Source organism: Streptomyces djakartensis (assembly GCF_014651075.1).
Classification (GTDB): Bacteria; Actinomycetota; Actinomycetes; order Streptomycetales; family Streptomycetaceae; genus Streptomyces; species Streptomyces djakartensis.
The window spans coordinates 168,934-225,715 of record NZ_BMWE01000008.1 but is presented as its reverse complement, the minus strand read 5'-3'; the positions used below and the strand labels follow the sequence as shown (position 1 = coordinate 225,715).

52 protein-coding genes and 1 tRNA gene (1 of these 53 cut by a window edge) are annotated in these 56,782 nt (G+C 70.8%); 19 read left to right on the top strand and 34 right to left on the bottom strand.

The genetic code is table 11. The annotated features are described in order from the left end of the window. A protein-coding gene (gene ppc / locus IE212_RS16160; protein ID WP_190198532.1) for a phosphoenolpyruvate carboxylase crosses the window boundary here: on the bottom strand, window positions 1-2,424 show its 5' portion. 309 nt of this gene lie to the left of the window's left edge; only the first 2,424 of its 2,733 coding nucleotides appear in the window; it begins with the start codon at window positions 2,422-2,424; the stop codon falls past the left edge of the window. 294 nt (window positions 2,425-2,718) lie between these two features. On the opposite strand from ppc, the gene IE212_RS16155 reads away from it, so the two are divergent. From IE212_RS16155 to IE212_RS16140, 4 genes are all read left to right on the top strand, one after another. Continuing rightward, a complete protein-coding gene (locus tag IE212_RS16155) occupies window positions 2,719-3,738 on the top strand; it encodes an acyl-CoA desaturase (RefSeq protein WP_190198531.1) in 1,020 nt (339 codons plus the stop codon). Further along, window positions 3,735-4,412, top strand: a complete 678-nt coding sequence (locus IE212_RS16150) for a TetR/AcrR family transcriptional regulator (protein WP_190198530.1) — start codon at window positions 3,735-3,737, stop codon at window positions 4,410-4,412. Before IE212_RS16155 ends, IE212_RS16150 begins: the two co-directional genes overlap by 4 nt. 65 nt (window positions 4,413-4,477) lie before the next feature. After that, entirely contained in the window at window positions 4,478-4,729 is a 252-nt protein-coding gene (locus tag IE212_RS16145) for a type II toxin-antitoxin system Phd/YefM family antitoxin (protein WP_190198529.1), read from the top strand. Next, on the top strand, window positions 4,726-4,974 hold the full coding sequence (locus tag IE212_RS16140; RefSeq protein WP_190198528.1) for a type II toxin-antitoxin system RelE family toxin: 249 nt from the start codon (window positions 4,726-4,728) through the stop codon (window positions 4,972-4,974). The genes IE212_RS16145 and IE212_RS16140 overlap by 4 nt, the downstream gene beginning before the upstream one ends. Window positions 4,975-4,981: 7 nt before the next feature. Here IE212_RS16140 and IE212_RS16135 read toward each other — a convergent pair whose 3' ends face one another. Further along, on the bottom strand, window positions 4,982-5,812 hold the full coding sequence (locus IE212_RS16135) for a trans-aconitate 2-methyltransferase (RefSeq protein ID WP_190198527.1): 831 nt from the start codon (window positions 5,810-5,812) through the stop codon (window positions 4,982-4,984). A gap of 124 nt (window positions 5,813-5,936) precedes the next feature. On the opposite strand from IE212_RS16135, the gene tamR reads away from it, so the two are divergent. Then, on the top strand, window positions 5,937-6,434 hold the full coding sequence (tamR, locus tag IE212_RS16130; RefSeq protein ID WP_190198526.1) for a MarR family transcriptional regulator TamR: 498 nt from the start codon (window positions 5,937-5,939) through the stop codon (window positions 6,432-6,434). Here tamR and IE212_RS16125 read toward each other — a convergent pair. After that, window positions 6,393-7,160, bottom strand: coding sequence for a LuxR C-terminal-related transcriptional regulator (locus tag IE212_RS16125; RefSeq protein WP_190198525.1), 768 nt, complete (start codon window positions 7,158-7,160; stop codon window positions 6,393-6,395). The two genes, tamR and IE212_RS16125, sit on opposite strands and share 42 nt — an antisense overlap. 305 nt (window positions 7,161-7,465) lie before the next feature. On the opposite strand from IE212_RS16125, the gene IE212_RS16120 reads away from it, so the two are divergent. After that, a complete protein-coding gene (locus IE212_RS16120; RefSeq protein ID WP_190198524.1) occupies window positions 7,466-7,921 on the top strand; it encodes a GNAT family N-acetyltransferase in 456 nt (151 codons plus the stop codon). Window positions 7,922-7,930: 9 nt separating this feature from the next. Here the strand turns inward: IE212_RS16120 and IE212_RS16115 are convergent, their stop codons facing one another. The 4 genes from IE212_RS16115 to galT all read right to left on the bottom strand — a co-directional run bounded on the left by IE212_RS16115 (window position 7,931) and on the right by galT (window position 11,839). After that, window positions 7,931-8,533, bottom strand: a complete 603-nt coding sequence (locus IE212_RS16115) for a Uma2 family endonuclease (RefSeq protein WP_190198654.1) — start codon at window positions 8,531-8,533, stop codon at window positions 7,931-7,933. A gap of 91 nt (window positions 8,534-8,624) precedes the next feature. Continuing rightward, window positions 8,625-9,791 (bottom strand): galactokinase, encoded by a 1,167-nt coding sequence (gene galK / locus IE212_RS16110; protein ID WP_190198523.1) that lies wholly within the window; start codon window positions 9,789-9,791, stop codon window positions 8,625-8,627. A gap of 27 nt (window positions 9,792-9,818) precedes the next feature. Further along, entirely contained in the window at window positions 9,819-10,781 is a 963-nt protein-coding gene (gene galE, locus IE212_RS16105) for a UDP-glucose 4-epimerase GalE (RefSeq protein WP_190198522.1), read from the bottom strand. Continuing rightward, window positions 10,778-11,839 (bottom strand): galactose-1-phosphate uridylyltransferase, encoded by a 1,062-nt coding sequence (gene galT / locus IE212_RS16100; RefSeq protein ID WP_190198521.1) that lies wholly within the window; start codon window positions 11,837-11,839, stop codon window positions 10,778-10,780. The genes galE and galT overlap by 4 nt, the downstream gene beginning before the upstream one ends. Before the next feature lie 165 nt (window positions 11,840-12,004). On the opposite strand from galT, the gene IE212_RS16095 reads away from it, so the two are divergent. Beyond that, window positions 12,005-13,702 carry a sodium:solute symporter family protein gene (locus tag IE212_RS16095; protein WP_190198520.1) on the top strand — a complete coding sequence of 566 codons (1,698 nt, stop codon included), beginning with the start codon at window positions 12,005-12,007 and terminating at the stop codon, window positions 13,700-13,702. Window positions 13,703-13,720: 18 nt separating this feature from the next. Then, complete coding sequence (locus IE212_RS16090) at window positions 13,721-14,035, top strand: hypothetical protein (RefSeq protein ID WP_190198519.1); 315 nt, start codon at window positions 13,721-13,723, stop codon at window positions 14,033-14,035. 9 nt (window positions 14,036-14,044) lie between these two features. Here the strand turns inward: IE212_RS16090 and IE212_RS16085 are convergent, their stop codons facing one another. The 12 genes from IE212_RS16085 to rsmI all read right to left on the bottom strand — a co-directional run bounded on the left by IE212_RS16085 (window position 14,045) and on the right by rsmI (window position 33,157). Then, a complete protein-coding gene (locus tag IE212_RS16085) occupies window positions 14,045-14,491 on the bottom strand; it encodes an ATP-binding protein (RefSeq protein ID WP_190198518.1) in 447 nt (148 codons plus the stop codon). A 609-nt stretch (window positions 14,492-15,100) separates the two neighbouring features. After that, on the bottom strand, window positions 15,101-20,038 hold the full coding sequence (locus tag IE212_RS16080) for an RICIN domain-containing protein (RefSeq protein WP_373301393.1): 4,938 nt from the start codon (window positions 20,036-20,038) through the stop codon (window positions 15,101-15,103). 408 nt (window positions 20,039-20,446) lie between these two features. After that, window positions 20,447-21,139 (bottom strand): helix-turn-helix transcriptional regulator, encoded by a 693-nt coding sequence (locus tag IE212_RS16075; protein ID WP_190198517.1) that lies wholly within the window; start codon window positions 21,137-21,139, stop codon window positions 20,447-20,449. 237 nt (window positions 21,140-21,376) lie between these two features. Further along, window positions 21,377-23,149: an outer membrane protein assembly factor BamB family protein gene (locus tag IE212_RS16070; RefSeq protein ID WP_190198516.1), complete on the bottom strand. Its 1,773-nt coding sequence runs from the start codon at window positions 23,147-23,149 to the stop codon at window positions 21,377-21,379. A 75-nt stretch (window positions 23,150-23,224) separates the two neighbouring features. Further along, window positions 23,225-25,066 (bottom strand): outer membrane protein assembly factor BamB family protein, encoded by a 1,842-nt coding sequence (locus tag IE212_RS16065; protein WP_190198515.1) that lies wholly within the window; start codon window positions 25,064-25,066, stop codon window positions 23,225-23,227. A 191-nt stretch (window positions 25,067-25,257) separates the two neighbouring features. Continuing rightward, window positions 25,258-27,072, bottom strand: coding sequence for an ABC-F family ATP-binding cassette domain-containing protein (locus tag IE212_RS16060; RefSeq protein WP_190198514.1), 1,815 nt, complete (start codon window positions 27,070-27,072; stop codon window positions 25,258-25,260). Window positions 27,073-27,142: 70 nt separating this feature from the next. Further along, window positions 27,143-28,051, bottom strand: a complete 909-nt coding sequence (locus tag IE212_RS16055; RefSeq protein WP_190198513.1) for a 4-(cytidine 5'-diphospho)-2-C-methyl-D-erythritol kinase — start codon at window positions 28,049-28,051, stop codon at window positions 27,143-27,145. Beyond that, on the bottom strand, window positions 28,048-28,935 hold the full coding sequence (rsmA, locus tag IE212_RS16050; RefSeq protein WP_190198512.1) for a 16S rRNA (adenine(1518)-N(6)/adenine(1519)-N(6))-dimethyltransferase RsmA: 888 nt from the start codon (window positions 28,933-28,935) through the stop codon (window positions 28,048-28,050). Before rsmA ends, IE212_RS16055 begins: the two co-directional genes overlap by 4 nt. Before the next feature lie 194 nt (window positions 28,936-29,129). Beyond that, a complete protein-coding gene (locus tag IE212_RS16045) occupies window positions 29,130-30,557 on the bottom strand; it encodes a resuscitation-promoting factor (protein WP_190198511.1) in 1,428 nt (475 codons plus the stop codon). Between the two features lie 151 nt (window positions 30,558-30,708). After that, entirely contained in the window at window positions 30,709-31,590 is an 882-nt protein-coding gene (locus tag IE212_RS16040; RefSeq protein ID WP_190198510.1) for a TatD family hydrolase, read from the bottom strand. 97 nt (window positions 31,591-31,687) lie between these two features. Next, window positions 31,688-32,104 (bottom strand): hypothetical protein, encoded by a 417-nt coding sequence (locus IE212_RS16035; RefSeq protein WP_190198509.1) that lies wholly within the window; start codon window positions 32,102-32,104, stop codon window positions 31,688-31,690. Window positions 32,105-32,311: 207 nt separating this feature from the next. Then, window positions 32,312-33,157: a 16S rRNA (cytidine(1402)-2'-O)-methyltransferase gene (gene rsmI, locus IE212_RS16030; protein WP_190198508.1), complete on the bottom strand. Its 846-nt coding sequence runs from the start codon at window positions 33,155-33,157 to the stop codon at window positions 32,312-32,314. A gap of 112 nt (window positions 33,158-33,269) precedes the next feature. Between rsmI and IE212_RS16025 the strand changes: the two genes are divergently transcribed. The 3 genes from IE212_RS16025 to IE212_RS16015 all read left to right on the top strand — a co-directional run bounded on the left by IE212_RS16025 (window position 33,270) and on the right by IE212_RS16015 (window position 38,549). Next, complete coding sequence (locus tag IE212_RS16025) at window positions 33,270-35,018, top strand: dolichyl-phosphate-mannose--protein mannosyltransferase (RefSeq protein ID WP_190198507.1); 1,749 nt, start codon at window positions 33,270-33,272, stop codon at window positions 35,016-35,018. A 127-nt stretch (window positions 35,019-35,145) separates the two neighbouring features. Then, entirely contained in the window at window positions 35,146-36,777 is a 1,632-nt protein-coding gene (locus IE212_RS16020; RefSeq protein ID WP_190198506.1) for a penicillin-binding transpeptidase domain-containing protein, read from the top strand. Between the two features lie 98 nt (window positions 36,778-36,875). Then, window positions 36,876-38,549: a penicillin-binding transpeptidase domain-containing protein gene (locus IE212_RS16015; protein ID WP_190198505.1), complete on the top strand. Its 1,674-nt coding sequence runs from the start codon at window positions 36,876-36,878 to the stop codon at window positions 38,547-38,549. A 20-nt stretch (window positions 38,550-38,569) separates the two neighbouring features. On the opposite strand, the gene IE212_RS16010 is transcribed toward IE212_RS16015, so the two are convergent. Further along, complete coding sequence (locus tag IE212_RS16010) at window positions 38,570-38,935, bottom strand: SsgA family sporulation/cell division regulator (RefSeq protein WP_190198504.1); 366 nt, start codon at window positions 38,933-38,935, stop codon at window positions 38,570-38,572. Window positions 38,936-39,103: 168 nt separating this feature from the next. On the opposite strand from IE212_RS16010, the gene IE212_RS16005 reads away from it, so the two are divergent. From IE212_RS16005 to IE212_RS15980, 6 genes are all read left to right on the top strand, one after another. Further along, entirely contained in the window at window positions 39,104-40,195 is a 1,092-nt protein-coding gene (locus tag IE212_RS16005; RefSeq protein ID WP_190198503.1) for an energy-coupling factor ABC transporter permease, read from the top strand. After that, window positions 40,196-40,957 carry a cobalt ECF transporter T component CbiQ gene (gene cbiQ / locus IE212_RS16000; RefSeq protein WP_190198502.1) on the top strand — a complete coding sequence of 254 codons (762 nt, stop codon included), beginning with the start codon at window positions 40,196-40,198 and terminating at the stop codon, window positions 40,955-40,957. Then, window positions 40,945-41,712 carry an energy-coupling factor ABC transporter ATP-binding protein gene (locus tag IE212_RS15995; RefSeq protein WP_229864358.1) on the top strand — a complete coding sequence of 256 codons (768 nt, stop codon included), beginning with the start codon at window positions 40,945-40,947 and terminating at the stop codon, window positions 41,710-41,712. Before cbiQ ends, IE212_RS15995 begins: the two co-directional genes overlap by 13 nt. An 11-nt stretch (window positions 41,713-41,723) precedes the next feature. Then, the gene (locus IE212_RS15990) at window positions 41,724-42,164 is read left to right on the top strand and encodes a MarR family winged helix-turn-helix transcriptional regulator (RefSeq protein WP_190198500.1); all 441 of its coding nucleotides are present in this window, start codon (window positions 41,724-41,726) and stop codon (window positions 42,162-42,164) included. Between the two features lie 105 nt (window positions 42,165-42,269). Next, entirely contained in the window at window positions 42,270-42,716 is a 447-nt protein-coding gene (locus IE212_RS15985) for an organic hydroperoxide resistance protein (protein ID WP_190198499.1), read from the top strand. 52 nt (window positions 42,717-42,768) lie between these two features. After that, entirely contained in the window at window positions 42,769-43,932 is a 1,164-nt protein-coding gene (locus tag IE212_RS15980) for a serine hydrolase domain-containing protein (protein WP_190198498.1), read from the top strand. Between the two features lie 22 nt (window positions 43,933-43,954). On the opposite strand, the gene IE212_RS15975 is transcribed toward IE212_RS15980, so the two are convergent. The 6 genes from IE212_RS15975 to IE212_RS15950 all read right to left on the bottom strand — a co-directional run bounded on the left by IE212_RS15975 (window position 43,955) and on the right by IE212_RS15950 (window position 48,691). After that, window positions 43,955-44,230 (bottom strand): DUF1876 domain-containing protein, encoded by a 276-nt coding sequence (locus IE212_RS15975; protein ID WP_190198497.1) that lies wholly within the window; start codon window positions 44,228-44,230, stop codon window positions 43,955-43,957. Window positions 44,231-44,301: 71 nt separating this feature from the next. After that, complete coding sequence (locus IE212_RS15970; RefSeq protein ID WP_190198664.1) at window positions 44,302-44,442, bottom strand: hypothetical protein; 141 nt, start codon at window positions 44,440-44,442, stop codon at window positions 44,302-44,304. 626 nt (window positions 44,443-45,068) lie between these two features. After that, complete coding sequence (locus IE212_RS15965) at window positions 45,069-45,272, bottom strand: hypothetical protein (protein ID WP_190198496.1); 204 nt, start codon at window positions 45,270-45,272, stop codon at window positions 45,069-45,071. A 76-nt stretch (window positions 45,273-45,348) separates the two neighbouring features. Continuing rightward, window positions 45,349-46,233 (bottom strand): SDR family oxidoreductase, encoded by an 885-nt coding sequence (locus IE212_RS15960; protein WP_190198495.1) that lies wholly within the window; start codon window positions 46,231-46,233, stop codon window positions 45,349-45,351. Beyond that, a complete protein-coding gene (locus tag IE212_RS15955) occupies window positions 46,230-47,153 on the bottom strand; it encodes an alpha/beta fold hydrolase (RefSeq protein ID WP_190198494.1) in 924 nt (307 codons plus the stop codon). The genes IE212_RS15960 and IE212_RS15955 overlap by 4 nt, the downstream gene beginning before the upstream one ends. Beyond that, complete coding sequence (locus tag IE212_RS15950; RefSeq protein ID WP_229864356.1) at window positions 47,150-48,691, bottom strand: flavin-containing monooxygenase; 1,542 nt, start codon at window positions 48,689-48,691, stop codon at window positions 47,150-47,152. The genes IE212_RS15955 and IE212_RS15950 overlap by 4 nt, the downstream gene beginning before the upstream one ends. A 130-nt stretch (window positions 48,692-48,821) precedes the next feature. Here IE212_RS15950 and IE212_RS15945 point away from each other — a divergent pair, with 130 nt between their 5' ends. After that, window positions 48,822-49,463, top strand: a complete 642-nt coding sequence (locus tag IE212_RS15945) for a MerR family transcriptional regulator (RefSeq protein ID WP_190198493.1) — start codon at window positions 48,822-48,824, stop codon at window positions 49,461-49,463. A gap of 4 nt (window positions 49,464-49,467) precedes the next feature. Here IE212_RS15945 and IE212_RS15940 read toward each other — a convergent pair whose 3' ends face one another. Further along, window positions 49,468-50,271 (bottom strand): exodeoxyribonuclease III, encoded by an 804-nt coding sequence (locus IE212_RS15940; protein ID WP_190198492.1) that lies wholly within the window; start codon window positions 50,269-50,271, stop codon window positions 49,468-49,470. 422 nt (window positions 50,272-50,693) lie between these two features. On the opposite strand from IE212_RS15940, the gene IE212_RS15935 reads away from it, so the two are divergent. After that, window positions 50,694-51,185, top strand: coding sequence for a GNAT family N-acetyltransferase (locus IE212_RS15935; RefSeq protein WP_190198491.1), 492 nt, complete (start codon window positions 50,694-50,696; stop codon window positions 51,183-51,185). 50 nt (window positions 51,186-51,235) lie between these two features. On the opposite strand, the gene IE212_RS15930 is transcribed toward IE212_RS15935, so the two are convergent. The 7 genes from IE212_RS15930 to galU form a co-directional block, all read right to left on the bottom strand. Further along, window positions 51,236-51,309: transfer RNA gene (locus IE212_RS15930), tRNA-Ala, on the bottom strand. An 83-nt stretch (window positions 51,310-51,392) separates the two neighbouring features. After that, the gene (gene sepX, locus IE212_RS15925; RefSeq protein WP_190198490.1) at window positions 51,393-52,574 is read right to left on the bottom strand and encodes a divisome protein SepX/GlpR; all 1,182 of its coding nucleotides are present in this window, start codon (window positions 52,572-52,574) and stop codon (window positions 51,393-51,395) included. 172 nt (window positions 52,575-52,746) lie between these two features. Further along, entirely contained in the window at window positions 52,747-53,367 is a 621-nt protein-coding gene (locus tag IE212_RS15920; RefSeq protein WP_229864373.1) for a GNAT family N-acetyltransferase, read from the bottom strand. A 23-nt stretch (window positions 53,368-53,390) separates the two neighbouring features. Then, complete coding sequence (locus IE212_RS15915) at window positions 53,391-53,891, bottom strand: MogA/MoaB family molybdenum cofactor biosynthesis protein (RefSeq protein ID WP_190198489.1); 501 nt, start codon at window positions 53,889-53,891, stop codon at window positions 53,391-53,393. Further along, entirely contained in the window at window positions 53,888-54,397 is a 510-nt protein-coding gene (moaC, locus tag IE212_RS15910) for a cyclic pyranopterin monophosphate synthase MoaC (RefSeq protein WP_190198488.1), read from the bottom strand. Before moaC ends, IE212_RS15915 begins: the two co-directional genes overlap by 4 nt. Before the next feature lie 82 nt (window positions 54,398-54,479). Continuing rightward, on the bottom strand, window positions 54,480-55,820 hold the full coding sequence (gene glp / locus IE212_RS15905) for a molybdotransferase-like divisome protein Glp (protein ID WP_190198487.1): 1,341 nt from the start codon (window positions 55,818-55,820) through the stop codon (window positions 54,480-54,482). Window positions 55,821-55,824: 4 nt separating this feature from the next. Then, window positions 55,825-56,751, bottom strand: a complete 927-nt coding sequence (galU, locus tag IE212_RS15900) for a UTP--glucose-1-phosphate uridylyltransferase GalU (RefSeq protein WP_190198486.1) — start codon at window positions 56,749-56,751, stop codon at window positions 55,825-55,827. Window positions 56,752-56,782 lie beyond the last annotated feature (31 nt).

Sequence of the window (56,782 nt, the reverse complement as noted above, 5' to 3'; positions counted from 1 at the left end):
GTGCTGGGCGATCCGCAGGTCGGTCTTGGCGAGGGTCATCTCGACGTTGGAGATGAAGTTGCGGAAGAAGTGCCACTGCTGGTGCATCTCGTCGAGGACGGTGTCGAGGCCGGCCTCGCGCAGGGCCTTGAGGCCGGAGCCGACGCCGAACCAGCCGGGGACGATCTGCCGGGACTGGGTCCAGCCGAACACCCAGGGGATGGCGCGCAGGCCGTCGAGCGAGACGCCGGAGCCGGGGCGGCGGGAGGGCCGGGAGCCCAGGTGCAGGTCGGCGAGCTGGTCCACTGGCGTCGACGCGAGGAAGTACGTCGGCAGGTCGGGGTCCTCGACGAGGCGCCGGTAGGCGGCGTGGGCGGCGTCGGAGACGACGTCCATGGCGGCGTCCCAGCGGGCGAGGGCCTCGGTGGACTGGCGGGGCGCGGTGTGCAGGGCGGAGGCCTGGAGGGTGGCCGCGACGGTCAGTTCGAGGTTCTCGCGGGCGAGGGACGGGATGAGGTACTTGTCGGAGATGACCTCGCCCTGTTCGGTGACCTTGATCTCGCCTTCGAGGGTGCCCCAGGGCTGGGCGAGGATGGCGTCGTGGGTGGGGCCGCCGCCGCGGCCGACGGTGCCGCCGCGGCCGTGGAAGAGGCGGAGGCGGACGCCGTAGCGGTGGGCGACGTCGCGCAGGCGGCGCTGGGCGCGGTGGATCTCCCACTGGCTGGTGGTGATGCCGCCGAACTTGGAGGAGTCGGAGTAGCCGAGCATGACCTCCTGGACGTCGCCCCGCAGCGCGACGAGGCGCCGGTAGGACGGGTCGGAGAGCATGTCCTCGAGGATGGTGTCGGCGGCCTTGAGTTCGTCGGTGGTCTCCAGCAGCGGCACGATGCCGATCTTGGCCCAGCCGGCGTGCAGGTCGATGAGTCCGGCCTCGCGGGCGAGGACGGCGGCGGCGAAGACGTCGTCGGCGCCCTGGCACATGGAGATGATGTAGGACTCGATGACCTCGGGTCCGAAGACGTCCAGGGCCTTCTTCACGGTCTGGAAGACGCCGAGGGTCTTCTCGCCGGGCGCGTCGACGGGCGCGGGGGTCGGGGCGAGGGGCCTGCGGGACCTGAGTTCCTTGGCGAGGAGCTTGGCGCGGTAGTCGCGGGGCATGTCGGCGTAGCGCCAGGATTCCTCGCCGAGCCGGTCGAAGAGCTGGCCGAGGGCGTGGTGGTGGGCGTCGGCGTGTTCGCGGACGTCCATGGTGGCGAGCTGGAGGCCGAAGGCGGCGAGGGTGCGGATGGTGCGGGCGAGGCGGCCGTCGGCGAAGAGGCCGCCGCGGTGCTCGCGCAGTGAGCTCTGGATGATCCGCAGGTCGTTGATGAGTTCGCTGGTGCCGAGGTAGTCGCGGCCCGGTACGTGCGCGGTGCCCTTGGCGAGGCGCTGCTTGGTGTTCTCCAGCTTCTGCCGGATGCAGGTGGCCTTGAGGCGGTAGGGCTCCTCTGCGTTGAGGCGCTTGTAGCGGGGGCTGATCTCGGGGAGGTTCTCCAGGTCGGCCTGGAGGGAGGTGAGCAGTTCCTCGGTGGCGCCGGCGTAGCGGATGGAGTTGGAGAGGAAGCCGCGGAGTTCGTCGATGGTCTCCAGGGCGTCGTTGATGCCGTGTTCGTGCTGGAGGATCAGGATGTCCCAGGTGACCTGGGGGGTGACGTTGGGGTTGCCGTCGCGGTCGCCGCCGATCCAGGTGCCGAAGGTGAGGGGGCGGGTGTCGTCGGGGAGCTTGACGCCGGCCCGCTCCAGTTCGGCGGTGAGGTCCTCGAGGACGTCGCCGACGGCTCCGGCGTGCAGTTCGTCGAGGTAGTAGATGGCGTTGCGGGCCTCGTCGGCGGGCTCGGGGCGCACGACGCGCAGTTCGTCGGTCTGCCAGACGAGGTCGATGTTCTCGGCGAGGCGGATGTCGAGGCGGCGGCGGTCGGACTCGATGACGGGGGTGTCGAGGAGCGCGGCGACGCGCCGGAGCTTGTTCAGGACGGACCGGCGTGCGGCCTCGGTGGGGTGGGCCGTGAACACGGGGCGGACGTTGAGGTTGCGGACCGTCTCGCGCAGGTGTGCGGGGTCGGCGTCCTTGAGCCGGTCGGCCGTGCGGGCGAGGAGTCCGCCCTCGGCGGCGCGGCGGGCGCGCAGCTCGCGGCCGCGGTGGACCTGCTCGGTGACGTTGGCGAGGTGGAAGTAGGTGGAGAAGGCGCGGACCAGCTTGGCCGCGGTCTCCAGTTCGGTGCCGCGCAGCAGCTCGGCGGCGGCCTCGCCGTCCTCTCGGGTGAGGCGGCGGACCTTCTCGACGAGGTCCAGGAGTTCGGGGCCCTCCTGCCGGACGAGGGTCTCTCCGAGGAGGTCACCCAGTCGGCGGATGTCGGCACGCAGCTCACTGCTCGTCGTCGTGGTCTGGTCGTCGGCACTGCTCACAGGTGCGGCTCCTTGCAGTGTTGAAGCTCGTCTGGGAGGGGAACCCGGACGGCGTCTCGCGCGGCGGGCGCCGCTTGCGGGCCGGACATCCGGGAAGAAATCAGAGCGGACCGCGCTGTCCGACCGACTACAGGATAGGTGTCGACCCGGACGCGCAGGCTCGTGGGCTCTTGTCGCCGGGCAACGCACTGCCATACTTACGATGCCGTAGGTTACGGAACCGTAGGGACGCTCTTGGCCGGGCCCGTGACCCGGCTACCCCTTCTCCATCCACATACCCCCCAGAGGACGCGTATGACCAGTAGCTCCGACGTGATCCAGGACGCCCCGAAGGCTCCAGGTCAGGCCACCGACGCCGCGGCGGATTCCGCCACGCTGGGCGGCGAGAAGAAGCGGTCCATCGAGCAGATCGCCCTCCTCCTCTTCATCATCGTCCCCTTCCTCGCGCTGCTGGCGGCGGTGCCGCTGGCGTGGGGCTGGGGCGTGAGCTGGCTGGACCTCGGTCTGCTGGTGTTCTTCTACTTCCTGGGGTGCCACGGCATCACGATCGGTTTCCACCGTCACTTCACGCATGGCTCCTTCAAGGCCAAGCGGCCTTTGAAGATCGCGCTGGCGATCGCGGGTTCCATGGCGGTCGAGGGCCCGCTGGTGCGCTGGGTGGCCGATCACCGCAAGCACCACAAGTTCTCCGACGCGGAGGGCGACCCGCACTCGCCGTGGCGGTTCGGCGAGACGCTCCCGGCCCTGGTGAAGGGCCTGTGGTGGGCCCACATCGGATGGATGTTCGATGAGGAGCAGACGCCGCAGGAGAAGTACGCCCCGGATCTGATCAAGGACAGGACGCTCCGCGCGATCTCCCGCCAGTTCGCTCTGTGGACGGTGGTGTCCCTGGTCCTGCCCGCGCTGATCGGCGGCCTGGTGACGATGTCCTGGTGGGGCGCGTTCACGGCGTTCTTCTGGGGTTCGCTCGTCCGGGTGGCCCTGCTGCACCACGTGACGTGGTCGATCAACTCGATCTGTCACGCGGTCGGCAAGCGCCCCTTCAAGTCGCGTGACCGTTCGGGCAACGTGTGGTGGCTGGCGGTGCTGTCCTGCGGCGAGTCCTGGCACAACCTGCACCACGCCGACCCGACCTCCGCGCGGCACGGTGTGATGCGCGGCCAGCTGGACTCCTCCGCCCGCCTGATCCGCTGGTTCGAGATGCTGGGCTGGGCCTACGACGTGCGCTGGCCGTCACGCTCGCGTATCGATTCGCGCCGTGACACCGGGGAAGGCGGCTCCCGGCGCCGGAAGGAACCCGCCGAGGCGGCATGATGGTCGCTGTGGCGACCGACTCGAGCAGCACCCCCAGCAATGACAAGCCGCGGCGAGTGCGTCGCACCCGGATGACCGGTGCCGAGCGCCGCCAGCAGTTGCTGGAGATCGGTCGCACGCTCTTCGCGGCGAAGGGCTTCGAGGCCACGTCGGTGGAGGAGATCGCGGCGAAGGCCGGGGTCTCCAAGCCGGTGGTCTACGAGCACTTCGGCGGCAAGGAGGGCCTGTACGCGGTGGTCGTGGACCGCGAGATGCGCCGCCTGCTGGACATGGTGACGAGTTCCCTCACGGCCGGCCACCCTCGCGAACTCTGCGAACAGGCGGCCTTCGCGCTCCTCGACTACATCGAGGAGTACACGGACGGTTTCCGCATCCTGGTCCGTGACTCCCCCATCCCCCAGTCGACCGGTTCGTTCGCCTCGTTGATCTCGGACATCGCCACGCAGGTGGAGGACATCCTGGGTCGCGAGTTCAAGAGCCGCGGCTTCGACCCCAAGCTGGCTCCGCTGTACGCGCAGGCCCTGGTCGGCATGGTCGCGCTGACCGGCCAGTGGTGGCTGGACGTCCGCAGGCCGAAGAAGGCCGAGGTGGCCGCGCACCTGGTGAACCTGGCGTGGCACGGCCTGGACGGGCTGGAGGCGAAGCCGCACCTGATAGGGCGTCGCAAGAGCTGAGCCGGTCGAGTCAGTTGAATCGGAAACTTTAAGTCACGAGGTTAACCTTGTGACATCATGTGTGCATGACTGAGATCACGATCAGCGCTGCCCGTTCCCAGCTCGGCGACCTGGTCCGGCGCGCGGCGCACAGCCGCGAGACCATCGCCATCACCGACCACGGCCATGTGGCCGCGCTGCTCGTGTCTCCGCAGGTGATAGAGGATCTCGAAGACGCGCTGGCCGTCGCGGACTATCAGCGGCGCAAGGCGGAAGGCACGCTCGGCGAGGGCATCCCGCACGAAGAGGTCGGACGCATGCTGGGGCTGCGTCCGTGACCTACCGCATCATCTGGGAGCCGAACGCCACGAGCGCGGCGGTGCGCTTCCTCAAGGACGATCCGACCGGCCTCGCCGCCGTGTACGAGGCCGTCGACGCACTCGCCGAAACTCCACGCCCTGCCGCCTCCACCCCTTACGGCTGGGACTTCCGCCGTCTCCGCGTCGGCGACTATCGCGTCCTGTACGCCATCGACGACGAGGTGATCCATATCCTCGTCACTCACCTCGGCCGCACCACCTGAACGCTGGTCACCCCCGTTTCCGGCCCACCGCGAACACCCGGCGGAACGGAAACGGGGTACCGTGCGGCCCCGCCGGATAGGCCTCACGCAGGGCGGCCCCGTACTCGGCGACGAAGCCGTCCCGCGCCTCGGGATCGTCGGCGAGGGCGGTCAGCACGGGTCGCAGCCCCGTCCCCTTCACCCAGTCGAGCACGGGGTCCTCGCCCTGGAGCAGATGGATGTACGTCGTCTCCCACACGTCGGCGGCGCAGCCCAGGGAGGTGAGCCGCTCGTGGTAGGCCTCGGGCGTGAGGACGGCGTCGGCATGGCGCAGGGTGCCGGCGAGCCGGTCGCGCCAGCGGGGTGAGCGGGCGAGTTCGCGCATGATCCGGTGGCTGGGGGCGTCGAAGTTCCCGGGTACCTGGAAGGCGAAGGCTCCCGACGGCTTCAGTGCGGCGATCCAGTCGGCGAACCGCTCGACGTGCCCGGGCACCCACTGGAGCGTGGCGTTGCTGACGATCAGGTCGTACGGCTCCTCAGGGGTCCACACCCGTACGTCGGCGTGGACGAAGTCGAGGTGCCCGCCACCGGCCGTCGGCCCCTCGTGCTCCACATGGGCCTTGTCGAGCATCTCGGTCGAGTTGTCGTAGCCGGTGATGCGGGCGGTGGGCCACCGGCGGGCCAGCAGTGTGGTGACGTTGCCGGGGCCGCACCCGAGGTCGGCGACACGGGGATGGCCCGCGGGCGGTCGCGTGGGCGGTTCGGGAACGCGGGCGAGGAGGTCGGCGAAGGGGCGGGCGCGGTCGCCCGCGTGGCGCAGGTACTGGGCGGGGTCCCAGCCGGGGGCGGCTGCGGGCATGGATCCTCCTGGTGTTCCGGCGGCGGCACGGGACGCACACCCAGCGTGATCCGACCGGTATCTCGATGTCAAGAAAGCCGATGTCAAGAGACTCTACGTCGACACAACCCTTACACTGATCGTCATGGAGGACGAGGTCGACCGGCTGGTCGCAGCATGGCGCCGGGAGCGCCCGGACCTCGACGTGGAACCGCTCGAGGTGCTCAGCCGGGTGAGCAGACTGGCCCGGCATCTGGACCGGGCACGTCGGCTGGCCTTCTCGGAGCACGGCCTGGAGCCGTGGGAGTTCGACGTCCTGACGGCCCTGCGCCGGGCGGGTACGCCGTACCAGCTCTCGCCGGGACAGCTCCTCACCCAGACCCTGGTCACGTCGGGCACGATGACGAACCGGATCGACCGCCTGGCGAAGAAGGGCCTGGTGGAGCGCCTCCCCGACCCCAGTGACCGCAGGGGCGTCCTGGTCCGGCTGACGGACGAGGGCAGGGACCGCGCGGACCAGGCCCTGGCGGGTCTGCTGGACCAGGAGCGGGCGATCCTCGCGGAGCTCTCCCGCACCCAGCGGGGCGAACTGGCCGGGCTGCTACGCCAGCTGACCGCCCCGTTCGACAACATCCCCGGCTAGGTCGACGGGCCCGACCCCGGCCCGCCGGGCGAGGGCGACGGCGGCGAGGGTCGAGTGCACACCCAGCTTGCCGAGGACGTTCTGCATGTGCGTCCGCACGGTGTGCGGCGACAGGTACAGCCGCTCGGCTACGGCCTTCCTCCCCAGCCCCGCGACCATGCACCGCAGCACTTCCCGCTCCCGCGGTGTCAGCGACTCCACGAGCCGCTCGCTCTCGGTGCGGTGCTTGCGGGCGGCGGTCAGCTCGCGCAGGACGCCGGTGAGCAGGGCGGGCGGCAGGTGGGTCTCGTCGCGCAGCACCCCGCGGATCACGGTGAGCAGCCGGGACAGCGAGCAGTCCTTGGCGACCCACCCGGATGCCCCCGCCTGCAGGGCGAGCGCCGCCCGCCGCGGATCGTCCTTCTCCGCCAGCACGACGATCCGTACGTTCGGCTGCGCGGACCGCACCCCGGTGACGAGGGATATGCCGTCGACGAGCCCGTCCTCGTTGCCCTCCTGCACGGGCACGGCAGGCCGGGCGCCCGGCACCTTGCCGCCCAGGTCGGCGTCGACGAGCAGCACGTCGTACCGCCGTCCCTCGGCGACCGCGCGCTCCAGGCTGCGCAGCGCGGCGGGGCCGCTGCCGGCCGCGGAGACGTCGACGTCCGGCTCTGCGGCCAGGGCTGCCGCGAGTGACTCGGCGAAGATGCGATGATCGTCGACGACCAGGACTCGGATGCGAACCACGAAACCCCCTTCCCCGCGCTCACATAGAGCAGGGGATACCCCATCGTCGGAAGTCGACACCGCGCGGGTACGACGCCGGAGTGCCCAGGCCCGTGGCGTGTGTCCGTCCGTCCTCGCCGCTGCCTGACCGGGTCGCCGGAACCGCACGGCCGCCGCCGTACAGAAACCGCTACCCCCACCCCGGGCGTCGTACCCGGCTGTCTCGCCCCCTGAACGGCACCGGCCCCCACCGGCGCTGTTCATCAGAGTACGGACGGGGGCCGGGAGCGGAAGGCGATTTGCAGAACTGACCGCCCTGCGCGTTTATGGTGTGCCGCATGTTCCGTCTTGAGACAGAAGTCGACAGGGCCCGACGTGATCTGCTCCGCACACGCTTGCGGGAAGCGAACACAGCCGCCTCCCCGGTCCTGCGCGCCCTGCGCGGAACACCCGGCGAGCGGGACGTCCCGTTGCACGTGTGGGCTGTGAACGACGCCGACGACCTCGCCGGAGGACTGGTCGGCTACACCTGGGCGACGTGGCTGCACGTGACGTACCTGTGGGTCGACGAACGCCACCGCGGCGCGGGCATCGGCACGCGCTTGCTCCAGGAGGCGGAGCGCGTCGCGTCCGAGGAACGGGCCTGTCGTTCGTCCCGCCTGGAGACGTGGGAATTCCAGGCGCCGCGCTTCTACGAGAAGCAGGGGTACGAGGTGGTGTGCGCGATCCCCGACTACCCGCCGGGGATCACGGAGTACACGCTGACGAAGCGGCTGGACTGACCTGACGGTTCAGAGCTCGTCGAGCGCGTCCGCGGTGATGTCGATGTCGATGTCGTAGGGCACGCCGAGCTTGAGCAGGTCGCGGTGAGTGCCGGTGGACGCGTACACCTTCGACACCGGGTCGAGCTCGTAACTCCGCACGAGCGGCTGCTGCTTCGCGCCACTCGTCTCGACGAGCCAGAAGTGGGGGATGCCGGCGGCGGCGTACTTGTGGGGCTTGGTGTCGCGGTCGCGGGCCTCGGAGTCCGGGGAGACGACCTCGACGGCGAGCAGGACGTCGGAGGCCTTGAAGCGGGTCTGTTCCCTGCCGGTGACGGCTTCGGCGCGGACGACGGAGATGTCGGGCTCGGGGCCGTTGCGCCGGTCCAGAACTACGGTCATCTCGCGGCGGACCTTCACGTGCCTGGGCGCGGTACGACGCAGGCCCATCACCAGTAGGTCGATCATGGTGCTGTGAAAATCCCGCTGCGGACTCACGAAAACCAGGCTCCCGTCGATCAGCTCGGTGTGCGGCGGGAGGTCGGGCAACGTGAACAGGTCGTCCACGGTGTATCCGTCCCGGGGCGGCACCGGCCAGCGGCAGCCGGGTTCGGCAGTCGGCTCGGCGGTCATGATTCCTCCCATGGGTGGGATTCTGGGCCTGCTCACCTCACCGTAGCTGCCGGATCCGACAGACGTCATCACAAAGAGTGACCATCGGGTGTCAGCGCACCCGGCGCGCCCCCGCCGAAGGCACCGCCTCGAAGACACGGGGCGTGGTGAAGCCCGCCGCCGCGAAGGCCTCCGTCACCGCCTTGGTGATCGCGTCCACGTCCGTCTCCTCCGCCAGGACGATCGCCGAGCCGCCGAAGCCGCCGCCGGTCATGCGGGCGCCCAGGGCGCCGGAGGCGAGGGCCGTGTCGACGACCAGGTCGAGCTCGGGGCAGGAGATGCGGAAGTCGTCGCGGAGCGAGGTGTGGCCCTCGACCAGGATCGGGCCGATGGCGCGGGTGTCGTCGCCCGACTCCAGCAGGGACACCACGCGTTCGACGCGCTCGTCCTCGGTGACCACGTGGCGGACCAGGCGGCGGACCTCCTCGTCGTCGCCGAGGCGGGCGAGGGCCGCGTCCAGGTCGTCGTAGGCGATGTCCCGGAGCGCGTTGACGCCCAGCAGGGCCGCGCCCTTCTCGCAGCCCGCGCGGCGCTTCCCGTACTCGCCCTCGCTGTGGGAGTGCTTGACCTGGGTGTCGACCACCAGCAGGCGCATGCCCTCGGCGGCCAGGTCGAAGGGGATCTGCTTCTGGGAGAGGTCACGGGTGTCGAGGAACAGGGCGTGGCCGGCCTCGCAGCACGCCGACGCCGTCTGGTCCATGATGCCGACCGGGGCGCCGACGTAGACGTTCTCCGCGCGCTGGCAGAGCCGGGCCAGCTGCCAGCCCCGCAGGCCGAGGGAGAAGAGGTCGTTCAGCGCGAGCGCGACCACGACCTCCAGGGCCGCCGACGACGACAGGCCGGCGCCCGAGGGGACCGTGGAGGCGAGGTGGATGTCCGCGCCCGTGACGGCGTGGCCGGCCTCGCGCAGGGCCCAGACCGCTCCGGCCGGGTACGCCGTCCAGTTCTTGTCCGACTCGGGGGTCAGGTCGTCGAGGCGGAGTTCGCTCACCCCGTCCCGGACGTCCGCCGAGTGCAGGCGCAGCACGCCGTCCTCGCGGCGCGACACCGCCGCCACCGCCGTGTGCGGGAGGGCGAACGGCATGACGAAGCCGTCGTTGTAGTCGGTGTGCTCGCCGATGAGGTTGACGCGGCCCGGTGCCGCCCACACCCCGTGCGGCTCGGCGCCGTACAGCTCGCTGAACCGTGCGGCGACCGTCTCCGCCACAGCCTCGCTCATGCCTGACCCCTGACCTTCCGTTACGTTCTAGTTGCCGCGCCGCTGCGCGAAGTCCCACGCGTCCGCGACGATTCCCGCGAGATCCGCGCGGGACGGGTTCCAGCCCAGTTTCTCGCGGGCCGTGCGGGCCGACGCCACCAGGACCGCCGGGTCGCCGCCCCGGCGTGGGGCCACGACCTCGGGGATCGGGTGGCCGGTGACCCGTCGGACCGTCTCGATGACCTCGCGGACCGAGAAGCCGTTGCCGTTGCCGAGGTTGCAGATGAGGTGCTCGCCGGGGGCGGCGGCCTTCAGGGCCAGCAGGTGGGCCTCGGCGAGGTCGGCGACGTGGATGTAGTCGCGCACGCAGGTGCCGTCCGGCGTCGGGTAGTCCTCGCCGAAGACCGAGATCGCCTCGCGCCTGCCCTGGGCGACCTGGAGGACGAGCGGGATCAGGTGGGACTCGGGGTCGTGGCGCTCGCCGTACTCGCCGTACGCGCCGGCCACGTTGAAGTAGCGGAGCGAGACCGCGCCGAGGCCGTGTGCGGCCGCCTCGCCACTGATCATGTGGTCGACCGCGAGCTTGGAGGCGCCGTAGGGGTTGGTCGGGGAGGTCGGCGCCGACTCGACGATCGGGACCTCCTCCGGCTCGCCGTACGTCGCCGCCGTGGAGGAGAACACGAGCGTGCGGACGTCCGCCTCGCGCATCGCCGCGAGCAGGGCCATGGTGCCGCCGACGTTGTTGTCCCAGTACTTCTCCGGCTTCACGACCGACTCGCCGACCTGCGAGAACGCGGCGAAGTGCAGAACGCCGTCGTACGAGGAGTCCAGCCATTTGGCGGCGTCGCGGATGTCGCCCTCGATGAAGCCGGCACCCGCCGGGACACCTTCGCGGAAACCCGTGGTGAGGTTGTCGAGGACGACGACCTCGTGGCCTGCCTCCAGCAGGTGCTGGGCGACGACGCTGCCGACGTAGCCCGCGCCGCCCGTCACCAGGTATTTCCCGCTCATGAACTCGCTACCTCTCGCAGTCGCTCGGCCGCGCGCTCCGGCGGCACGTCGTTGATGAACACGTTCATGCCGGACTCGGAACCCGCGAGGAACTTCAGCTTGCCGGAAGTGCGGCGGATGGTGAAAAGCTCGAGGTGGAGGGCGAAATCCTCCCGTACGACCCCGTCGAACTCCTCCAGGGCGCCGAACGGGGCCTGGTGCCAGGCCGCGATGTACGGCGTCGGGGGCTCACTCTCACCGAAGATCCGGTCGAAGCGCCTCAAGAGTTCCAGGTACACCTTGGGGAACTCTGTGCGCGCGGCCTCGTCCAGGCCGAGCAGGTCGGGCACCCGGCGCTTGGGGTACAGGTGCACCTCGTACGGCCAGTGCGCCGCATAGGGCACGAATGCCACCCAGTGTTCACCCTCCAGGATGATCCGCTCGTCGGCGAGTTCACGCTCCAGGACGGCGTCGAAGAGGTTCTCCCCGCCGGTCATCTCCTTGTGGTGCGCGACCGAACGGAGCATCAGCGCGGTGCGCGGGGTGGTGAAGGGGTAGGCGTAGATCTGCCCGTGCGGGTGCTGGAGTGTCACGCCGATCTCGGCGCCCCGGTTCTCGAAGCAGAACACCTGCTCGACGGAGGGGAGGTGGGACAGCTCCGACGTGCGGTCCGTCCAGGCCTCCAGTACCAGGCGCGCCTGCTCCTCGGAGAGACCGGCGAAGGACGCGTCGTGGTCGGACGTGAAGCAGACGACCTCGCAGCGGCCCGAGTCGCCGGCCAGTGAGGGGAAGCGGTTCTCGAAGACGACGACGTCGTACGACGAGTCCGGGATCTCGCTCAGCCGGTCGCCCTCGGAGGGACACAGCGGGCACTCGTCGGCCGGCGGGTGGTACGTACGGCCCTGACGGTGCGAGGCGATGGCGACGGAGTCGCCGAGCAGGGGGTCGCGGCGGATCTCGGACGTGGTGACGGTGCGGTCCAGCGGGCGGCGGTCGGCCGCGTCCCGCACGCTGTCGTCACGCAGGTCGTAGTAGATGAGCTCGCGACCGTCGGCCAGCCGGGTCGAGGTCTTCTTCACGCCGGACTCCTCATCCTTCAAACATAACTCAACATATCAAAACACCGTCCCCCTCAAGCGTCAACATCACAATCAAACAAAGAGCATCAGCGCAGGTGTTCAACCACCGAACGCGGAGGCGTAGATTCCGCGAGGTATCGGTTCGCGCGGACAAAGCGAGGGCTAATGCAAACCCCCACGACCCCCACAACCCCCACCTACCTGGCAGCCGAGCTGCGTCTCCCCACGAACTGGCTCGACTACACGATCCTCGGCATCTACTTCGTCGTCGTCCTCGGCATCGGCTTCGCCGCCCGGCGCTCGGTGAAGACCAGCCTCGACTTCTTCCTCTCCGGCCGCTCCCTGCCCGCCTGGGTGACCGGTCTCGCCTTCATCGCCGCCAACCTGGGCGCCACCGAGATCCTGGGCATGGCCGCCAACAGCGCCCAGTACGGCGTCTACACCACCCACTGGTACTGGATCGGCGCCATCCCGGCCATGGTCTTCCTCGGGCTGGTGATGATGCCCTTCTACTACGGCTCCAAGGTGCGCTCGGTCCCGGAGTTCCTGCTGCTGCGCTTCGACCGGGCGGCACACATGCTCAGCTCGGTCCTCTTCGCCTTCGCCGCCATCCTCATCGCCGGCGTCAACCTCTACGCCCTGGCCATCGTCGTCGAGGCGCTGCTGGGCTGGCCGGAGTGGGTGGCGATCGTGGTCGCCGGCTTCTTCGTGCTGGCCTACATCACCCTCGGCGGCCTGTCCTCGGCGATCTACAACGAGGTCCTGCAGTTCTTCGTCATCCTGGCGGCGCTCATCCCCATCTCGGTCCTCGGCCTGAAGAAGGTGGGCGGCTGGGACGGCCTGTCCGACTCCCTCACCGCCAGCCACGGCGCCGACTTCATGACGGCCTGGGGCGGCACGGGCATCGGCAGTGACAACCCGCTGGGCGCGAACTGGCTGACGATCGTCCTGGGCCTCGGCTTCGTCCTGTCCTTCGGCTACTGGACGACGAACTTCGCCGAGGTGCAGCGCGCCCTGTCCGCGAAGAACCTCTCGGCGGCGCAGCGGACCCCGCTCATCGCCGCGTTCCCGAAGATCTTCATCGTGTTCCTGGTGATGATCCCGGGCCTGGTCGCCGCGGTCCTGGTCCCGAAGATCGGCACCTCCGGCTCCGACCTGCAGTACAACGACGCCATCCCCTACCTGATGGAACAGCTCCTGCCCAACGGCGTGCTGGGCATCGCCGTGACCGGTCTCCTCGCGGCGTTCATGGCGGGCATGGCCGCCAACGTGTCGTCGTTCAACACCGTCTTCACGACGGACATCTGGGCGAAGTACGTCGTCAGGGGCCGGGAGGACGAGTACTACGTCCGCTTCGGCCGCCTCATCACCGCGATCGGCGTCCTGGCCTCCATCGGCACGGCGTTCCTGGCCCGGTCCTTCTCGAACATCATGGCCTACCTGCAGACCCTGTTCTCCTTCTTCAACGTGCCGATGTTCGTCGTCTTCATCATCGGCATGTTCTGGAAGCGGGCGTCGATGAAGTCGGGCTTCTGGGGGCTGCTCGTGGGCACCACCGCCGCGATGGTCAACTACTTCGTCCTCTACAAGCAGGACATCGTCGACATCCCCACCGACCAGGGCGCCAACTTCGTCTCGGCGATCGCCGGGTTCGTCGCGGGCGCGGTCGTCATGGTGGCGGTGTCGCTCTTCACCGCGCCCAAGCCGGCGGAGGAGTTGCAGGGCCTGGTCTACGGCACGACCTCGCCCGGCATGGCGGAGCCTCCGGCCCCCGGGGACGAGGCCTGGTACCGCAAGCCGGCGCTGCTGGGATGGAGCGCGATCGTACTGGCCGCGGCCTGCTACATCCCGTTCTCGTTCTGACCGAGGGAGGATAGACACATGTCCGAGCACTACTCCGACAGGGACGTACAACGGGAAGTCACCGACCTCGAGGGCAAGTCGGCGACGGCCGCGCGCCTGTTCGACATCCGGCGGATCATCGGCGGACTGTTCGTGATCTACGGCGTCATCGTCACGATCGCCGGCTTCACGGCGTCCGACGCCGACCTCGACAAGGCGGAGGGCGTCAACATCAACCTGTGGACCGGGTTGGGGATGCTGTTGCTGGGCTTGTTCTTCCTGGCATGGCTGAAGCTGCGGCCGGTGGCTCCGCCGCCGCCGGGTGTTGTGCCGGAGGACGAGCAGCAGAAGTGACGGCGTCGGTCAGCCGTTACTGCTGGACCGGCTGATGTGCACCTCGGCCCAGACGGTCGGGCCGCGACCGCTCTGCCGGGTGCCCCAGCGGGCGGCGAGGGCGTCGGTGATCAGCAAGCCGCGGCCGCGCTCCTCCTCCGGGCTCGGCGGGAGGGGCGGCGGCGCGGGAACGGGGACCGCCGCACTGCGGCCGCCCTCGTCGGTCACGCTGATCGTGACCCCGGCCGTGTCCCGCACGTGGCGCCGGGCCGCGGGCGCGGACGCGAGGTCGTGGCCGGGGAGGGTGAACAGGCCGTGGGCCCGTCGTCGGGGTGCCCGGTACGCCAGTACGTCGCGCGCCTCCCCCGAGGACGCCGGGATCGCCGGCGTTCCGTCGGCCAGGCCCAGCTCGTCCGCTCCGAGCCGAGCGCCTCGTGACCTGGCGATGAGCAGGGCGTCGGAGAGTGCGTCAGCCAACTGGGCAGCAAGTGCGCCGAGTTCGCCCGCCTGCGCCCCTCCCTGCGTCAACAGGTCCTACCCGGCTGGATCCAGGCCCGGAGCCCCGGCGGCTCGGTCACGCATCTGTCGGACGCGTTCTGCAAACTGCCGCCGGGAGGCTTTCATTCACGTTGTGAGCCTGTCCGGCGCGGGGCATGAGGGATCCGAGAAAGCGGAGAGGGCAGCAGCCTCTCCGCTGCCGGACTACTGTTTCGCTAGCCAAGGAGCTAGGAGTGCGGAGAATTCAGCGTCAGAGATTGACGCACCTCCCCACCCAAATCGCTGCCACGCTTGAGCGCGCTGCAGTATGGGCAATGGAATGCCAAAAGCAAGGCGAAAGGCAGAAATAAATGAGATGACGCCAAATTTTGCACCCAGCTTCTCACGGGTAAGCAAAGCAAGCTCTACCGCCTCTTTACCTTCGGCGTGGGCCGATCTCAGTTCCTCTGCGAGCTTGTCCCAATTTTCCATCGCGCACTCGGTCTTCCGTTGATGATTCTGAGTGGTCCCGTGGTCCAGGGTGGACCTCACTGCGCGTGAGGCCCACCCTAACTACGTTCCTGTCTTGTGTATCGTACGTCGCCTTCCCTACCGGAAGGTTGCGCCCACGTTCGTGTAATGCCCCGGCATACCTCTGAGTTCAGTTATTTCTACATTCGAAAAGCCTGCCCTCTTGGACATTTTCCCCGTGAACGTGGCAGCTGCCGCTTCTTCAAGCGACGCACCACCCCGCACGGCCGCATTGAAGGAGTCCAGGTTGTCGCTGAGTTCACCACCATTCTGCCAGTATGCTTTGACGCCCTTGACGTTGTCCCCGAAGTGAGCAAGAGCCGCGTTGAACATTTCGCTGCCTCGGGGTGTGTCCTTACCTGCCTTGATGACGAACGAGACGAGTCCGCCCTTGTCAATGTCAGCCACGATTCCAAGGCCGCTCGGATAGACGTCGATGTACGTGGGGCAATTGACGTTGTGAACGAGTACAGGAGTCTTGCCTGCGAGGACATAGAAGGTGCGGAGGTTGGCGACACTCAGGTCCCAGACCCTTTGCGAGGTAGTCACCGGACGGATGCCGATCACGTCCTCGACGGCACCGGTCGCAGTTCGCAGAGGGTCGTTCGTGAGCAGGTCTGAGGCCCTGATCCAGCCTCGCCCTGGTACGTATATCCGGTGTCCGGGAGTGGTCAGGATTCGTCCGCCGTCAGCAACGGTGACCTGGAGCAGTCGATCCACTGGGTGGGACCAGGTCGCCGTGACGGGTGCCGAGCGGGTGATGCCGGCGCTCGGGTCCGTGGCAATCACTTCATCACCGATGCTGATCTTCTCGATCGGCTTTGACTTGCCACCGGCCAACAACACGCGCGTTCCGGCGGGGAAACTGTCCTTCAGGCAGAGAGCCCCCAACTTCTGGAAGCCAGCCCTGGCAACGCCAGCGGCGACCTCATCGGACAGGCCGAGCGCTCGCAGACCCTTCCACGCCTCAGTGAAGCCGATGCCGGTCCGAGCAGCGGCGTCCACCGCCTTGACCGCGTCCGCGATGGGCCTGAGAACCTTGCCCGCGAACAGGGCCGCGACATCCACGGCCGCCCAGGCGCATCCGCCCCAACTGCCTCCCGCGCCGCCCGGGGTGATCTTCTGGGCGCACTTGATCCAGCTCCCGAAGAGAATGTCGATCGGGTCGACGTTCTTCTGGTACTCCGCGATCGTGATGTTGCGCGCTACCTCGGTGGACAGTTCCTTGGTCGTGTGCTGACCCAGGTAGACCGTGGCTCCGGCGGGGCAGGTGAACTGCTCCGGATCCAGGCCCTGCGCGGTGCACATGTACAGGTCGAGGACCGCTTTGAATCGAATCTTCGCGGTGATCGTGCAGTCGCCCTTGTAGAAGAGCTTGTCGATCCAGCCGTCGCAGCCGTCCGTCTTCTTGACGGTCTGCGGATCGCCGATCGTCTTGAGATGGTCGACGACGTAGAACATGCTTCCGATGGAGCCGCCGGTCTCGTCGACAACGGTTCCGGCCTCAATCTGTTGCGCGTTCCCCCGTCTCTCGGCCCGGTCGGCTGCTTCCTGGGCTTCCTTGGCGTACCTCTCCGCGTCCTTGGCCGCCTCCTCCGCCTCGGTCGCGGCGGCGTCCGCGCGGTTGGCCGCTGCGCGGGCTGCCTTCGCGGCCTCTTCGGCCGCAGCGGCGGCCGAGCGGGCGGCTTGGGCGTCGAGGGCTGCCTGGTCGGCCGAGTCGCGGGCGTTCTCGGCGTGGTTCTCGGCGCGGCCGGCTGCCTGGTCGGCGGCTTGGGCGTCCTTGGTGGCCTGGCGGTTGTAGTCGACGGTGCGGGCCAGGGAGGCGGCTGCCTTGGACGCGGCCTTGGCGGCGTCGGCGGCGTAGCCGAGGGCGTCCTTTGCGTAGGTGCGGGCGGTCGCGGCGTGCGCGGCGGCGTTGGCGGCGTGCTGGTAGGCGGCCTTGGTGTCGCCCTTCGCCTGGTCGGCGAGGTTCTTGGCGGCTGAGGCTTCGGCCGCCGCGTTCTTGGCGTGGGCGTCGGCGACGGCCTCCTGCTGTTCGGCGATCGTCTTGGACGCCTGGCCGGTGAGGACCACCAGGCCGGCGGCCGAGTCGGTGTCGATGTACCGGGAGCCGAGCTGGATGGCGTCGTTGGCGGGCTTGGCGACCTGGGCGGCGGCCTTGCCGGCGTCCACGGCGGCCTGGGCGGTGACGTGGGCGAAGCCGGCGGCCTTCGCCGAGGCGGCCAGGGCCTTGGCGGCCTCCTTGTTCGCCGCGTCCGCGTGGGACTTGGCGGTCTTGGCCTGCTTCTCCGCCTCGTCGGCCATCTCGACGGCCGTCTTGGCTTCGGAGGAGGCACGCTCGGAGGCGTCGATGGCGTCGGCCGCGGCACTCGTCGCGGTCTTCACCGCGGCGTCGGACTTCAGCTTCGCTGCCTGGGCGTCGTCCGCGTGGGCGCGGGAACGCTTGGCCGCCGCCTCGGCGCGTGTGGCTGCCGCGTCGGCGTCCGCTGCCGCCTTCGTCGCGGCGTCCGCTTCGGAACGAGCCCTACTGGCGGCTGCCTCGGCGTCGTCGGCGTGCTGGTCCGCCGCGTTGGCCGCGGAGCGGGCGTCCTCGGCTGCTTCGCCGGCTTCCAGGGAGTCGGCGTATGCGGCCTTGGCGTCGGCCTTGGCTCGGGCGGCGTCGGCCTTCTGCTCGGCTTCCCACGCGTCGTCCCGCATGGCCTTGGCCTGGTCGCGGGCCTTCACGGCGGCGTTCTTCTTCTCGACCGCCGTGCCTTCGGCCGCCTCTGCCTTGGACTTGGCGTCCTCGGCCTTCGTCGCCTCGGCTTCGGCGTTCTTCCTGTGGCGGGCGGCCTCGGCCTGCTTGGCAGCGGCCTTCCGCTTCTCCGCCTCGGCCGTCTTCTCCTCGGCCTCGGCGGCCAGACGCTTGGCGTGGGCCTTCGCGGCGGCCGCCTTGGCGTCGCCCTCGGCCTTCAGAGCCTCGGCGAGCTTGGCCTCCGCGGTCTCCTTGTCCTTCTTGGCGTTGTCGCGGTGCAGCTTCGCAGCGTCGGCCGCGGCCTTGGCCTGGGACTCGGCCATTGCTGCGGCGGCCTTGCGGAACTCGGCCTTCGACTGGGCCGCCTGCGCCAGGGCGCGCTGCGCGATGGTCGCGCTGTCTCCGGCGGAGGCTCGGGTTGCCGCCTCGGCGGTCGCGCCCGCCTTCACCAGCGCTTCCAGTGCGGCCGCGGCGCCCTTGGTGACTTGGGCCTTCTGCTGGCCGACCAGCAGGCCACGGCCGCGCGGGGCACCGGCCTTGTCCGCGATGGCGTATGCGGCCTTCTGCGCGGTGTCACTGACGGTGGCGTGCTCCTGTGCCGCGGCCAACTGATCCTTGAGGACGTCGAGCTGCTTCTTCGCCTGAGCCTGCGCCGCCGCGATGTTCTTCTTGGCCTGGTCGAACTGCGCCTTGTCCGGATAGAACTGGCTGTCCGTGCCACTGTGGCCCTTGGGGACGATCCGGAACTTCTGGGGGTTCGTGCCGTTGCACCCCCACAGCCAGGCGTCGTGGCTGTTGTCGAACTTGTTCAGGTCCAGGCACTTGTCGGTGGCGACGTTGCGCAACTCGCTGACGGCGCGGAGATCGAACTTCCACTGCTGCGCCTTGCTGTCGTTGCACGTCCAGATCTGGATCTTCGTGCCGTTGGCCGGGTTGCTGTTCTCGACGTCCAGGCACTTGTCGGACTTGTAGTTGACGAGGTTGTAGCTGTCACCGGAAGCTTCGCGGAGCTGCCACTGCTGCCCCGAGGCGTTGTTGCAGGTGTAGATCTGCACCGGTGTGCCGGAGGTCGTCCCGCCACCCTGAGCGTCCAGGCACTTGCCCCGGGCCGCCTCGACCTGAATGACAGCTGGGGAGTCGCCGATCCAGCCCGCACCGCCGGGAGCCCAGTAATCCTGCCAACGGACCAGACGGTCGGCGACCCACGAGTGCCCGAGCAGGTTCCCCAACGCCTTCGCACCGCTGGCAAGTGCGTTGGTGGCGCCCTTGCTGGACTTCAGGATCTGGTTGCGCTGGACCGCCTGCGAGCTGATTTCCCGCTGCCACTCCGAGGCGGCCGTGTCGGCCATGCCTCCCAGGACATTGCTCGGGTCGATCGGGTCCCGCCAGGCGCATGATGCATACCTGGTCTTCAGGTCCTCGACCGCGATCCGGTGTTCCGCTGTCCCTGGCTCGGGGGCAGTGCGGGGAAATCCGCCGGAGGCCAGGAACAGACGGGCGTCATCGGCACCCTTGCCGTCGAAGGTGTCGAACAGCCCTTCAAACGCCCTTTGTTCCTCATACTGCCGCTGCCACTCACCGGGAGGCAGATCGGGATCGTAGGGCTTCTCGCCGTAGAGCGGAGTACCCAGATCGGTGACGGCCTTCAGGGTCTTCTCGTCGGCCTGGGGGGTCGGATCCTCGTAGAAGTCGCCCTCGTGCTTCCAGAACCTGTCTGCGATCCACTGGGTCAGACCGGTTTGGCTGTGGAAATCCTCCTCCTCGTCACCTGGTCCTCCAGGAGGCCAGTGGAAACCGGCGACGGTGAACCCGCCCGGAGTCTCCAGACCGTCAAGGGGCTTGGACCACTCGTCCCGAAGGGCAAAGGCGGCATCGAGCTCCTTCTCGGCCGCGTCCCTGTCCCGCTGGTACGCGGTGGCCAGCGGGGTGTCCTCCCAGTAGTCCCGGTTGGCCAGGGCGTGCAGCTTGTCCGGCGGCTGGTTGAGTCCGTCCTGCGCGGTCGCGGCCATGGACGGCCCGCCCAGGCGCAGCACCTCCGCCATCAGGCACTGGTCCTGCCGCAGTTGCTCGGCAGCCGTGTCGTCGGACCAGTGGGACGAACCGTTCGCCAGCGGGGCCGCCTCACTGCCCGTGGATCGCCCCAGCCCGCCGGGCTGAACGGCCAGGCCGGCCAGTACGGCCACGGCCGCCGCGGACGTGACGGCAGAAGTCAGGAACCGGGGCCTGCCCGGTCTGGGCGTGAAACGGGTTCTGGGCAGGAAGGGCCCTGGTCTTGGGCGCAAGAAGACATCACCTCGTCGCGAAGGAACGCGCCCGGGGATGCCCGTCAGCAGAGGCGGAGGTGACGCGCGGCCGATAGGTCATGTCGCGGCACGTCAGTGCGTCCCTCCGGTGGCGACGATGTCCCCCCGGTCGCCGGATGAAGTGCGCTGTGGATGGAGTGGTCAGCTCCGCCGGGCGCGACGATCACTTTAGGTACAGGCGTTCGAGTCGACCAGGGCATTTCTTCGAAGCCAGAGCGGCATGGCGCGAAAGGAGCCATGGGACTTCGGTGATCAGACAGGCACCAGTTCCCGTGGCACCTGTGGGTTTGCTGTGTGCCTCTCGTGAATACTGGGTGGGCTCGGGTGTCGCACGGGGCTGAGATCGGCCAGAAGCCGCCTGTGCCATGCGGCTCGGCGTGCAGCCGGTCAGGCCTCCGGCTTCCGGTTCCGGGTCACCGGGCCCGCCCGGTCCAGCAAGCCCGTCCGGGCGGCGAGTGCCGCCGCCTCCAGGCGGGAGCCGACGCCGAGTTTCATCAGCACGCGCTGGACGTGCGTGCGGGCCGTGGACGGGGCGATGCCCATGCCCGCCGCGATCAGGCGGGTGTCCTCGCCGTCGGCCACGCGGACCAGGACCTCCACCTCCCTCGGCGTGAGCATCTGGAGCAAGCGCTGGCCCTCGTCGTCCGGTTGGGCCGCGGGGTTGAGCAGCTCGCTGAACGCTCCCTGGAGCAGTTGCGGCGCGACCGCCGCCTCCCCGGCACGGGCCTTCATGATCGCCCGCTCGACTCCCTCGATGCGCTCATCGTGCCGGACGTAACCCGACGCGCCCGCCGCGAACGCCGCCGCGATACCTCGCGGGCTGGGGACCGGTCCCAGGACCAGCACCGCGACCTGGGGACGTTCCTGCTTGATCCTCGCGACGGGGTCGAAGATCCCGGGCTCGGCCGGCGTGGCCGTCCCCAGCAGGCACACCTCCGGCGCGCGCGTGATCACCAGTTCCGCCGCCCCCGCGGCCGGTGCCGCCGCGGCCAGCACCCGGTGGCCTCGCAGCTTCAACGCCGAAGCCAGCGCCTCGGCCAGCAAACGGTGGTCGTCGACCACCATGAGCCGCACTCCCATCGAGCAACCCCCCAGTCACCCCGGCCCCCCAGATGGAAGCCCCCCGGCTCCCCGCCTTCATGCCCCCGGAAGCTACACGCTTGTTCGACGTTGCGCTCCCCCTACCGGCGAGAATCGCCCCGATCATCGGAATTCCTCTCTCGAGAGGTTGACCGGCGTGTACGCGAACGGCCCCGCCCCTGTTCAGGGACGGGGCCGTACCGGCACCCATTCGATCAGCGAGCGGCCATCGAGCGATCAGCTCGTGCCGAAGCCCACCGACAGATACTGCTTCTCGGTCACACCGCTGGAGCGCTTACTGGCGTACACCCTGGACATGAACAGATGCCCGTCGGCGAACAGGAGCTCGGAGTACTCCGGCGACATGCCGGTCTCCACCCTGCGCACCGCGGACGTCGACGGGTTCTCCAGCAGCTTCGTCTGCTCGAAGCTGCCCCCGTCGATGCTCACGATCTGTCCGCCCTTGTCGTACGGCGGCCGTTTGTACGCGATCAGGTTTCCGCCGTCCATGCGCAGCGGCGAGATCCGGTAGCCGTCACCCGCGTCCGCCCGCTGCCCGGTCTGCTTGCCCGTGGCGAGGTCGAAGGCGACGATCTCGTTGGTCCGGCTGTACTTGCCGTCGCCGTCGTGTTCCTCGGTCGGGATGTACAGCCGGTCGTTGCCGACGGCCAGCTGGTTGCAGTACTCGATGCGCGTGATGCCCTCGCAGCGGGCCGCGAACTGCTCGCCCGGTGCGGCGATCCGTGTCCGGAGCCTGCCGGTCTTGTTGTCGATGGAGAAGAAGTCGGAGATGCCGCTGCCGTCGCCCGCGGAGTCGCCGACGTCGGCCGCCACCACGAGCGGGTCGGTCGACACGATGCTCGCGTACTCGATGCCCTGCGTCATCTTGTACTCCGAGATCACCTTCCCGGACTTCGGGTCGATGGTCTGGATGTGCAGCTGCCGCTGCTCGTACGAACCGCACTTGCGCACCGCGACGAGCTTCTCGCCGCCGCCGTACCCGGCGTCGTAGCAGGAGTCCTTGGGCTTCGGGCTCCACAGGGGCTTGCCCGAGACGTCGAAGGCGGCGCCGCCGCTGGTGCTGCCGACGGCGACGGTGTCACCGCTGATCGTCACGTTGTCGAAACTGATCAGCCGGTCACCGGCCTTGACGGTCCTGGTCCAGAGCTTCTTGCCCTCGTCCAGGTCGAGCAGGGCGAGCTGACTGCACCCGTGCGAGGGGTCGGCCTTGGTCGGCATCGCGGGCTGGTAGAGGATCGCCGTCAGGTCGTCGTCGGTGACGTGCCGGCCGGCCTGGCAGACCGGGCCGGGCAGCGGGATCTTCCACAGCTTGGAGCCCTTGTCGCGGTCGTAGCCGTTGATCTCGGCGATGCCGCTCTTGACGTACGCCTTGTCGGTGAGCCACGAGCCGGCGACGACGACCGTGCCGCCGTTCTTCACCTCGGGGGCCGGGACCTGGAAGAGGACCTTGGAGGTGGGGTCGGCCGGTGCCTTCTCCTTGCCGGCGGTGATGCCGCCGTTGCCGTCGTCCGGGCCGCCGGTGCCGCCGCTGGAACCGGCGGTGTCGTCCTTCTTGCCGTCGCCGTTGGCGGAGGAGTACCAGACACCGCCGCCGATGATCAGGGCTATCGCCACGACCGCGGCGGCGACGATGACGGCCGGCTTCGCCTTGGGCTTCCCGCCGCCGGGCTGTCCGGGCGGTCCGGGCTGCGGCTGGAGCGGCATGGCCGGGTGCGGATAGCCGTAGCCGGGGGGCTGCCCGTACCCCGGCTGCCCATAGGGTCCCGGCTGCTGCGGATAAGGCCCCGGCTGCCCGTAAGGCCCCGGCGGCTGCCCGGGGTAACCGTAACCAGCCGGGGCCTGCGGCGGCTGCGGCGGCTGGGGAGTGGGCTGTGGAGCGGCGGGCGGATAGCCGTACCCAGGCTGCGGGGGCTGGTTCTGAGGCGGCGGCCCGAAGCCTCCCCCGGGCGGGGGCTGCTGAGGCGGCGGCGGAGGCGGCGGCTGGGTCATGGCGTGAGTACCTCGGGGAGGGGGACGGGCGGCGACGGCGGATCAGGAGGAGAGAGGGAGAAGGAGAAGGAAGAGTCACTTGCCGTAGGCGAGCATCAGCTTCTCCTTCGTGCTGTCGTTTCCGCTCAGCCGGGTCGTCGAGATGTAGAAGCGCCCGTCGACCCAGTCGACGTCCTTGGAGAAGAAGCCGTTCTCGATGTCCGCCGCGCCCTGCGGGTTCTGCAGCAACCTGACGGGCTTGTGGCTGCCGCCGCGGGTCGCAATGGAGACGACCTGGCCGCCCGCGTCGTACGACGGCTCCACATAGGCGATGAGCTTGTCGCCCTCGACCTTCATCGGCAGCATCGACTCGTCGGCCGGGGACTTCACGCGCCACTTCTCCTTGCCGTCGGCCAGGTTGACCGCGACGATCTCGTTGGCGCCGGTGGTCGCCTCGGTCGGCAGGTAGAGCGTGGTGCCGTCGGCGGCGACACCCTGGCAGCCCTGGAGGTCGCGTTCGAGGATGGCCCAGCCGCACTTCGGGGCGAAGTCCTCGTCGAAGCCGACCTGCGAGCGGAACTTGCCGCCCGAGGTGAAGGTGGAGATGTTCCAGGCCTTCTTGTCCTCGTTGGTGCTGTAGACGACCAGCGGGCTCACGGAGTAGGTGCGGGCGACCTTCCAGCCCTTGTCGAACTTCTGCGTCCACTCGACCTTGCCGGTACGCGGATCGAGCTGCTGCACCTCGTCGTGCGCGTCGTCGCTGCCGGCGCCGCAGGAGGAGACCGCGATCAGCTTCTCGCCCCCGGCGAACGCGGCGGGGAAGCAGGACTTTCCGTAGCGCTTCTTGTCGAAGAGCTTGTCGCCGCTCGTGACGTCGTACGCGGTGCCGGACTGGGAGCGGCCCACCATCAGCGTCTTGCCGGTGATGGACATCTCGACGGAGAGCGTGGAGTCGAACAGGGCGCCGTCGGCGACCTCCCGCTTCCAGCCCTTGTCGCCGGTGTCGAGGTCGATCTCCTGCAGCTGGCTGCACTTGGCGCGGCTGCTGCTGCCGCTCATGTACGCGACGACGATCTTGTCGTCGGAGGTCTGTTGCGGGGTCGTCGCGCAGATCTTCTGCGGGAAGGTGATCGGGTCCCAGGCCGGTTTGCCGTCACCGACGTCGTAGGCGACGAGCTGCTTGTACGCCGCCTTCACCGCGGTCTTGTCGGTGATCCACATGCCGGGGGCCTCGGCGCCGGAACCGGGCGCGTCGGGCGCCTCCTTGTACCAGAGGACCTTCGCCTCGCCGGCCTGTCGGCCCGCGTTGAGGTCCTCCGGATCCTCGCCGCCGTCGCCGCTGCCGTCACCGGGGGCGGCCGGGCCGGAAGTGCCCGGCTTTCCGTGGCCGCCCTGCTGGGCGACCGGCTTCTTCCTGCCCTTGCCGTCGTCGCCGGTGACCGCCCAGACGGTGCCGCCGACAACGAGCAGCGCTGCGACAGCCGCGCCGATGACCATGGCGGGCTTGCCCTTGAAGGGGTTGCCCGAGCCGCCCGCGGGTGGGGTGCCGGGCGCGCCGAGGTAGTGCGGCTGGGGCGGGTAGCCGTATCCGGGCGCCCCGTACGGGCCTGGCTGCTGTGGGTGGCCGTAGGGGCCGGGCTGCTGCGGCTGGGCGTACGGGCCGGAGTTGTACGGCCCCGGCTGTCCCGGCTGCCCCGGCTGCCCCGGCTGCCCCGGCGGTCCGTACGGCCCGGGCTGCTGCGGGGGTTGCTGGGGGTAGCCGTATCCGGGCTGCGGCGGTCCCTGCGGTGGCTGCGGAGCCTGGGGCGGGCCCTGCGGCGGTGGCGGGCCCTGCGGCGGTGGCGGGGTCTGCGGCGGTCCGAAACCACCGCCCTGCGGCGGCTGTTCCTGCGGTGCGCCGAAACCACCGTGCGGCGGCTGACCGGGCGGCTGAGTCATCAGCGGATTCCCCCGTTCGATCACTGATTTTTAGCCACGCCCTGAGATACGCGATGGGCTCAGAGTCGTTTCATAAAGTTCTAAGACGACTCTTTTTATCACCAGGTTCTGACAGCACAACGGGCCGATCACCCCTGTTCCCAAGGGAGGACCGGCCCGTGACGCCCTCGTTATGCGCCTTCACGCACCCTTCACGCGTCTTCGGCGAGTTCCAGCCACCGCATCTCCAGCTCCTCGCGCTGGCCGGCCAACTCGCGCAGCTCGGCGTCCAGTTCGGCGACCTTCGCGAAGTCCGTCGCGTTGTCGGCGATCTGGGTGTGCAGCTTGGCTTCCCTCTCGGAGACCTTGTCGAGCTGCCGCTCGATCTTCTGCAGCTCCTTCTTGGCGGCGCGCTGGTCGGCGGCGCTCTTCTCCGGGGCGGCGGACTGCGGCCCCGCGGCGGCGGGGGCCGGGGAGGCGGCCGCGGCCTCCTCCATGCGCTGCCGCCGCTCCAGGTACTCGTCGATGCCGCGCGGCAGCATCCGCAGGGTGCCGTCGCCGAGCAGGGCGAACACCCGGTCGGTGGTGCGCTCGACGAAGAACCGGTCGTGGGAGATGACGATCATCGAGCCGGGCCAGCCGTCGAGGACGTCCTCCAGCTGGGTCAGCGTCTCGATGTCGAGGTCGTTGGTGGGCTCGTCGAGGAAGAGGACGTTGGGCTCGTCCATGAGCAGCCGCAGCAGCTGCAGCCGCCGCCGCTCACCACCGGACAGGTCACCGACCGGCGTCCACTGCTTCTCCTTGCCGAAGCCGAACGTCTCGCACAGCTGACCGGCGGTCATCTCCCGCCCCTTGCCGAGGTCGACGCGCTCGCGCACCTGCTGCACGGCCTCCAGCACGCGCGTGCCCGGGTCGAGTTCGGCGACCTCCTGGGAGAGGTAGGCCAGCTTCACGGTCTTGCCGACCCGGACGCGCCCGCCCGCGGGCTGTGCCTCACCGTCGGTCCGGGCGGCTTCGGCCATGGCCCGCAGCAGGGACGTCTTCCCGGCCCCGTTGACGCCGACGAGACCGATCCGGTCGCCCGGCCCGAGCTGCCAGGTGACGTGCTTGAGGAGGACCTTGGGGCCCGCCTGGACGGTGATGTCCTCCAGGTCGAACACGGTCTTGCCGAGCCGTGAGGACGCGAACTTCATCAGCTCGCTGCTGTCCCGGGGCGGCGGTACGTCCTTGATGAGCTCGTTGGCCGCCTCGACGCGGAAGCGCGGCTTGGACGTACGGGCGGGCGCCCCGCGGCGCAGCCAGGCCAGCTCCTTGCGGACGAGGTCCTGCCGCTTGGCCTCCTCGGTGGCGGCGATGCGCTCACGCTCGGCCCGGGCGAAGACGTAGTCGGAGTAGCCGCCCTCGTACTCGTAGACCGCGCCGCGCTGGACGTCCCACATGCGGGTGCACACCTGGTCCAGGAACCAGCGGTCGTGGGTGACGCACACCAGCGCCGACCGGCGGTTGCGCAGGTGCCGGGCGAGCCAGGCGATGCCCTCGACGTCGAGGTGGTTGGTGGGCTCGTCGAGGACGAGCAGGTCCTGCTCCTCGATGAGCAGCTTGGCGAGCGCGATACGGCGCCGCTCACCACCGGACAGCGGGCCGATGACGGTGTCGAGCCCCTTGGGGAATCCCGGCAGGTCGAGCCCGCCGAACAGGCCGGTCAGCACGTCCCTGACCTTGGCGTCGCCCGCCCACTCGTGGTCGGCCATGTCGCCGATGACCTCGTGGCGGACGGTGGCCTCCGGGTCGAGCGAGTCGTGCTGGGTGAGCACTCCGAGGCGCAGTCCGCCGGAGTGCGTGACGCGCCCGGTGTCGGCCTCCTCCTGCTTGGCGAGCATCCGGATCAGCGTGGTCTTGCCGTCTCCGTTGCGGCCGACGACACCGATGCGGTCCCCTTCGGAGACGCCGAGGGAGACACCGTCGAGCAGGGCACGGGTGCCGTACACCTTGCTGACGTTCTCGACATTGACCAGGTTGACGGCCATTTCTCTCCTGACAGGGGGGACGATCGACCCTCCAGGGTAGTCGGGCGGCGGGGTGCTCCGGCCGGGGTGTTCAGGAGGGCTCGGCGGCGGTCACCGTCGCCCCGGGTGCCGGACCCGACGCCGTGCGTACCGTCCGGCACGTGCCGGAGGTCAGTAGTGCCTGGGCCACCGCGGCAGCCGAGTCGGGGTCGCGGACGAGGAACGCCGTGGTCGGGCCGGAGCCGGAGACCAGGGCGGCGAGGGCGCCGGCGGCGCGGCCAGTGGCGAGGGTCCCGGCGAGTTCCGGGAAGAGGGAGAGGGCCGCGGGCTGGAGGTCGTTGGAGACGGCGGCGGCGAGCGCGTCCGGGTCGCCCTTGGCGAGGGCGGCGAGGAGTTCCTGGGAGGCGACGGGCTCGGGGATGTCCGTGCCCTCGCCGAGCCGGTCGAACTCGCGGAACACGGCCGGGGTGGACAGACCACGGCCGGCCATCGCGAACACCCAGTGGAAGGTGCCGCCGGTCTCCAGGGGCGTCAGCTGCTCACCCCGCCCGATGCCGAGGGCCGCCCCGCCGACCAGGCTGAACGGCACGTCGCTGCCCAGCTCCGCGCAGATCTCGAGGAGTTCCTCGCGGGAGGCGCCGGTCCCCCACAGCGCGTCACAGGCCACCAGGGCGCCGGCGCCGTCGGCGCTGCCGCCCGCCATGCCGCCGGCGACGGGGATGTCCTTGGCGATGTGGATGTGGACGCCGGGCGTACGGCCGTACCGCTCGGCGAGCGCCTCGGCCGCCCGTGCGGCCAGGTTCGTACGGTCCAGGGGGACCTGGTCGGCGTCCGGGCCCTCGCAGGTGACACGGAGTTCACGGGCCGGGGTGACGGTGACCTCGTCGTAGAGGCCGACGGCGAGGAAGACGTTGGCGAGGGGGTGGAAGCCGTCCGGGCGGGCGGCGCCGACCGCCAGCTGGACGTTGACCTTGGCGGGGACGCGGACCGTGACGCTCACGCGGGCTCCTTCTCCTCGTGCCGGCTCGCCTTGTGCTCGGCGATACGCGCGAACTCTTCCACGGTCAGCGACTCGCCCCGGGCCTGCGGGGAGACCCCGGCGGCGACGAGGGCCGCCTCGGCTGCGGCGGCGGACCCGGCCCAGCCGGCGAGCGCGGCCCGCAGCGTCTTGCGGCGCTGGGCGAACGCCGCGTCGACGACCGCGAACACCTCGGTCTTCGAGGCCGTCGTCCTCGGCGGTTCGGTCCGGCGGACCAGGGAGACCAGGCCGCTGTCGACGTTGGGCGCCGGCCAGAAGACGTTCCGGCCGATGGCGCCGGCCCGCTTGACCTCGGCGTACCAGTTGGCCTTCACGGAGGGGACGCCGTACACCTTCGAGCCGGGCGGGGCGGCGAGCCGGTCGGCGACCTCCGACTGGACCATGACGAGGGTGCGTTCGATGGTCGGGAAGGTGTCGAGCATGTGCAGCAGCACCGGGACGGCCACGTTGTAGGGCAGGTTGGCGACCAGCGCGGTCGGGGCGGGGCCCGGCAGGTCCGTGACGTGCATGGCGTCGGAGTAGACGAGGGCGAAGCGGTCGGCGCGCTCGGGCATGCGGGCCGTGACGGTCGCGGGCAGTGCCGCGGCGAGCACCTCGTCGATCTCGACGGCCGTGACGCGGTCGGCGACCTCCAGCAGCGCCAGGGTGAGCGACCCGAGCCCCGGGCCGACCTCGACGACGACGTCGTCGGGGCGGACCTGTGCGGTGCGGACGATGCGGCGGACGGTGTTCGCGTCGATCACGAAGTTCTGGCCGCGTTGCTTGGTGGGGCGTACGCCGAGGGCGGCGGCGAGTTCGCGGACATCGGCGGGGCCGAGGAGGGCGTCGGGGGTGGGGCTGGTCACGGGGACAAGGGTACGGGGGTTTGGTGGGGCGGGTTCGTGGTGGCTCGGCGTTGGTGCCGGGGGCGGGTTTCCTGGTGGCTCGGCGTTGGTGCCGGGGGCGGGGCGTTGCGCAGCCCGGCGGTGCGGGGTGCCGCTGCGCCCACCCGTGCCGCCCTTGGCGGCACGATTGCCCGCAGCGGCGGGGGGCTCGGTTGTCAGCTGTGCAGGCGGCTGCCGCAGTGCGGCCACGGGCTCGCGCCCCGGCGCACGTACAGCTTCTTCGCGCGGTACGTCTGTTCCGCCGCCGGGGCGTCCTGGGGGCGGCCCCGGCCGCCGAGGGCCTGCCAGGTCCGGGTGTCGAACTGGTACAGGCCGCCGTAGGTGCCCGAGGAGTCGACCGCGTCGGGGCGGCCTCCGGACTCGCAGGCGGCGAGGCCCTGCCAGTCGAGGTGGTCGGCGCCCTGCACGGAGGACGGTCGCGGCATGGTGCCGACCTTCACCAGCTGCGGGCGGGGCAGGCGCACCAGCTCGGACTTGATGCGGCGCGGCTTCTGCCTGACGCCGTTGACGGTGCGCACGGAGTAGGTGACGCGGCGCAGGCCGGGTTCCCCCGCCTGTTCGACGACCTCCGTGCCGCGGAACAGGGCCGGGTCCTCGGTCCGCCGCACCTGGAACGGGATCGGCTCGTCGTGGACCTCCTTGCCGCCGGTGATCCGCAGCACCGTGACGGTCTGCCCGTCGCGCGGGAAGCTCCCTGGCGGGACCGACGTGGTGTCCTGGCCGCGCAGGGTGATCCCGGCCTCCTCGACCGCGTCCCGCACGGTCGCCGCGTTGGTGCGGACGGTGCGGGCCCGGCCGTCGGCCATGACGGTGACCGTGCGCTCGGTCCGCACGTCCAGCGCGAGGCCCTCGCGGCCGATCCGCCGCGAGCGCGAGGTGGACACGTACGCGCCCTCCTGGCGCACCCCCAGTTGCCTGAGCGCCCCGGCCACCGTGTGGGCCGTCGTCCACACCTCACGCCGGTGGCCGTCGAGTGTCAGCCGTACGGGGCGGGCGTAGCGCACGGCGACCTCGTCGCCGCTGGTGATCCTCTCGTCCGGCCCGGGCGCGACGGCGTCGTGGTCGCCGATCTCGACGCCTTCCTCGGCCAGCAGCTCGGTGACGTCTTCGGCGAAGGTGTGCAGCGTGCGGGCCTTGCCGTCGACGCTCAGCTCGATCGCCTTGTCCTTGGCGACGAACGCCGTGGTGCCGCCCGCGAGGAAGGCGACGACCAGGGCCTGCGGAAGCAGCCGGCGAAGGGAACCCTCGCCCGGGCGCTCAACGTACTTGGTTCTGCGGCGGCGGGTGGACCTGCGGTGGGAACCGGTGCGTGCTCCCGTCCGCGATCCGGCGCGTGCTTCGGCGCGAGCTTCGACGCGTGCTTCGGCGCGAGCTTCGGCGCGTGATCCCGGACGCGTTTCCGGACCTGCTTCCGGACGGGGTTCCCTGCGCGGCTCCGGGGCGCCGGGCCGGTCAGGTCCGGGCAGGGGCGGCTCCTCGTAGGCGGGCCGGTAGGTGTCCTCATGGGCGCCGGGCCAGCCGTACACGGGGTCCGGGTAGGCCGAGCCGTACATCTCGTACGTCTCGTACTGCGAGTTGCTCACGCCGACGCGCTCCAGGGGACGGAGGGGGTCCAGAGGGGTCCGGATCGGGCCCCCAGAACCTAGCGGAGCGGCCGTCACTCTCCAAAGCGACGCGACTACGCACAGTAGTGCGGTGACGCGGGAGGTGTCCGCGGAAGGTGTCCGCAGGAGGTCAGTAGCCGAACGCGCGCGCCGTGTTCGCCGCGAGGGCGGCCGCCAGGGTGTCCTCGTCGGCACCGCGTACCTCGGCCATGGCCCGCACGGTGAGCGGCACCAGGTAGGGGGCGTTGGGGCGCCCGCGGTACGGCACCGGCGTGAGGAAGGGCGCGTCCGTCTCGACGAGGAGCAGCTCCAGCGGGGCCACCGCCACGGCGTCCCGCAGGTTCTGGGCGTTCTTGAAGGTGACGTTGCCGGCGAAGGACATGAAGTAGCCGGCGCTCGCGCAGATCTCCGCCATCTCGGCGTCACCGGAGTAGCAGTGGAAGACGGTCCGCTCGGGGGCGCCCTCCTCCTTCAGGACGCGCAGGACATCCGCGTGGGCCTCGCGGTCGTGGATGACCAGGGCCTTGCCGTGCCGCTTGGCGATCTCGATGTGCGCGCGGAAGGACCTCTCCTGTGCCTCCTTGCCCTCGGGCCCGGTGCGGAAGTAGTCCAGGCCCGTCTCTCCGACGCCCTTGACCTGTTCCAGCGCGGCAAGCCGGTCGATCTCGGCGAGCGCGTCGTCCAGTGCCGCCTGGCCGCCCGGTTGGCGCGCGCCCTGCCGCGACCAGCCGTCCGGGTCGCCGTGGACGATGCGCGGGGCCTCGTTCGGGTGCAGGGCGACCGTCGCGTGGACGGCCTCGTAGGCCGCCGCCGTCTCGGCCGCCCACCGGGAGCCCTTCAGGTCGCAGCCGACCTGCACGACCGTCGTCACACCGACCGACGCCGCCTTCGTAAGCGCCTCCTCGACCGTTCCGGACTGCATGTCCAGGTGGGTGTGGGAGTCGGCGACCGGCACCCGGAGGGGTTCCGGCAGCGGGGGCGCGGCGTGCTTGTCGGAGTCGTTGGAAGGCATGCCCCGATCCTACGGAAGCCCGATCCCCCGAAAGGGCGACGCCCTCCCCGATGGGGGGAGGGCCGGGGGAGGGCGTCGACAAGGGGAGCCGGACGGGTCAGCTCGCCTTGCGCTGGAAGGGGTGGAGCAGGTCGGACAGGTGCCAGTGGTGGTGCTCGCGCTGGTCCTGCCCGGCCTCCGCCTCCGCCGTCGGGGCCTCCACCGGCCCGGCGGGCGGCGGCACCCGCTGCGGCCGGTGCGCCGCGTCGCGTGCCGACGCCACCCGCCCGGGCTGCATGATCCGCACGAGGTGACCGTCGCAGTTGTGGCACGTGGGCTTGCTCAGTGGGGAGGGCACCACCCTGCCGTCCACGACGTAGAGGACGAACTCGTGCCCCGCGGCGTCTATGTGGTGCTCTATCTCGTACGACTGCTCCCAGCCGTGCCCGCAGCGCATGCAGGCGAAGGAGTACGACTCGTGAACGACGGCGTTCGCCCCGGCGCGGAGCCCGGTCCGCCCTGCGATCTCACTCATGCCAGCTCCTGTTCCGCTGTGGCGTGAGGACGATTGCGTCCCCGCGACCCAGTGGACTCCTCAGCCGGCCGGAAGGCAGCAGACCTGCTCGACTATTGGCGCCGATTTGAGCGTTCCTTGCCCCGGGCCCCCTTCTGCTTTGCCCACCCATGGGGCGCACGCTCATCCGACATGCGCCCTGCTCAGAGGGTGTGTGGGCCCCTCGTGTCAGCCGGCGTTCTTCGCGGCGACAACGGCGTCGAAAACCACCCGCTTCGGCACACCGGCCTCCTGCGCCACCGCGGCGATCGCCTCTTTGCGCCGCTCCCCCGCTTCCTCTCGCACCCGGACCCGCCGCACGAGTTCCTCGGGGCCGACGTCCTCGGCCCCCGACTCCGGCGCCCCCTCCACCACGACGGTGATCTCACCGCGCACACCGTCCGCGGCCCACGCGGCCAGCTCCGCCAGCCCGCCCCTGCGGACCTCCTCGTACGTCTTGGTCAGCTCCCGGCACACCGCGGCCCGCCGCTCGGCCCCGAACACCTCGGCCATGGCCGCGAGCGTGTCGTCGAGCCGGTGGGGAGCCTCGAAGTACACGAGTGTGCGCCGCTCCCCGGCCACCTCCCGCAGCCGCCCGAGCCGCTCCCCCGCCTTGCGCGGCAGGAACCCCTCGAAGCAGAACCGGTCCACGGGCAGCCCCGACAACGCGAGCGCGGTGAGCACGGCGGACGGCCCGGGCACGGCGGTCACCCGGACGTCCCTCTCCACCGCGGCCGCCACCAGCCGGTAGCCCGGGTCGGACACGGACGGCATCCCCGCGTCCGTGACGAGCAGCACACGCGCGCCGCCCACCAGCTCCTCGACGAGCTCCGGCGTACGCGCGGACTCGTTGCCCTCGAAGTAGGACACCACCCGCCCCTTGGGCGTGACGCCCAGCGCCTGGGTCAGCCGCCGCAGCCGACGCGTGTCCTCGGCGGCGACGACGTCTGCCCCGGCGAGTTCCTCGGCGAGCCGGGGCGGGGCGTCGGAGATGTCGCCGATAGGGGTGCCTGCGAGTACGAGGGTTCCGGTCACGCCCACCATCCTCCCAGGGGCACAGCGTCCGGAGTCCTCCCAGGGGCGGAGGATGCGGACGCATACCGGCCATGCACGGGACTCACACAGATCGGTTCCCTACGATGGCGCGGTGACCAGTACCGCGTCCTCGACGGACACCCGGCAGGGCCAGGCGGCGCACGAGCAGCGGCCGCCCTGGCAGCAGCGGCTGCGCCGCTTCGGCTACCAGGGGCAGCCCAGCGGCGACGCCCGTGACGTCCGCGCCCGCCTGGTGCCGCCGTACACCGAGCCCGGCCCGCGCCTGTGGGCGGCGCTCGGCATCCCGCACACGCTCGCGGGGCGGCTGGTGCGCTGGTCGGGCTGGACCGGCCCGCTGCTGGTGACGCTGGTGGCGGGGGTCCTGCGGTTCTGGAACCTCGGCAACCCGAAGGCGGTGATATTCGACGAGACGTACTACGCGAAGGACGCGTGGGCGCTCGTCCACCGCGGTTTCGAGGTCAACTGGGACAAGAACGCCAACGACCTGGTTCTCTCCTCAGGCGGAAACGTCTCCATCCCGACGGACGCGGCGTACGTCGTGCATCCGCCGGTCGGCAAGTACGTCATCGGGCTCGGCGAGCTGCTGTTCGGCTTCGATCCGTTCGGCTGGCGGTTCATGACGGCCCTGCTCGGCACGCTCTCCGTGCTGCTGCTGTGCCGGATCGGCCGGCGGCTGTTCCGCTCCACCTTCCTGGGCTGCCTGGCGGGCGCGCTGATGGCGGTGGACGGCCTGCACTTCGTGATGAGCCGCACGGCGCTGCTCGACGGCGTGCTGATGTTCTTCGTGCTGGCCGCGTTCGGCTGTCTGCTGATCGACCGGGACAAGACCCGCGCGAAACTCGCGGCGGCGCTCCCGGTGGACGCCGACGGCCGGGTCCGCCCCGACCGGCACGTCGCCGAGACGGCCCGCCTCGGCCGGCGCCCCTGGCGCTGGGCGGCGGGCCTGATGCTGGGTCTGGCCTTCGCCACGAAGTGGAACGGCCTCTACATCCTGGCCGCGTTCTGCCTGATGACGGTCCTGTGGGACGTCGGCTCGCGCCGGGTCGCCGGTGCCCGGCACCCGTACTCGGCGGTGCTCAGGCGGGACACGGGGCTGGCGTTCCTGGCCACGGTCCCGGTCGCGATCGTCACCTACCTCCTGTCCTGGACGGGCTGGATCCTCTCCCCGACCGACGGCTCCGGCGGCTACTTCCGCAACTGGGCGGCGACCGCCGGCAAGGGCGGCGACTGGACCTTCCTGCCCGACTGGCTGCGCAGCCTGTGGCACTACGAGCACCAGGTGTACGAGTTCCACGTCGGCCTGTCCTCGCCGCACACGTACCAGTCCAACCCGTGGAGCTGGCTGGTTCTCGGCCGCCCGGTGTCCTACTTCTACGAGTCCCCGGCGCCGGGCAAGGACGGCTGCCCGGCCGACGCCGGCGAGAAGTGCGCCAGCGAGGTCCTCGCCCTCGGCACGCCGCTGCTGTGGTGGGTCGCCTGCTTCGCGGTCCTCTACGTCCTGTGGCGCTGGCTGTTCCGGCGCGACTGGCGCGCCGGTGCCATCGCCTGTGGCATCGCGGCCGGCTATCTGCCCTGGTTCATGTACCAGGAGCGGACGATCTTCTTCTTCTACGCCATCGTCTTCCTGCCGTTCCTGTGCCTGGCGGTGGCGATGCTGCTCGGCGCGATCATCGGTCCGCCCCGCTCCTCCGACACCCGCCGCGTGGTGGGCGCCACGTCCGCGGGCGTCCTGGTCCTGCTGATCACCTGGAACTTCATCTACTTCTGGCCGCTGTACACCGGCCAGACCATCCCGATCGACGACTGGCGGTCGCGGATGTGGCTGGACACCTGGGTCTGATCCACGTTCGGACAAAAATCGAAACGCCCGTCCCAGGGGTAACCGCTTCCGCATAGAGTGCTCCCGGGGTCGAGCTTTCTGAACGCGTTCAAAGGAGCGCGGAGGGCTCAACGGGGAGGACCGCAGCATGAGCAAGGGGGTCAAGGCCGCCGTCATAGGCGGCGTGTTCGCGGTGATGGTGGGCGGTGCCGGGTACGGGGCCTACAACATCCTGAGCGCGCTGAACGGCGACGGGGGCACGAGCGGGGCGGCCGCGGAGAGGAAGTCGGGGCCGCCCGGCAAGGACGAGGTCGAGGAGACCACGGCCAGGTTCTTCGCGGCCTGGGAGGAGGGCGCGGCCGGGAAGGCGGCGTCGTACACGAACAACGACGCGGCCGCCGACGCGGTGCTGGCCGCGTTCGCCGACGACGCGCACATCACCGACGTGAAGATCACGCCGGGCGCGGCGAACGGTACGACCGTGCCCTACACGGTGAAGGCGAAGGTCGCCTACGACGGGAAGTCCAAGCCGATCAGCTACCGGAGCAAGCTGACGGTCGTGCGGGGTCTCACCACCGGACGGGCGCTGGTCGACTGGCAGCCGTCCGTCGTGCACCCCGAGCTGAAGAAGCACGACACGCTCGTCACGGAGCAGGCGGCCAGCCCGCCCATCGAGGCCGTCGGCCGCGACGGCTCGGTGCTCACGAAGGAGAAGTACCCCTCCCTCGGTCCGGTCCTGGACGCGCTGCGCGAGAAGTACGGCGAGAAGGCCGGCGGCACCCCCGGCGTGGAACTCGTCATCCGGCACACCGGCGGGAACGCCCCCGACACCCCGCTGCTGACCCTCACCGAGGGCAGGGCGGGCAAGCTCGAGACGACCATCAGCCCGAGCGCGCAGGCGGCGGCCGAGAAGGCGGTCAAGCGGTTCGCCCAGTCGTCGGTGGTGGCCGTCAAGCCGAGCACCGGCGAGGTGCTGGCCGTGGCGAACCACCGTACGGACGGCTTCAACGCGGCCTTCGAGGGCCAGGCCGCCCCCGGCTCCACCATGAAGATCATCACCGCCGCGATGCTGATCGACAACGGCGTGACCTCGATGGACGGTCCGGCCCCCTGCCCGGACACCGCCGTGTGGAAGAGCCAGACGTTCAAGAACCTGACGGGCATGAGGCCCGACGGCAACGCCACCCTCGCCGGCAGCTTCATGCGGTCCTGCAACACCGCCTTCATCAAGCTCATCGACGAGAAGCCGCTTGACGACGCCTCACTGACGCAGGAGGCCGAGGAGCGGTTCGGGCTCGGGCGGGACAACTGGAAGACCGGCATCGCCTCGTTCGACGGCAGCGTCCCCGCCACCGGCGGCCCGGACCGGGCGGCGGGCGCCATCGGGCAGGGCCAGGTCCAGATGAGCCCGCTGAACATGGCCTCGGTGACCGCGACCGCGATCACCGGCGCCTTCCGCCAGCCCTACCTCGTCTCGCCCGGACTGGACGACCGGCAGCTCGCCCGGGCCGAGGGCCTGAAGCCCGGCACCGCCGCCCAGCTGAAGCAGATGATGCGGCTCACCGCCACCCAGGGCACCGCCATGGAGGCCATGCGGGGCCTGGGCGGTGACGTCGGCGCCAAGACCGGCTCCGCCGAGGTCGACGGCAACGCCAGGTCCAACAGCTGGTTCACCGGATTCCGGGGCGACGTCGCGGCGGCGGCCATGACCGAGGAGGGCGGGCACGGCGGCGACGCGGCCGGTCCGATTGTCGCAGCCGTGCTACGAACGGGTGGCTGATCTCATACGAGCCGGACGGGACTCTAGGGTGGTGGCCGTCGTTGGGACAGTGCCGAGGGCAACGGGGACCCTGGGGATTCGCGGAGGAAAGAACAGCAGTGGGCAACAGAAGGCGCGTCGCCGAGCGACGGAACACGAAGCCGGCCGTGATCGGCGGGGTCATCGCCGTGGTCGTCGTCGGCGCGGGGTTCGGCGCCTACGCGCTGAGCGACGGCGGCGCGGCTGCCGACGACGGCTCCCGCACGGCGTCCACGGACCAGAAGCCCGAGGTGAAGACCGGGCCGCTGTCGCCGGCCGAGGTCACCACCACCGCGCGTGCCTTCCTCACCGCCTGGCAGTCGGGGAAGGCCCCGCAGGCCGCGGCGGCCACCGACGACTCGGCCGCGGCGAAGCGGCTGCTCACCGGCTACAGCAAGGACGCCCACATCAAGAAGGTCACCCTCACCCCGGGCAAGCCGACGGGTGACAAGGTGCCCTTCTCCGTCAAGGCCACGGTGTCGTACCAGGACATCGAGAAGCCGCTGGCGTACAGCAGCGCGCTGACCGTCGTGCGCCGTACCAGCGACGGAAAGCCGCTGGTCGACTGGCACTCCGCCGTCGTCCACCCGGATCTGAAGGACGGCGACACGCTGGTCACGGGCGAGGCGGGCACGCCCCCGGTCAAGGCGCTCGACCGGGACGGCGGGGAACTGACCAAGCAGAAGTACGCCTCGCTCGGCCCGGTCCTGGACGGGCTGCGCGAGAAGTACGGCAAGGAGGCCGGCGGCAAGGCCGGCATCGAGCTCCGGGTCGTGCGCGGGAAGGCCGCCAAGGCGAAGGACCTGTCCGACAAGACCCTGCTGGAGCTGAGCGAGGGCACGCCCGGCACGGTGAAGACCACGCTGGACCCCGCCCTCCAGGCGGCCGCCGAGCAGCAGGTCGCGAAGAAGGCCCGGTCGTCGGTGGCCGTGGTGCGGGTGTCCACCGGGGAGATCCTGGCCGCCGCCAACGCCTCGCCCGGCTTCAACACCGCCTTCCAGGGCTCCCTCGCCCCCGGCTCCACGATGAAGGTCATCACCTCCTCGCTGCTGCTCGAGAAGGGACTGGCGTCGGCGGACAAGAAGCACCCGTGCCCCAAGTACTTCACGTACGGGCACTGGAAGTTCCAGAACGACGACAAGTTCGAGATCAAGAACGGCACGTTCAAGGCGAGCTTCGCCCGCTCCTGCAACACGGCCTTCATCAGCCAGGCGCCGAAGCTGAAGGACGACGACCTGACCAAGCAGGCCCAGCAGGTCTTCGGCCTCGGCCTGAACAACTGGACGGTCGGGGTGCCGTCCTTCGACGGCGCGGTGCCGGTGCAGTCGGCGGCCCAGATGGCCGCCTCGCTGATCGGGCAGGGCGGGGTGCGGATGAACCCGCTGAACATGGCGTCGGTGTCGGCGACGGTGAAGTCCGGCACCTTCCGCCAGCCGTACCTGGTCTCCCCGGACGTGGACGGGCGCAAGCTCGCGACGGCCGCGCGCACCATGTCGGCGGGCACGCTGTCCCAGCTGCGCGAGCTGATGGCGTACACGGCCGCGGCCGGCACGGCCGCCGAGGCGATGGCCGGGGTCGGCGGTGACGTCGGCGCGAAGACCGGTTCCGCCGAGGTCGACGGGCAGAAGAAGCCGAACGGCTGGTTCACCGCCTACCGGGGCGATCTGGCCGCCGCGGGCGTGGTCCAGCAGGGCGGCCACGGCGGCTCGACGGCCGGGCCGATCGTGGCGGCGCTGCTGAAGGCCGGCGGCTGAGCGCGGGGCTCACGGGCCCCTCAGTGCGTGACGGGTTCCGCGGCGGCCATGTACGTCCGCCGCAGGAACCGCAGCAGTGCCTGCTGTTCGAACTGCACGACCAGCACACCTTGCGGGGAGTGGAACTCCACCACGGTCTGCACCCGCCCGCAGGGCCACACCCGCACCTCACCGCTGCCGGCGGGGAACCGCAGACCCTCCTCCAGCAGCTCGCGGTCGAAGGTCCACTCCCGCGCCCCGGCCCCCGTCAGGCCGATGCGCACCGCACGGGGATCCCGCTCGGGGTCGTACCTCAGCGTGACGGGAATCGCCTCCAGCTCGTCGACGAGCGGGACGGCCGCGTCCGTCACGATGTGGGCTCGCGCGTACTGCTCGATTACGGACATCGGACGGCCCCTTCACCGTGCGCCATCTGCGTGGAAACTCTCCGTCCACTCCCTCTCCAATGTCGCATATTTCCCGGATTGCGGTTTTCAGGCCGGATGTATCACGCGTGAGATAAAACGAGCGCCACGCTCTTGCAAACTATTCGCATCAAGCCACATCATCGGACGGTGCATGTACCTGACGGATTCATCAACGCGCCCACCTCCGCCGCCACCGGTGTGATCGCCGCGGGCGCCGTCGCCGTGAGCCTGCGCGGCGCACGCCGCGAGCTCGACGAGCGCACCGCGCCGCTGGCCGGGCTGGTCGCGGCGTTCATCTTCGCGGTGCAGATGCTGAACTTCCCCGTCGCGGCGGGGACCAGCGGCCATCTGCTCGGCGGTGCGCTCGCCGCGATACTCGTCGGCCCCTTCACAGGCATCCTGTGCGTGTCCGTCGTCCTGCTCATGCAGGGCATCCTCTTCGCGGACGGCGGCCTGACCGCGCTCGGCGTGAACATCACCGACATGGCGATCGTCACCGTGGTCGTCGCCTACGCCCTCTTCCGCGGCCTGGTGAAGCTGCTGCCGCGCACCCGCCGCTCGGTCACCGCCGCCTCCTTCGCGGCGGCCCTGATCTCCGTCCCGGCCTCCGCCCTCGTCTTCACCCTGCTGTACGCCATCGGCGGCACCACCGACGTGTCGATCGGCAAGGTCGCCACCGCCATGGTCGGCGTGCACCTGCTCATCGGCATCGGCGAGGCCGCGATCACCGCCCTGACCGTCGGCGCGGTCATCGCCGTCCGTCCGGACCTGGTGTACGGAGCGCGCGGCCTCACACAGAAGCTCAAGCTGCGGGTGAACGGCGAACTGGTCGACGCGCCCGGCACCGGGCCCGCGCCCGGCACCGTGGCCGCCCGGGCCTCGCACCGCGGGGTCTGGGCCGCGGGCCTGGTCACCTCCCTGGTCCTGGCCGGGTTCGTGAGCTTCTACGCCTCCGCCGACCCGGACGGCCTGGAGAAGGTCGCCACCGACCACGGCATCGACAAGAAGGCCGAGGAACACGCCACGGCCGACTCCCCGCTCGCCGACTACGGCGTCAGGGACGTCGACGACGCCCGCCTGTCCGGGGGCCTGGCGGGCGTCATCGGCGTGGGGGTGACGGTCGCCGCGGGCACCGGCGTGTTCTGGGCCGTGCGCCGCCGCCGCTCGGACGACACGTCCCCGTCGGAGACGACGAGCACGGCAAGCACGTCGAGCACGTCGAGCACCACGGGCGTCTGAATGGGAGCCGGGCACGCGCACAAGCTCTACCGGCACGGGCACTCCCCCGTGCACGGTCTGCCTCCGCACACCAAGCTCGCCGCGGTGTTCGCCTTCGTGGTGGTCGTGGTGTCGACGCCGCGCGAGGCGATGTGGGCGTTCGGTCTGTACGCCCTGCTGCTGGCCCTCGTGGCGTACGTCGCGCGGGTACCGGCCGGGTTCCTGCTCAGGCGGCTGCTGATCGAGGTGCCGTTCGTCGCGTTCGCGGTGCTGATGCCGTTCGTGGCGGAGGGCGAGCGCGTCGACGTCCTCGGCCTGTCCCTGAGCGTGAACGGACTGTGGGGAGCCTGGAACGTGCTCGCCAAGGGCACGCTCGGGGTCGCCGCCTCCGTGCTCCTGGCCGCCACCACCGAACTCCGCGAGCTGCTGCTCGGCCTCCAGCGCCTCAGACTGCCGCCGCTCCTCGTGCAGATCGCGTCCTTCATGATCCGCTACGGCGACGTCATCACCGACGAGATGCGGCGCATGCGCATCGCCCGGGAGTCGCGTGGCTTCGAGGCGAGGGGCGTGAAGCACTGGGGCGTGCTCGCCAAGTCCGCGGGCGCCCTGTTCATCCGCTCCTACGAGCGCGGTGAACGCGTGCACCTGGCCATGGTCAGCCGCGGCTACTCCGGTGCCATGCCGGTGATCGACGAGGTGACCGCGTCCCGGGCACAGTGGTCGTACGCCCTCGCACTCCCGGTGTCCGCGCTCGTCGTATGTCTGCTGGGATGGACCCTGTGACTGCTTCCCTCGAGGTCTCGGGCCTCGCCTTCGCCTACCCCGACGGCCATCAGGCCCTGTTCGGCGTCGACTTCTCCATCGCGCGCGGCGAGCGGGTCGCGCTGCTCGGGCCGAACGGCGCCGGCAAGACGACCCTGGTGCTGCACCTCAACGGCATCCTGACCGGCGGCGCCGGCTCGGTGAAGGTGGCCGGGCTGCCCGTCGGCAAGCAGCACATGGCAGAGATCCGGCGCCGGGTCGGCATCGTCTTCCAGGACCCGGACGACCAGCTCTTCATGCCGACCGTCCGGGAGGACGTGGCGTTCGGGCCGGCGGCGGCCGGGCTGAAGGGGCCGGAGCTCGAGGATCGCGTGGACCGGGCGCTGGAGCGGGTCGGCATGGCCGGGTTCAAGGACCGCCCGCCGCACCACCTCTCGTTCGGCCAGCGCCGCCGGGTGGCCGTCGCGACCGTCCTGGCGATGGAGCCGGAGATCCTCGTCCTCGACGAGCCCTCCTCCAACCTGGACCCGGCCTCCCGCCGCGAACTGGCCGACATCCTCCGCTCCCTCGACGTGACGGTGCTGATGGTCACGCACGACCTCCCCTACGCCCTGGAGCTGTGCCCGCGCTCGCTCGTCCTCAGTGAGGGCGTGATCGCGGCGGACGGGCCGACCGGCGACCTGCTGTCCGACGAGGAGCTGATGCGCGCCCACCGCCTGGAGCTGCCGTTCGGTTTCGATCCGCGTTCGGTGCCGGCCGCTCCGGCCCGTCCGTGAACAATGGGCGCGTGACCGACGAGGAGCCAGAGGCCTCAACTCTGCTGGACCAGCAGCTGTGCTTCGCGCTGTACGCCGCCCAGCGGGCGGTGACGGCCGCGTACCGCCCGCTCCTCGACGAACTGGGCCTCACCTACCCGCAGTACCTGGTCCTGCTGGTCCTCTGGGAGCGGGGCGAGACCCCGGTCAAGGAGCTGGCGGCCACGCTGCGGCTCGACTACGGCACGGTGTCGCCGCTGCTCAAGCGGCTGGAGGCGGCGGGGCTGGTACGGCGGGAGAGGTCCGCGCGGGACGAGCGGTCGGTGCTCGTGGCGTCGACCGGGCGCGCGGAGGAGCTGCGGGAGCGGGCCGGGAGGGTGCCCGGACGCCTGCTCGCGGCGACCGGGCTCGACGGCACGGAGGCCGCGCGGCTGCGCGAGGAGCTGTGGCGGCTGACGGAGCGGATCAGCTGAACACGGGTTACCCCCGGTTGCATCCCCTGGCGGCGGAAGGTCAGTTACTGGCCAGTACCTTGTGCACGATGTGTTTGTGCGCACTTGTTTCCGGGGGAGGACAGCATGACTGACGGCACCGCCGTCGACACCCGCCCGACGAAGATCATGTACGTCGCCGAGGCCACCGCCCATGGCGGCCGCGAGGGTTATGTCACCAGCCAGGACGGCCGGCTCGACCTCAGGGTCGCGATGCCCCCGCAGCTGGGCGGCGACGGCAACGGCACCAACCCGGAACAGCTCTTCGCGGCCGGCTACAGCTCCTGTTTCCACAACGCGCTGATCCTCGTCGGCAACCGCGAGGGCTACGACCTGACCGGCTCCACGGTCTCCGCGAAGGTCGGCATCGGCCCCAACAAGCAGCGCGGCTACGGCCTCGCGGTCGCCCTCAGCGTCTCCCTCCCGGTCGTCGACCACGGCCTCGCGACCAAGCTGGTGGACGCGGCCCACGAGGTCTGCCCGTACTCGAACGCGACCCGGGGGAACATCGAGGTGACCATCCTGCTTGGGTGAGAGGGAGCACCACGAGCACACGAGCACCACAGCGAGACGAGGAGTTACGGGCGTGGACGTGCACGGCACAGTGGCCGAGGGCTTCGAGCCGGTCAGGGAAGCGTTCGTACGGAACTTCGTCTCGCTCGGGGAGCGGGGCGCGGCGGTCGCCGTCTACCGGGACGGGCAGCGGGTCGTCGACCTGTGGGCCGGCACGAAGGACGTCGACGGCACGGCTCCCTGGGAGCGCGGCACCGCGCAGGTCGTGCGCTCGGCGACGAAGGGCGTCGCCGCCGCCGTGCTCCTGCTGCTGCACCAGCGCGGACAGCTGGACCTGGACGCGCCGGTGGGCCACTACTGGCCCGAGTTCAAGGCGCGGGGCAAGGAGCGGGTGCTGGTCCGGCACGTCCTGAACCACCGGGCCGGTCTGCCGGTCCTGGACCACCCCCTCACCCCGGAGGAGGCCCTCGACCCGTTCCGGGGCCCCGAGGCGGTCGCCGCCCAGGCCCCCGCCTGGGAACCCGGCACCGACCACGGCTACCACGCGCTCACGTACGGCTGGCTGCTCGACGAACTGGTGCGGCGCGTCACCGGGCAGAGCACCGGCGAGTGGCTCGCCTCGCAGCTCACCGGCCCGCTGGGCCTGGACCTCTGGCTCGGACTGCCGGACTCGGAGGCCGGCCGGGTCGGACGTGTGGGCCGCGTCGAGGGCGCCGAGCCGACCGGCGCTCTGCGCGCCCGCCCGAAACGCTCGGTCACCGAGGCCTACCAGGACCCGGCGTCCCTGACCCGCCGCGCCTTCGCGGCGATCACGCCTTTCCCGGAGCAGAACGACCCGGCGTACCGCGCGGCGGCCCTGCCCGCGACCAACGCCATAGCGACGGCGGACGGACTGGCCCGCTTCTACGCGACGCTGATCGGCGAAACGGCCGGCGCCGCACGCCTCTTCACGCCGGAGACCGTCGAACTGGCCAGGGCCGAGGAGTCGGCGGGCCCCGACCGGGTCCTGGTGGTCGGCACCCGTTTCGGCCTCGGCTACATGCTGCACGGCAGCGCCTCCCCCCTCCTCACCCCGGGTTCCTTCGGCCACCCGGGCCGTGGCGGCGCCCTCGGCTTCGCCGACCCGGACACCGGGGTCGCGTTCGGCTACGTCACCAACGGCTTCCGCAAGACGGTCACGGCGGACCCACGGGCGCAGGGGCTGGTACGGGCGGTGCGGGGGGCTGTCGGGCTGTGAGCCTGCTCTGGAGTGCCGGGCTCTAGACGTGGATCGGGTGGGAGACCCGTCCGGACGCCTGGTCGATCTCCTCGTGGGCCTTGGTCAGCAGCTGCATGGCGAGCTCGTTGAGCGCCCTCGCCCCGGCGATCTCCTCGCCGACCCTGGGCTGGTTGACGTCGGTCCGGTGCCGGCTCGCGTGCCCGTGCGCCCGTACCTCGGTGCCGTCGGGCAACCGGACCATCGCGACCGCCCGGGTGTGCTGGTCGTCCTCCCTGAACTCCAACTCGACATGCCATCCCACTGTGCTGTGCATCATGAGGATCACCTCCGGAACACCTAGTTCCAGGGTGCTCCTCGGAAGGTGCGAGCGCACCCGTCCGTTCCTCATTACCGGGCGTGCAGCATCAGCCCGATCCCGACGGCGAGCAGCCCGGCCGCGGCGATCCTCGGCGCCCCGAACCGCTCCTTGAGGGACCGGTCGTGGAGCAGCTGCCAGGAAGCGGGAATTGGAGCATCTGGGTCACCCAACTTCTACCTGACCTGTAGTTTTGCGCCGATCGTTGGCACAAACGCTCCACTCGCTGCTCCTGACCCCCGAATCACCCCGTCTCCGTGTCCGTGCCGTGCCTGACCGACGCACCTACCGGCCCGGTCAGCCGCTGGACCGGCGCGGCGTGCCCACACTCCGCCGCCGCGCCCCCACCCCCCCCCACCCCCCACCCACGGTTCGCCGCCAAGCCCACCCGGCGTGCTGGCGAGGCGCGACCGCGCCCCTCACCGCCGACGGCCAGGCATCCGACCGAAGGGGGTGACGTGCCTTGGCCACCCGTTCCTCCCCGGCCGCTCGCTCGCTTCTCTCCCGTGCTGGAGCGGACTGGGTCAAGGGTGGCCCGCAGGGCCATCGCCGAAGGCGACGCGGAACGCAGCGCAGCGGAGTGCAGCGCCCTTGACGCAGGCCGTGGAAGCACGACACTGGCAAAGAAGCGGGCGGCCCCGACAGTCACTTCGTGACGTACGTGAGCAGGTCGGCCGACCTGGTGGAAGCGACAGTTGCGTGTACTGTCCGGGGCGATCGCCGAGGGCCGGACTGAGCACGCCCAGGCATGCGAAAGGGGTGCCCCGCGCGAGGCACCCCTCTCGTTCAGCGCGCGACGTCAGGCGTCGTAGTCCTGGTCGAAGCGGTCCTCCTGCTCGCGCTCCCGCTCACGGTCACGGTCACGCTGCGGGTGCGAGGGGTCCATGTCCTCGTCGCGCCGGCGGCCACGGCCCTGCATCTGCTCGCGGGCCTGGTCGGCCTTCTGCCTGGCCTGGTTCTGCCACTGCTCGGACTTCTCCTGGAACTGGTCCTTCATGCCCATGTGGGTTCACTCCCGTTGGGGGTGAGGGGATCTGGCTCGATCAGATTCACACGGGCCGTGACCGTCCGCATGTCGATCACTTACGGAGCGTAGTCCGCTGCTGCTCATCGGCGGCTCCACCCGCCCCGACGAGGCCCGTGCGCATGCCGGTCAGCCGGTCCGCGAACCTGCGCATCTCCCGCTGCCCCACCGTCCCGATGACCCCGGGCAGGTATCCGCGCACGCCCTGCATCCCGCGCAGCCACCACTGCCCGTACACATGGCTCGAGCGCCGCTCGATCCCGGCCACGAGCCGGTCCACCGCCGGCCCCAGCGGGTAGGTCTTGCCGGCCGGCCAGGGCAGCCGCTGCCGCAACTCCCGCATGACGTCGTCCTGGTCGGCCCCGCGCACCATGTCGGTGTCGGTCCACGACAGGTACCCGACGCCGACCTTCACGCCCCGGTGCCCGACCTCGGCGCGCAGGCTGTGCGCGTACGCCTCCACGCCGGACTTGGAGGCGCAGTACGCGGTCATCATGGGCGCCGGGACGATCGCGGCGAGGGACGCGATCTGGAGCAGGTAGCCCCGGCTCTCCAGCAGCGACGGCAGGAAGGCGCGGGCGGTCACCGCCGAACCGACCAGGTTCACCTCGATCACCCGCCGCCAGGACTCCGGGTCGGAGTCGGTGAACGGCCCGCCGGTGGCGACACCGGCGTTGGCGACGACGATGTCGACCCTGCCGAAGCGCTCCTTCACCTCCCGGGCGACCTGTGTCATCGCCTCGTGGTCGGTGACGTCGGCGTGCCAGTGGTCGCTGTCGCCGTGCAGCCGCCCGCAGACCTGCTTGAGGGCGTCGGGCTCCAGACCGACCAGTGCCATCTTCACGCCGCGCGCGGAGAGCTTGCGGGCGAGCAACTCCCCCACGCCGCGCGCCGCGCCGGTCACCACGGCGACCCTGCCTTCGAGGCTGACTCCGCTCATGCGCTCTCCTCCGCTGCGAACTGGATGTGTGCGTCGACGAGTTCCCGGATCCTCGCGCCCACCAGCTCGGGCGCCTCGACCGGTGTCATGTGACCGATGCCGGGCAGTTCGGTGAGCCCGGTGCAGTGCGGCAGCGCGGCGGCCAGGGCCCGGGCCTGCACCGGCGGGGTCAGCCGGTCCGCCGTACCGACGACCACGGCCGTGGGCACGTCCAGCGTCCGCACGCCGTGGTCGAGGTCGAGCAGGTCCAGCACGTGCGACCAGCTGTGGCGGACATCGCGGGGGCAGGCGTGCACGATGCGGGCGCATGCGTCGACCAGGTGGGGGGCCGAACCGGGGCCCATCGTGCCGTACTTGAGGATCCGGCGGGCCAGGGGTGTGACCGGGCCGAGCGGAGCCCGGGAGCCGAGGATCCGCCGGGTCAGCCAGGTCCGCGCCCGCCCCGGCCGCATGGGGAGGACGGTGGAGGCGGCGACCAGCCGCGAACTGCCCGTGCTGCACAGCAGGACGGCGGCGGCATGCTCACGGAAGGCGGCCCTCCCGGAGGCCGCCATCACGGTCATGCCGCCCATGGAGTGCCCGGCGACGACGGCCTGTTCGCCCGGGGCGAGGGTGGCGGTGAGGACCGCCTCCAGGTCGTCGGCGAGCGCGTCGGTGCTGCAGGCCGGGCTCGCGGGGCTGCGTCCGTGGCCGCGCTGGTCGTAGGCGATGACCCGGTGGTCGCGGGCCAGTTCGCGGATCTGTGCCGCCCAGAAGGCGGTGGAGCACGTCCAGCCGTGGGCGAGGACGACGGCGGGGGCGCCGTCGGGTCCGTGGACCTCCACGTGCAGCCGGGCACCGTCGGCGGAGACGGCGGTCAGTTCACGCGCGGGGGCGGGCGGGGAACAAGGGCCGGAGTCCACGTGCAGGAGGCGGCTCACGCGTCCACCCCGGCCTTCCCGGCCGCCGCCCCGGAGGCCGTCGTCGAGTCCTTCCTCGCCACGGGAGTTCGCAGGACGTCGTACTCGGCCAGATCGACGCGCCGCGTGGCCCGCCGGAACTCACCGGTCGTGCCGGGCCAGACGGTGGTGTTGCGGCCGCTGGCGTCGAGGTACCAGCTGGTGCAGCCGCCGGTGTTCCACACGGTGCGCTTCATGCGTTCCTGCACCCGGCGGTTCCAGGCGCGTACGGCACCGGGGCGGGCGTCCAGGGCGACCCGGCCGCCGAGGACGTCGAGCTGGCGGACGAAGTCGGCCAGGTAGTTCAGCTGTGACTCGATCATGAGGATCATCGAGGAGTTCCCGAGGCCGGTGTTGGGCCCGATGATCGACACCCAGTTGGGGAAGCCGGCCGCCGAGGCGCCGCGCAGGGCCTCCATGCCGCCCTTCCAGGCCTCGGCGAGGGTGCGTCCGTCGGCGCCCACGACGCGTTCGGCGATGGGCATGTCCGTGACGTGGAACCCGGTGCCGAAGACGATCGCGTCCACCTCGGCCTCGCTGCCGTCGGCGGCGACGAGGGTGGAGCCCCGGACCTCCGCCAGCCCGCTCGCGACCACGTCGACGTTGGGCTGCGTGAGCGCCGGGTAGTAGTCGCTGGACAGCAGGATCCGCTTGCAGCCGATGCGGTAGTCCGGGGTGAGTTTCGCCCGCAGGGCCGGGTCCTTGACGGAGCGGGCCATGTTGCGCCGGGCCAGCTCCTCGACGAGGCCGAGCTGCTTCGGGTACTTGGTGAACGCCTGGACCTGCAGCTCCCGGATCCCCCAGGACAGTCCGCGCCTGAGCTGCGAGGCGAGGGGCGACTGCCGGTGCAGCCACCGCTCGGCGTCGCTGATGTTCCGGTCGACGCGGGGCAGCACCCACGGCGGGGTCCGCTGGAAGAGGGTCAGGCGCGAGACCTCGGGCTGGACGGCGGGCACGATCTGGGCGGCAGAGGCGCCGGTCCCCACCATGGCGACGCGTTTGCCGCGCAGGTCGTAGCCGTGGTCCCAGCGTGCCGAGTGGAAGACCTTGCCCGGGAAGGAGTCCAGTCCCGGGAGGGCGGGGATCTTCGGGTCGGACAGCGGCCCGGTGGCCGACACGACGATGTCCGCCGACAGGCTCCCGCCGCTGGTCTCGATGTCCCAGCACAGCCGGTCACCGTTCCAGCTCATCCGCTTCACCTCCGAGTCGAAGCGGATGTGCGGGCGGAGCCGGAACGCGTCCGTCACATGCTCCAGGTAGGCGCGGATGTGTTCCTGCCCCGAGAAGGTGCGCGGCCAGTCGGGGTTGGGCGCGAAGGAGAACGAGTAGAGATGCGACGGCACGTCACACCGGCACCCGGGGTAGCTGTTGTCCCGCCAGGTGCCGCCGACGCTGCTCGCCCGCTCCAGGACGACGAAGTCGGTGACGCCCTCGCGGCGCAGCCGCACGGCGGCGCCGAGCCCGCCGAACCCGGACCCGACCACCGCGACCCGCACATGCTCGCGTTCGCGTTCGCCCATGCCGACACCTCCACACACCACAAGAACCGCGCCAGTGAACACTGGCGCATTGGGAGACTAGGGCAGCGGCGTACTGACGGGTAGGGGGCGGGAGACGGAAGTTACCCGCCGTACGCCTTAGGGTGCCCAGGTGGCCGAGAAGCGTGAATACCGCATGGAAGAGCTGGCCCGCCTGGCCGGGATCACAGTGCGCACCCTGCGCTTCTACCGTGAACGCAAGCTGCTCCCGCCGCCCCGCCGCGAGGGCCGCATCGCCTGGTACGACGACGGCCACCTGGCCCGGCTGCGCACGATCACGGCCCTGCTGGAACGCGGCCACACCCTCAGCGGCATCGCGGACCTGGCGGAGGCCTTCGGCCACGGCCGGGACGTCGGGGACCTGCTCGGCGTCGGCGCCCCCACCGAGGAGGAGCCGGTCCACCTCACCCCCGAGGAACTCGCCGACCACTTCGCGGGCGAGGCCACCCCCGAGAACCTCGCCACCGCGATGGAGCTCGGCTACCTCGGCACCGACGGCGGCGAGATCGTCCACATCAGCCGCCGCCTGCTGGACGTCTCCTCGGCCCTGGTCCGCGAGGGCATCCCTCTGACCGAGGTCCTCGACACGGCCAAGCAGGTCCGCACCCACGCCGACGCCCTGGCCGAACTCTTCACGGACCTGATCCTGCGCCACGCCGCCGCGGACGACCTGCCCCGGCTGCGCCCGCTGGCACGGAGCGTGGTGGAGGCGGAGCTGTCGCTGGCGCTGGACCGGCGGATGCGCAGGCCGTGACCGTCTACCGGTCGTAGACCACGGTCACCGGCGCGTGATCGGACCACCGCTCGCCATGTGTGGCGGCCCGCTCCACGAATCCCTTGACCGCCCGCCCGGCGAGCCCGGGCGTCGCGACGTGCAGGTCGATGCGCCATCCCGTGTCGTTGTCGAAGGCCCGCCCCCGGTACGACCACCACGAGTACGGCCCCTCGACGCCCGGGTGCAGGGCGCGCACGACGTCGACATAGCCGCCGTCGGCCGGCTCGAGGACGCGGGAGAGCCACTCCCGCTCCTCGGGCAGGAAGCCGGAGTTCTTCTGGTTGCCGCGCCAGTTCTTGAGGTCCGCCTGCTGGTGGGCGATGTTCCAGTCGCCGCAGACGAGCACCTCACGGCCGTCGGCGGCGGCCCGCTCCCGGAGCCCCTTCAGGTAGGCGAGGAACTCGCCCATGAAGCGCTCCTTCTCGTCCTGCCGCTCGGTGCCGACCTCACCCGAGGGCAGATACAGGGAGGCGACGGTGACGCCGGGCAGGTCGACCTCCACGTACCGTCCGCTGCCGTCGAACTCCTCCGAGCCGAAACCGATCCGGATCCGGTCGGGCTCCCGCCGGCTGTACAGCGACACCCCGGCCCGTCCCTTGGCGGCGGCCGGCGCGTGCACCACATGCCACCCCTCGGGGGCGCGGACGTGCTCGGGCAACTGCTCCGGCTCGGCGCGCACCTCCTGGAGACACAGCACATCGGCTTCCGTCTGCGCGAGCCACTCCACGAAGCCCTTCTTCGCGGCGGCACGCAACCCGTTCACATTCACAGAGGTCACCGTCAGCAAAACACTCTCCTCATAGGCTGCCGACGTACGTTACGCGATACGCCCTCGCCTGTGCTCCCCGCCTCCGCCGCCCGCCCGCCTGACAGAATTCCCGTCAGGTCAATAAGGGCTGGGCCGGCCCCGGGTCGGTCTGGAACGCCGGGTGGGACCGGTGGCCCTGGCGGCCGAACCTGGTCTCATCTGGCCTCCGGGGTGCCGATCCGCCGACTGCGCTTCCACCGCCGGACATGATCACATCGGCGTCACCGGCGAAATCCGGTTATCGCCCTTTGACGCCGTAGCGGAATTCGGTAGAGCGAAATCACAATTCTCTACAATCGCCAAGACCATATTCACGTGACGCCTTGACGGCAAGAAAAATCGGCCTTCGCATCACGTGGGACCCGGCGAGCGGCGCCCGTGGCTGGCATACGGTACAGACCATGCATATACGCCGGGTCTCTTTCGACCACCCCGACGCCGTGAAACTGAACGACCAGGTCCAGGCCGAGTACGCCGTCCGCTATGGCGACGCCGGCGACGCCACGGTCATGGCCGTGTCGGACTTCGAGCCGCCGCACGGCATCTACCTGATCGCGTACGACGAGTTCGGCAGCCCCGTCGCCTCGGGCGGCTGGCGCACCCAGGACGCGAACGGCGAGGGCAACCTGGACGGTGACGCCGAGCTCAAGCGCATGTACGTGATCGAGCAGATGCGCGGCCGGGGCCTCGCCCGCCGCATCCTGGCCGCCCTGGAGGAGGACGCCCGCACGGCCGGCCGCGTCCGCATGGTCCTGGAGACCGGCCTGAAGCAGCCGGAGGCCATAGGCCTGTACATGTCCAGCGGCTACGAGCCGTGCGCCAAGTTCGGCTACTACCGCCACTACGACGACAGCCGCTGCTTCGCCAAGAGCCTGCGCCACCCGCGGCGCTGAACATACGTCAGAGCCCCGGTCGGGGATCCCGACCGGGGCTCTGAGCTGCGTGGACCTGAGGGGATTTGAACCCCTGGCCCCCTCGATGCGAACGAGGTGCGCTACCGGACTGCGCCACAGGCCCTTGCAACGAGTGAAACTGTAGCACCCCGATCGGCCTGCTTGGAAATCCGTTCCCCAGGGGTGGCCACCTGCGGTTTCGCGGGTCTACTCGTTGGCGGCCCGGGGCCGGTCCCCGTCCTCGTACTGGTCGAACAGAGGCGTGCGGCCGCGCTCTCGTGCCCGCCGTGCGGAGGCCGCGCGGCGGGCGTCACCCCGCCCGTCGTCGTCCGTGCTCTCCTGCGAGCGGGGGTCCGTCTCGGCCGGATCCACGGCATCGGCCCCCTGCTCCGCGTCCGGTGCGACCGCGCTCGACCGCGCCGAGCTCCAGGTGTCGGGTGCCCCGAGGTCCACGTCGCTGGTGGCCCGGGGGGCGACGGGTGCGGTCACGTAGGTCGGCAGGGGCACCGGCACCGGCTCCCAGCTGTCGCCCTGCCCCGGCCGCCGCTGCCGCTCGCGCTGCTGGTCGACCCACTCGGCGTGGTCGGTCTGCTCGACGAGTGCGCGGCGGTCCGCCGCGAGGGCCGACAATCCGGGGTCGGCGGCCGGCTCGGGGCCCTCCTCCGGTTCGTCGGCCTGCTCGTCGACGGAGGCGCGCCGACGCGGCTGGCGCTGCCGTTCCCGCAGCCGCTGGGCGGCGGCCTCGGCCCGGCGGCGGTCCATCAGGTAGGTGAAGCGGCGGCGCTCCTGGGCGCGCAGGTACGCGATGTACACGCTGAGCAGGACGGCGGGCACACCCGGGGCCCACAGGAACGCGAGGCCTCCGACCGCCGCGACGATCGCGCCCAGGGTGAAGGCAAGGAACAGCACGGTGGTGGTGCGCCGACGGCGCGCGAGCACCTTCGAGCGCTGGGCTCGCGCCGCGGCCGCCCGGGCCGCCTGCGGCGACGGGCCGCGCCTGGCGGCGGGCACCCGGCCCCGCGGGCTCTCCGCATCAGCCGCGTCCGGTGCGGGCGCCGGGCGGGCCGGCTGCTCGGAGGCGGGAGACGGTACGGGCGCCTGGGTGTGCGGACGGGTCTTGGACACGGCGAAGGCCCGGACGTCCACCGAATCGGTGACGGCGTCCAGGTCGTCGGCGTCCCGCTCCCCCTCGTCGGTGGAGCGCGCCCGCAGGTCCTTGGCGTACCGGCGCTCCATCCCCGCCCGTCCGGACAGCAGCCGGATGGCGGTGCTGAAGCGTTCCGTCGGACGGGCCTCGTTCAGCTCGTCCTGCCTACGGAGCCACATCGGCACCAAGTAGGCGGCCCAGGCCCCGACAATGACTGCGTAGATGAGGCCGCTGCTGCTCACGCCTCACACCGTAGAGGGGTTTGCTTGAGGCCATCTGCCAATTGGGCCGGTGTGTCGCACGATCTGGCTGATATTTCGAACTTTTTTTGCGACCGATGCGATCACCAGACCGCTCAGGCCCAAAATTCAATGCCCTGAGACGGTCATCAGTCGATCAATTTCGAACATACATTCAATTACCGGGGTGGTGCCGGATTCCGGGATCACTCTGCGAGCGGGCCCGGTGCCAGCGCCTCAGCAACCCGTCCGGCACCTCCTCCGCCGTGAGGGCGAAGACCAGGTGGTCGCGCCAGGCCCCGTCGATGTGGAGATAACGGGGGCGCAGGCCCTCCTCGCGGAATCCGAGTTTCTCCACGACCCGGCGGCTGGGCCCGTTCTCGGGGCGAATGCAGACCTCGATGCGGTGCAGCCCGACGGTGCGGAAACAGTGGTCGACGACGAGCGCCACGGACGTCGGCATCACACCGCGCCCGGCCACCGCCTCGTCCACCCAGTAACCGACGTGCCCCGAGCACATCGAGCCCCAGGTGATCCCCGCGACCGTCAACTGCCCGACCAGCTGCCCCCGGTACTCGATGACGAAGGGCAGCATCCGGCCGGCGTTCGCCTCCGACCTCAGGTGGCGGACCATCTGGCGGAAGGTCGGGCGGTGCGCCATCGGCCCGCCGGGCACGGGCGGCGGAATGGTCGCTTCCCAGGGGCGCAGCCAGTCGCGGTTGCGCCGGTTGACCTCGCGCCAGGCCCGCTGGTCGCGCAGCCTTATCGGTCTGAGGACGACGTCGCCGTCCACCAGCTCGACGGGCCAGGATGGGCTGTTCAGCTCGCACCCCCGCTGCCGGGTCTGGGGTGGTCGCCGCCGCGGAGCTGCTCGACGGCGTGGACGAGCAGCGGCTCCAGGACTGCGAGGCCGTCCTTCACCCCGCCGCTGGAGCCGGGCAGATTCACGATCAGCGTCCCTCCGGCCACTCCGGCCAGGCCCCGGGAGAGCGCCGCGGTCGGCACCTTCTCCCGGCCGAACGCCCGAATGGCCTCGGCGATGCCGGGCACCTCGTGGTCGATCACCCGGCGCGTAGCCTCGGGGGTGCGGTCGGTCGGCGAGATGCCCGTGCCGCCGGTGGTGACGATCACGTCGTAGCCGGCCTCGACGCCGGCGCGCAGAGCCGCCTCCACGGGGTCTCCGTCCGGGACGACCTGCGGGCCGTCGGCCTCGAAGCCGAAGCTCTTCAGGCCGTGGGCGATCAGCGGGCCGCCCTTGTCCTCGTAGATCCCGGCTGCGGCCCGGTTGGAGGCCGTGACGACGAGAGCCCGGTACGTCATGCCCTGCTCCAGTCGGCCGACTTGCCGCCCGTCTTCTCCTCCACCCGTACGTCCGTGATGACCGCTCCCTTGTCGACCGCCTTGACCATGTCGATCACGGTGAGGGCGGCGACGGAGACCGCGGTGAGGGCCTCCATCTCGACGCCCGTGCGGTCCGTCGTCCTCACCGTGGCCAGGATCTCCACGGCGTCGTCCGCGACCGACAGGTCCAGTTTCACACCGGACACCGACAACGGGTGGCAGAGCGGGATCAGGTCGGGGGTGCGTTTGGCTCCCATGATCCCGGCGATCCGCGCGGTCGCGAGGGCGTCGCCCTTCGGGACGCCCTCGCCGCGCAGCAGTTCGATCACGCGGGGCGAGACGAGGACGCGTCCGCTGGCGCGGGCGGTGCGCGCGGTCACGTCCTTCTCCGACACGTCGACCATGCGGGCGGCGCCCGCCTCGTCGATGTGCGTCAGCCGGTCCCGCGTGGGGCCGTCCTGCGGGGGTGGGTCCTGCGTGCTCATGCTGTGTGGCGCTCCCGGTCCGGGCCCGTCGCGGTGCGGCGCACGGGCCTGCTGTGCGCGACACGGTACCGCCAAGCAGGGCCTATCGGCCGAGCAGGATCACCTCGACCTCGGTACCGGGCTCGACGGACTCGGTGTCCTCGGGGACGACGATGAGGGCGTCCGCGTGGGCGAGGGCCGCGACCAGGTGGGATCCGGCGCCGCCGACCGGGGTGACCCGTCCGTCCGCGTAAGCGCCGCGCAGGAACTGGCGGCGGCCCTTCGGGCTGGTCAGCGCCTTGTCGGTGGTCAGGGTCGCCCGGGTCACCGGGCGGTGGACGTCGTCCAGGCCCATGAGGGTGCGGATCGCGGGGCGGACGAACAGCTCGAAGGAGACGTACGACGACACCGGGTTGCCGGGCAGGGCCAGCAGCGGGGTGTGGTCGGGGCCGATGGAGCCGAAGCCCTGGGGCTTGCCGGGCTGCATGGCGAGCCTGCGGAACTCCACGCCGCTGCCGGGCTCGTCCTCGTCGCCGACGTGGGAGAGGGCCTCCTTGACGACGTCGTAGGCCCCGACGCTCACACCGCCCGTGGTGACCATCAGGTCGGCGCGGACCAGCTGGTCCTCGATGGTGGAGCGCAGGGTCTCGGCGTCGTCGGCGACGGCGCCCACGCGGTAGGCGATGGCGCCGGCGTCCCGGGCGGCGGCGGTGAGGGCGAAGCTGTTGGAGTCGTAGATCTGACCGGTGCGCAGCTCCTCGTCGGGCTGGACGAGTTCGCTTCCGGTGGAGAGCACGACCACGCGGGGGCGGGGGCGTACGCGGACGGTGCCCCGGCCGATCGCGGCGAGCAGCGCGATCTGGGGCGGGCCGAGGACGGTCCCCGCCTCCAGGGCGCGGTCGCCGGCCTTCACGTCACTCCCCTGTGCGCGGACGTGGGCGCGGGCCTCGGCCGGCCGGTACACGTGCACGTGCCCGGTGGCGCCCTCGGGGCCGAGGGTGCGGGCGCGCATGCCGCGCACCGGGCCCTCGCCGAGGCCGCCGTCGGTCCACTCGACGGGCACGACCGTCTCGGCGCCGGGTGGCAGCGGGGCGCCGGTCATGATGCGGGCGGCCTGGCCGGGGCCCACGTGGAGCGGCTCGGCGTGACCGGCCGCGACGTCCCCGACGACCTCCAGGGCCGCCGGGAACTCCTCGCTCGCGCCCGCCACGTCGGCGACCCGCACCGCGTACCCGTCCATGCTGCTGTTGTCGAACGGCGGCAGGGACACGGGCACCGTGATGTCGTCGACCAGGACGCAGCCCTGGGCGTCGAGCAGGTGCAGCTCGATGGGTTCCAGGGGGCGGACGGTGGTGAGGATGTCCTCCAGGTGCTCGTCCACCGACCAGAGGTGGTCGGGGCCCGAGTGGTCCTGGCCCGTGACGTGGGGCGCGGCGCTGCTCAACGTGTTACATCTCCTCGGCTACGTAACTGCGAAGCCAGGTCCGGAAGTCCGGGCCCAGGTCTTCACGTTCGCACGCGAGGCGGACGATGGCACGCAGGTAGTCGCCGCGGTCGCCGGTGTCATAGCGGCGGCCCTTGAAGACGACGCCGTGCACCGGGCCGCCGATCTTCTCCGCGGCGGTAGCCGCTGATGTGTGCGTGGCGGCGAGCTGCTGGAGGGCGTCGGTGAGCTGGATCTCGCCGCCGCGGCCGGGCTCGGTCTTGCGCAGGATGTCGAAGATGTTCGGGTCGAGGACGTAACGGCCGATGATCGCGTAGTTGGACGGGGCGTCGGCCGGGTCGGGCTTCTCCACGAGGCCGCTGACCTTGACGACGTCGCTGTCCTCGGTGGCCTCGACGGCCGCGCAGCCGTAGAGGTGGATCTGCTCCGGGGCGACCTCCATGAGCGCGACGACGCTGCCGCCGCACTGCTCCTGGACCTCGACCATCCGCTTGAGCAGGGGGTCGCGGGGGTCGATCAGGTCGTCCCCGAGGAGGACGGCGAAGGGCTCGTCGCCCACGTGCGGGGCGGCGCACAGGACGGCGTGGCCGAGGCCCCTGGGGTCGCCCTGGCGGACGTAGTGGATCATCGCGAGGTCGCTGGACTCCTGCACCTTGGCGAGGCGCTTCTCGTCGCCCTTCTTCTCGAGGGCGGACTCCAGCTCGTAGTTGCGGTCGAAGTGGTCCTCGAGGGGGCGCTTGTTACGGCCCGTCACCATGAGGACGTCGTCGAGACCCGCGGCGACGGCCTCCTCGACCACGTACTGGATCGCCGGCTTGTCGACGACCGGCAGCATCTCCTTGGGAGTGGCTTTGGTGGCCGGCAGGAACCGGGTGCCGAGGCCTGCTGCGGGAATGACAGCCTTGCTGATCCGAGGGTGCGACTGAGTCATGCACGCCACCATATCCGGTGCCTTTGGGCGG

Coding starts and splice junctions, on each gene's coding strand:
- IE212_RS16040 (WP_190198510.1), bottom strand. CDS start 31,590: ATGCCTTCCAACGACTCCGACAAGCACGCCGCGCCCCCGCTGCCGGAA.
- IE212_RS15935 (WP_190198491.1), top strand. CDS start 50,694: ATGCATATACGCCGGGTCTCTTTCGACCACCCCGACGCCGTGAAACTG.
- galE (WP_190198522.1), bottom strand. CDS start 10,781: ATGAGCGGGAAATACCTGGTGACGGGCGGCGCGGGCTACGTCGGCAGC.
- IE212_RS16070 (WP_190198516.1), bottom strand. CDS start 23,149: ATGACCCAGCCGCCGCCTCCGCCGCCGCCTCAGCAGCCCCCGCCCGGG.
- IE212_RS15960 (WP_190198495.1), bottom strand. CDS start 46,233: ATGAGCGGAGTCAGCCTCGAAGGCAGGGTCGCCGTGGTGACCGGCGCG.
- tamR (WP_190198526.1), top strand. CDS start 5,937: ATGGAGGACGAGGTCGACCGGCTGGTCGCAGCATGGCGCCGGGAGCGC.
- IE212_RS16075 (WP_190198517.1), bottom strand. CDS start 21,139: ATGGGAGTGCGGCTCATGGTGGTCGACGACCACCGTTTGCTGGCCGAG.
- IE212_RS15965 (WP_190198496.1), bottom strand. CDS start 45,272: ATGGGCATGAAGGACCAGTTCCAGGAGAAGTCCGAGCAGTGGCAGAAC.
- IE212_RS16120 (WP_190198524.1), top strand. CDS start 7,466: ATGGTGTGCCGCATGTTCCGTCTTGAGACAGAAGTCGACAGGGCCCGA.
- IE212_RS15950 (WP_229864356.1), bottom strand. CDS start 48,691: ATGGGCGAACGCGAACGCGAGCATGTGCGGGTCGCGGTGGTCGGGTCC.
- IE212_RS16010 (WP_190198504.1), bottom strand. CDS start 38,935: ATGTCCGTAATCGAGCAGTACGCGCGAGCCCACATCGTGACGGACGCG.
- IE212_RS15915 (WP_190198489.1), bottom strand. CDS start 53,891: ATGACGTACCGGGCTCTCGTCGTCACGGCCTCCAACCGGGCCGCAGCC.
- IE212_RS15985 (WP_190198499.1), top strand. CDS start 42,270: ATGACTGACGGCACCGCCGTCGACACCCGCCCGACGAAGATCATGTAC.
- IE212_RS16095 (WP_190198520.1), top strand. CDS start 12,005: ATGCAAACCCCCACGACCCCCACAACCCCCACCTACCTGGCAGCCGAG.
- IE212_RS16115 (WP_190198654.1), bottom strand. CDS start 8,533: ATGACCGCCGAGCCGACTGCCGAACCCGGCTGCCGCTGGCCGGTGCCG.
- IE212_RS15995 (WP_229864358.1), top strand. CDS start 40,945: ATGGACCCTGTGACTGCTTCCCTCGAGGTCTCGGGCCTCGCCTTCGCC.
- IE212_RS16090 (WP_190198519.1), top strand. CDS start 13,721: ATGTCCGAGCACTACTCCGACAGGGACGTACAACGGGAAGTCACCGAC.
- moaC (WP_190198488.1), bottom strand. CDS start 54,397: ATGAGCACGCAGGACCCACCCCCGCAGGACGGCCCCACGCGGGACCGG.
- IE212_RS16145 (WP_190198529.1), top strand. CDS start 4,478: ATGACTGAGATCACGATCAGCGCTGCCCGTTCCCAGCTCGGCGACCTG.
- IE212_RS16150 (WP_190198530.1), top strand. CDS start 3,735: ATGATGGTCGCTGTGGCGACCGACTCGAGCAGCACCCCCAGCAATGAC.
- IE212_RS16065 (WP_190198515.1), bottom strand. CDS start 25,066: ATGACTCAGCCGCCCGGTCAGCCGCCGCACGGTGGTTTCGGCGCACCG.
- cbiQ (WP_190198502.1), top strand. CDS start 40,196: ATGGGAGCCGGGCACGCGCACAAGCTCTACCGGCACGGGCACTCCCCC.
- galU (WP_190198486.1), bottom strand. CDS start 56,751: ATGACTCAGTCGCACCCTCGGATCAGCAAGGCTGTCATTCCCGCAGCA.
- IE212_RS16035 (WP_190198509.1), bottom strand. CDS start 32,104: ATGAGTGAGATCGCAGGGCGGACCGGGCTCCGCGCCGGGGCGAACGCC.
- galK (WP_190198523.1), bottom strand. CDS start 9,791: ATGAGCGAGGCTGTGGCGGAGACGGTCGCCGCACGGTTCAGCGAGCTG.
- IE212_RS16060 (WP_190198514.1), bottom strand. CDS start 27,072: ATGGCCGTCAACCTGGTCAATGTCGAGAACGTCAGCAAGGTGTACGGC.
- IE212_RS16135 (WP_190198527.1), bottom strand. CDS start 5,812: ATGCCCGCAGCCGCCCCCGGCTGGGACCCCGCCCAGTACCTGCGCCAC.
- IE212_RS16155 (WP_190198531.1), top strand. CDS start 2,719: ATGACCAGTAGCTCCGACGTGATCCAGGACGCCCCGAAGGCTCCAGGT.
- IE212_RS16020 (WP_190198506.1), top strand. CDS start 35,146: ATGAGCAAGGGGGTCAAGGCCGCCGTCATAGGCGGCGTGTTCGCGGTG.
- IE212_RS15975 (WP_190198497.1), bottom strand. CDS start 44,230: ATGATGCACAGCACAGTGGGATGGCATGTCGAGTTGGAGTTCAGGGAG.